Annotated in this window: 50 protein-coding genes and 1 pseudogene (2 of these 51 only partly in view); 20 read left to right on the top strand and 31 right to left on the bottom strand. The window is 73.1% G+C overall.

What is annotated here, in order from left to right; all coding sequences use genetic code 11:
- From ACQP1S_RS14020 to ACQP1S_RS13990, 7 genes are all read right to left on the bottom strand, one after another.
- Positions 1 to 626 carry the 5' portion of a class I SAM-dependent methyltransferase gene (locus ACQP1S_RS14020; RefSeq protein WP_432906912.1) on the bottom strand. It extends 136 nt beyond the left edge of the window, so the window shows 626 of its 762 coding nt (coding positions 1-626); its start codon is at positions 624 to 626; its stop codon lies off the left edge, out of view.
- Between the two features lie 148 nt (positions 627 to 774).
- Entirely contained in the window at positions 775 to 1,236 is a 462-nt protein-coding gene (locus tag ACQP1S_RS14015; RefSeq protein WP_432906910.1) for a DUF2231 domain-containing protein, read from the bottom strand.
- Between the two features lie 227 nt (positions 1,237 to 1,463).
- Positions 1,464 to 2,204, bottom strand: coding sequence for a GAF and ANTAR domain-containing protein (locus tag ACQP1S_RS14010; protein WP_432908017.1), 741 nt, complete (start codon positions 2,202 to 2,204; stop codon positions 1,464 to 1,466).
- A gap of 173 nt (positions 2,205 to 2,377) precedes the next feature.
- A complete protein-coding gene (secA2, locus tag ACQP1S_RS14005; protein WP_432906908.1) occupies positions 2,378 to 4,669 on the bottom strand; it encodes an accessory Sec system translocase SecA2 in 2,292 nt (763 codons plus the stop codon).
- A 267-nt stretch (positions 4,670 to 4,936) separates the two neighbouring features.
- Positions 4,937 to 5,062 (bottom strand): hypothetical protein, encoded by a 126-nt coding sequence (locus ACQP1S_RS14000; protein ID WP_432906906.1) that lies wholly within the window; start codon positions 5,060 to 5,062, stop codon positions 4,937 to 4,939.
- A 167-nt stretch (positions 5,063 to 5,229) separates the two neighbouring features.
- Positions 5,230 to 5,415 (bottom strand): DUF397 domain-containing protein, encoded by a 186-nt coding sequence (locus ACQP1S_RS13995; RefSeq protein WP_432908014.1) that lies wholly within the window; start codon positions 5,413 to 5,415, stop codon positions 5,230 to 5,232.
- On the bottom strand, positions 5,412 to 6,179 hold the full coding sequence (locus tag ACQP1S_RS13990; protein ID WP_432908011.1) for a DUF5753 domain-containing protein: 768 nt from the start codon (positions 6,177 to 6,179) through the stop codon (positions 5,412 to 5,414). Before ACQP1S_RS13990 ends, ACQP1S_RS13995 begins: the two co-directional genes overlap by 4 nt.
- Positions 6,180 to 6,996: 817 nt before the next feature.
- On the opposite strand from ACQP1S_RS13990, the gene ACQP1S_RS13985 reads away from it, so the two are divergent.
- Positions 6,997 to 7,260 (top strand): flavin reductase, encoded by a 264-nt coding sequence (locus ACQP1S_RS13985; protein ID WP_432906904.1) that lies wholly within the window; start codon positions 6,997 to 6,999, stop codon positions 7,258 to 7,260.
- 115 nt (positions 7,261 to 7,375) lie between these two features.
- Here the strand turns inward: ACQP1S_RS13985 and ACQP1S_RS13980 are convergent, their stop codons facing one another.
- Together ACQP1S_RS13980 and ACQP1S_RS13975 are read right to left on the bottom strand one after the other, a co-directional pair.
- Entirely contained in the window at positions 7,376 to 8,464 is a 1,089-nt protein-coding gene (locus ACQP1S_RS13980; RefSeq protein WP_432906902.1) for a zinc-dependent alcohol dehydrogenase, read from the bottom strand.
- On the bottom strand, positions 8,457 to 9,497 hold the full coding sequence (locus ACQP1S_RS13975) for a Gfo/Idh/MocA family protein (RefSeq protein WP_432906900.1): 1,041 nt from the start codon (positions 9,495 to 9,497) through the stop codon (positions 8,457 to 8,459). Before ACQP1S_RS13975 ends, ACQP1S_RS13980 begins: the two co-directional genes overlap by 8 nt.
- Before the next feature lie 308 nt (positions 9,498 to 9,805).
- Between ACQP1S_RS13975 and ACQP1S_RS13970 the strand changes: the two genes are divergently transcribed.
- The 4 genes from ACQP1S_RS13970 to ctaD all read left to right on the top strand — a co-directional run bounded on the left by ACQP1S_RS13970 (position 9,806) and on the right by ctaD (position 14,924).
- A complete protein-coding gene (locus ACQP1S_RS13970; protein ID WP_432908008.1) occupies positions 9,806 to 10,729 on the top strand; it encodes a glucosyl-3-phosphoglycerate synthase in 924 nt (307 codons plus the stop codon).
- Positions 10,730 to 10,832: 103 nt separating this feature from the next.
- Positions 10,833 to 11,990, top strand: a complete 1,158-nt coding sequence (locus tag ACQP1S_RS13965; protein ID WP_091239336.1) for a glycosyltransferase — start codon at positions 10,833 to 10,835, stop codon at positions 11,988 to 11,990.
- 154 nt (positions 11,991 to 12,144) lie between these two features.
- Positions 12,145 to 12,831, top strand: a complete 687-nt coding sequence (locus ACQP1S_RS13960; protein ID WP_432906898.1) for an ATP-binding protein — start codon at positions 12,145 to 12,147, stop codon at positions 12,829 to 12,831.
- An 89-nt stretch (positions 12,832 to 12,920) separates the two neighbouring features.
- The gene (gene ctaD / locus ACQP1S_RS13955; RefSeq protein WP_432906896.1) at positions 12,921 to 14,924 is read left to right on the top strand and encodes an aa3-type cytochrome oxidase subunit I; all 2,004 of its coding nucleotides are present in this window, start codon (positions 12,921 to 12,923) and stop codon (positions 14,922 to 14,924) included.
- Between the two features lie 138 nt (positions 14,925 to 15,062).
- On the opposite strand, the gene ACQP1S_RS13950 is transcribed toward ctaD, so the two are convergent.
- The 4 genes from ACQP1S_RS13950 to ACQP1S_RS13935 form a co-directional block, all read right to left on the bottom strand.
- Positions 15,063 to 16,202: a SigB/SigF/SigG family RNA polymerase sigma factor gene (locus ACQP1S_RS13950; protein WP_432906894.1), complete on the bottom strand. Its 1,140-nt coding sequence runs from the start codon at positions 16,200 to 16,202 to the stop codon at positions 15,063 to 15,065.
- 333 nt (positions 16,203 to 16,535) lie between these two features.
- Positions 16,536 to 17,927: a hypothetical protein gene (locus ACQP1S_RS13945; protein ID WP_432908005.1), complete on the bottom strand. Its 1,392-nt coding sequence runs from the start codon at positions 17,925 to 17,927 to the stop codon at positions 16,536 to 16,538.
- Positions 17,928 to 18,174: 247 nt separating this feature from the next.
- Positions 18,175 to 19,938: a thiamine pyrophosphate-binding protein gene (locus tag ACQP1S_RS13940; protein ID WP_432906893.1), complete on the bottom strand. Its 1,764-nt coding sequence runs from the start codon at positions 19,936 to 19,938 to the stop codon at positions 18,175 to 18,177.
- Positions 19,931 to 21,049 (bottom strand): Vms1/Ankzf1 family peptidyl-tRNA hydrolase, encoded by a 1,119-nt coding sequence (locus ACQP1S_RS13935; RefSeq protein ID WP_432906891.1) that lies wholly within the window; start codon positions 21,047 to 21,049, stop codon positions 19,931 to 19,933. The genes ACQP1S_RS13940 and ACQP1S_RS13935 overlap by 8 nt, the downstream gene beginning before the upstream one ends.
- Positions 21,050 to 21,228: 179 nt before the next feature.
- Here ACQP1S_RS13935 and ACQP1S_RS13930 point away from each other — a divergent pair, with 179 nt between their 5' ends.
- Positions 21,229 to 21,771: a hypothetical protein gene (locus ACQP1S_RS13930; protein WP_176738829.1), complete on the top strand. Its 543-nt coding sequence runs from the start codon at positions 21,229 to 21,231 to the stop codon at positions 21,769 to 21,771.
- 47 nt (positions 21,772 to 21,818) lie between these two features.
- Here the strand turns inward: ACQP1S_RS13930 and ACQP1S_RS13925 are convergent, their stop codons facing one another.
- A complete protein-coding gene (locus ACQP1S_RS13925; RefSeq protein WP_432906889.1) occupies positions 21,819 to 22,157 on the bottom strand; it encodes a DUF3817 domain-containing protein in 339 nt (112 codons plus the stop codon).
- 164 nt (positions 22,158 to 22,321) lie between these two features.
- Between ACQP1S_RS13925 and ACQP1S_RS13920 the strand changes: the two genes are divergently transcribed.
- The 4 genes from ACQP1S_RS13920 to ACQP1S_RS13905 all read left to right on the top strand — a co-directional run bounded on the left by ACQP1S_RS13920 (position 22,322) and on the right by ACQP1S_RS13905 (position 24,731).
- On the top strand, positions 22,322 to 23,800 hold the full coding sequence (locus ACQP1S_RS13920) for a glutamate--cysteine ligase (protein WP_432906887.1): 1,479 nt from the start codon (positions 22,322 to 22,324) through the stop codon (positions 23,798 to 23,800).
- A gap of 69 nt (positions 23,801 to 23,869) precedes the next feature.
- Entirely contained in the window at positions 23,870 to 24,349 is a 480-nt protein-coding gene (locus tag ACQP1S_RS13915) for a DUF2975 domain-containing protein (protein ID WP_432906885.1), read from the top strand.
- Entirely contained in the window at positions 24,349 to 24,570 is a 222-nt protein-coding gene (locus ACQP1S_RS13910) for a helix-turn-helix domain-containing protein (protein WP_432906883.1), read from the top strand. Before ACQP1S_RS13915 ends, ACQP1S_RS13910 begins: the two co-directional genes overlap by 1 nt.
- Positions 24,567 to 24,731, top strand: a complete 165-nt coding sequence (locus ACQP1S_RS13905) for a hypothetical protein (protein WP_432906881.1) — start codon at positions 24,567 to 24,569, stop codon at positions 24,729 to 24,731. The genes ACQP1S_RS13910 and ACQP1S_RS13905 overlap by 4 nt, the downstream gene beginning before the upstream one ends.
- Before the next feature lie 60 nt (positions 24,732 to 24,791).
- Here ACQP1S_RS13905 and ACQP1S_RS13900 read toward each other — a convergent pair whose 3' ends face one another.
- The gene (locus ACQP1S_RS13900) at positions 24,792 to 25,361 is read right to left on the bottom strand and encodes a TetR/AcrR family transcriptional regulator (RefSeq protein ID WP_432906879.1); all 570 of its coding nucleotides are present in this window, start codon (positions 25,359 to 25,361) and stop codon (positions 24,792 to 24,794) included.
- A gap of 50 nt (positions 25,362 to 25,411) precedes the next feature.
- Between ACQP1S_RS13900 and ACQP1S_RS13895 the strand changes: the two genes are divergently transcribed.
- A complete protein-coding gene (locus ACQP1S_RS13895) occupies positions 25,412 to 25,903 on the top strand; it encodes an FBP domain-containing protein (RefSeq protein ID WP_432906877.1) in 492 nt (163 codons plus the stop codon).
- Here ACQP1S_RS13895 and ACQP1S_RS13890 read toward each other — a convergent pair.
- From ACQP1S_RS13890 to ACQP1S_RS13870, 5 genes and pseudogenes are all read right to left on the bottom strand, one after another.
- On the bottom strand, positions 25,881 to 27,434 hold the full coding sequence (locus ACQP1S_RS13890) for a pentapeptide repeat-containing protein (protein ID WP_432908002.1): 1,554 nt from the start codon (positions 27,432 to 27,434) through the stop codon (positions 25,881 to 25,883). The two genes, ACQP1S_RS13895 and ACQP1S_RS13890, sit on opposite strands and share 23 nt — an antisense overlap.
- A gap of 101 nt (positions 27,435 to 27,535) precedes the next feature.
- Positions 27,536 to 28,162, bottom strand: coding sequence for a response regulator transcription factor (locus tag ACQP1S_RS13885; protein ID WP_363673867.1), 627 nt, complete (start codon positions 28,160 to 28,162; stop codon positions 27,536 to 27,538).
- 148 nt (positions 28,163 to 28,310) lie between these two features.
- Positions 28,311 to 29,537, bottom strand: a pseudogene (locus ACQP1S_RS13880) (sensor histidine kinase); the annotation flags it as partial.
- Between the two features lie 5 nt (positions 29,538 to 29,542).
- A complete protein-coding gene (locus ACQP1S_RS13875) occupies positions 29,543 to 29,998 on the bottom strand; it encodes an ABA4-like family protein (RefSeq protein ID WP_432906876.1) in 456 nt (151 codons plus the stop codon).
- Complete coding sequence (locus tag ACQP1S_RS13870; protein WP_432906874.1) at positions 29,995 to 30,921, bottom strand: hypothetical protein; 927 nt, start codon at positions 30,919 to 30,921, stop codon at positions 29,995 to 29,997. Before ACQP1S_RS13870 ends, ACQP1S_RS13875 begins: the two co-directional genes overlap by 4 nt.
- Before the next feature lie 467 nt (positions 30,922 to 31,388).
- Between ACQP1S_RS13870 and ACQP1S_RS13865 the strand changes: the two genes are divergently transcribed.
- Complete coding sequence (locus ACQP1S_RS13865; protein WP_432906873.1) at positions 31,389 to 33,026, top strand: cellulose-binding domain-containing protein; 1,638 nt, start codon at positions 31,389 to 31,391, stop codon at positions 33,024 to 33,026.
- A gap of 176 nt (positions 33,027 to 33,202) precedes the next feature.
- Here the strand turns inward: ACQP1S_RS13865 and ACQP1S_RS13860 are convergent, their stop codons facing one another.
- From ACQP1S_RS13860 to ACQP1S_RS13850, 3 genes are read right to left on the bottom strand one after another with little or no spacing between them, the layout of a single operon-like run.
- A complete protein-coding gene (locus ACQP1S_RS13860; RefSeq protein WP_432906871.1) occupies positions 33,203 to 33,514 on the bottom strand; it encodes a hypothetical protein in 312 nt (103 codons plus the stop codon).
- Positions 33,515 to 33,563: 49 nt separating this feature from the next.
- Positions 33,564 to 34,379: a helix-turn-helix domain-containing protein gene (locus ACQP1S_RS13855; protein ID WP_432906869.1), complete on the bottom strand. Its 816-nt coding sequence runs from the start codon at positions 34,377 to 34,379 to the stop codon at positions 33,564 to 33,566.
- Positions 34,369 to 34,536, bottom strand: a complete 168-nt coding sequence (locus tag ACQP1S_RS13850) for a hypothetical protein (protein ID WP_432906867.1) — start codon at positions 34,534 to 34,536, stop codon at positions 34,369 to 34,371. Before ACQP1S_RS13850 ends, ACQP1S_RS13855 begins: the two co-directional genes overlap by 11 nt.
- A gap of 214 nt (positions 34,537 to 34,750) precedes the next feature.
- Here ACQP1S_RS13850 and ACQP1S_RS13845 point away from each other — a divergent pair, with 214 nt between their 5' ends.
- On the top strand, positions 34,751 to 36,118 hold the full coding sequence (locus ACQP1S_RS13845; RefSeq protein ID WP_432906865.1) for a hypothetical protein: 1,368 nt from the start codon (positions 34,751 to 34,753) through the stop codon (positions 36,116 to 36,118).
- A 44-nt stretch (positions 36,119 to 36,162) separates the two neighbouring features.
- Positions 36,163 to 36,645: an NUDIX domain-containing protein gene (locus ACQP1S_RS13840; protein WP_432906863.1), complete on the top strand. Its 483-nt coding sequence runs from the start codon at positions 36,163 to 36,165 to the stop codon at positions 36,643 to 36,645.
- Between the two features lie 321 nt (positions 36,646 to 36,966).
- On the opposite strand, the gene treZ is transcribed toward ACQP1S_RS13840, so the two are convergent.
- The 3 genes from treZ to glgX are packed head-to-tail and all read right to left on the bottom strand — an operon-like array spanning position 36,967 to position 43,158.
- Positions 36,967 to 38,700, bottom strand: coding sequence for a malto-oligosyltrehalose trehalohydrolase (gene treZ / locus ACQP1S_RS13835; protein WP_432906861.1), 1,734 nt, complete (start codon positions 38,698 to 38,700; stop codon positions 36,967 to 36,969).
- Positions 38,697 to 41,036 (bottom strand): malto-oligosyltrehalose synthase, encoded by a 2,340-nt coding sequence (treY, locus tag ACQP1S_RS13830; protein ID WP_432906860.1) that lies wholly within the window; start codon positions 41,034 to 41,036, stop codon positions 38,697 to 38,699. The genes treZ and treY overlap by 4 nt, the downstream gene beginning before the upstream one ends.
- Before the next feature lies 1 nt (position 41,037).
- Entirely contained in the window at positions 41,038 to 43,158 is a 2,121-nt protein-coding gene (glgX, locus tag ACQP1S_RS13825) for a glycogen debranching protein GlgX (protein WP_432906858.1), read from the bottom strand.
- 324 nt (positions 43,159 to 43,482) lie between these two features.
- Between glgX and ACQP1S_RS13820 the strand changes: the two genes are divergently transcribed.
- Positions 43,483 to 44,889: a glycosyltransferase family 4 protein gene (locus ACQP1S_RS13820; protein WP_432906856.1), complete on the top strand. Its 1,407-nt coding sequence runs from the start codon at positions 43,483 to 43,485 to the stop codon at positions 44,887 to 44,889.
- Between the two features lie 83 nt (positions 44,890 to 44,972).
- Here the strand turns inward: ACQP1S_RS13820 and ACQP1S_RS13815 are convergent, their stop codons facing one another.
- The 4 genes from ACQP1S_RS13815 to ACQP1S_RS13800 form a co-directional block, all read right to left on the bottom strand.
- Complete coding sequence (locus ACQP1S_RS13815; protein WP_091239291.1) at positions 44,973 to 46,256, bottom strand: citrate synthase; 1,284 nt, start codon at positions 46,254 to 46,256, stop codon at positions 44,973 to 44,975.
- Positions 46,257 to 46,470: 214 nt separating this feature from the next.
- On the bottom strand, positions 46,471 to 48,534 hold the full coding sequence (locus ACQP1S_RS13810) for a sulfatase-like hydrolase/transferase (protein WP_432906854.1): 2,064 nt from the start codon (positions 48,532 to 48,534) through the stop codon (positions 46,471 to 46,473).
- A complete protein-coding gene (locus ACQP1S_RS13805; protein ID WP_432906852.1) occupies positions 48,527 to 49,948 on the bottom strand; it encodes a class I SAM-dependent methyltransferase in 1,422 nt (473 codons plus the stop codon). The genes ACQP1S_RS13810 and ACQP1S_RS13805 overlap by 8 nt, the downstream gene beginning before the upstream one ends.
- 15 nt (positions 49,949 to 49,963) lie before the next feature.
- Positions 49,964 to 50,275 (bottom strand): hypothetical protein, encoded by a 312-nt coding sequence (locus tag ACQP1S_RS13800; protein WP_432908526.1) that lies wholly within the window; start codon positions 50,273 to 50,275, stop codon positions 49,964 to 49,966.
- Between the two features lie 189 nt (positions 50,276 to 50,464).
- Here ACQP1S_RS13800 and ACQP1S_RS13795 point away from each other — a divergent pair, with 189 nt between their 5' ends.
- On the top strand, positions 50,465 to 50,863 hold the full coding sequence (locus ACQP1S_RS13795; RefSeq protein WP_432906850.1) for a VOC family protein: 399 nt from the start codon (positions 50,465 to 50,467) through the stop codon (positions 50,861 to 50,863).
- Positions 50,864 to 52,132: 1,269 nt separating this feature from the next.
- Here ACQP1S_RS13795 and ACQP1S_RS13790 read toward each other — a convergent pair.
- Entirely contained in the window at positions 52,133 to 52,822 is a 690-nt protein-coding gene (locus tag ACQP1S_RS13790; RefSeq protein WP_432906849.1) for a helix-turn-helix domain-containing protein, read from the bottom strand.
- Between the two features lie 196 nt (positions 52,823 to 53,018).
- Here ACQP1S_RS13790 and ACQP1S_RS13785 point away from each other — a divergent pair, with 196 nt between their 5' ends.
- The 4 genes in view from ACQP1S_RS13785 to ACQP1S_RS13770 are tightly spaced (each overlapping or abutting the next) and all read left to right on the top strand, a layout consistent with a single transcriptional unit that may run on beyond the window.
- Complete coding sequence (locus ACQP1S_RS13785; RefSeq protein ID WP_432906847.1) at positions 53,019 to 54,029, top strand: asparaginase; 1,011 nt, start codon at positions 53,019 to 53,021, stop codon at positions 54,027 to 54,029.
- Positions 54,026 to 55,057: a zinc-binding dehydrogenase gene (locus ACQP1S_RS13780; RefSeq protein ID WP_432906845.1), complete on the top strand. Its 1,032-nt coding sequence runs from the start codon at positions 54,026 to 54,028 to the stop codon at positions 55,055 to 55,057. Before ACQP1S_RS13785 ends, ACQP1S_RS13780 begins: the two co-directional genes overlap by 4 nt.
- A complete protein-coding gene (locus ACQP1S_RS13775; RefSeq protein WP_432906843.1) occupies positions 55,054 to 56,493 on the top strand; it encodes an MmgE/PrpD family protein in 1,440 nt (479 codons plus the stop codon). Before ACQP1S_RS13780 ends, ACQP1S_RS13775 begins: the two co-directional genes overlap by 4 nt.
- Positions 56,487 to 57,407 carry the 5' portion of a polysaccharide deacetylase family protein gene (locus ACQP1S_RS13770; protein ID WP_432906842.1) on the top strand. It continues 18 nt past the right edge of the window, so only the first 921 of its 939 coding nucleotides appear in the window; it begins with the start codon at positions 56,487 to 56,489; its stop codon lies beyond the right edge, outside the window. Before ACQP1S_RS13775 ends, ACQP1S_RS13770 begins: the two co-directional genes overlap by 7 nt.

The following is a 57,407-nucleotide window of genomic DNA, read 5'->3' as shown; positions in this document are numbered from 1 at the left end:
ACCACCTTGCGCAGGAACCAGACCACCGCACCGATGTCGTGGAACTCCGCCCGGAGGGTGGCCTGCTCGAGGCGTACCACGTCGAGGTTGGCGGCCCGGGCGGCGGCCACCGCCTGGGCGGTGTGCCGGGTGGTCGGCGGTGGTAGCGGCCCCAGCACCGCCTCGCTCAGCTCGCGCATGGTGCCGGCGCCGATCTGCTGGGACAGGTAACGACCGCCGGGCCGCAGCACCCGGGCGATCTCCGCCCACCAGGTGTCCACCGGGTGCCGGCTGGTGACCAGGTCGAAGGCGGCGTCCCGGAACGGCAGGCGGGAGCCGGGGCCGACCTGGACCACCCGGCCGTCGAGCCGACGCAACGTCCGCCGGGCGACCGCGACGTTCGGCGGCCACGCCTCGGTGGCGACCAGCAGCGGGGGCGGCTGCGGCACCTCGGCGAGCACCTCACCGCCGCCGGTGTCGATGTCCAGCGCCGCCCCGACCCCCGCCATCCGGGTAGCCACCTGGCGGGCGTAACCCCACGGCGGACGTTCCTCGATGGCCCGGCCGTCCAGCCAGTCGAAACCCCAGCCGTCGACGGGGGCCGCCGCCGCCTCGGCGATCAACTCGGCGCAGCTCCGATCGACCATCCGCCCACCCTGCGGCACCGGCCCCCGACCGGCAACCCGATTACCGGCAAGCAATGATCCACATCAGGTCGCACCACGGCGGGTTGCCGGGACGGGGAAACCGCTGCGTCGGCCCACTTGTGATCCGTCGGCAGAGGGCGGATGGCGGTCAGGGGACGGGACGGAGGATCTCCACGGTGGAGCCGGCGGGGACACCGTCGAGGGCGTCGAAGCCGGTGGGCTCCCGACGGCCGGACTCGAACTGGCGCATCAGCCGGGCACCGAGCCCGACGCCGACCGCGCCGACCATCAGCGCGACCAGCTCGGTCACCAGCAGCATGCCGGTCGCGCCACGCTGTGGGGCGTCCGCCCGGACCAGGCAGGCCAGCAGGAAGAGCGCGGCCATGCCCGCGTTGACCATGTTGAAAGTGATCATGGTACGACGGTGCGGCCCGGGGCGTACGTCCCACAGGTCGATCATGCCGGCCACGCCGGCGAGCCCGGCGGCCATCAGGGCGGCGATCGACGTCCAGTAGCCGACCTCGCCGAGGAAGGCCGGACCGCCCGCCACATGGGCGAGGTCGAAGACGGTGGCACTGACGAAGAGCCCGAACGGGAACGTCACCAGCATCGGTTGGATGGGATGCCCCTGCACCCTCAGGCGGCTCTCCATCGGTTCCTCCCCAGGATCGGCTCAGCTCACCAGCCCAGGGTGCTACCCGGGGGCCGGTTCGGCGAAACGGTCGGGTCGGGATTCGCGGGGCCGGGGAGAAACGACACCGGTCGACACGCCGTGAGGCAGCGACAGCAGGCAGCGAGGGACGGGCGGCGAGGGACGGGCAGGCGGTGGCGGTCGGGTCAGGACTCGCGGGGACGGGACACGGTGGTGACCAACCGCTCCGCCACCTCCCGCAGCGGGATGTCCAGCGAGGACGCCGCGCTGCGCAGCACGGCCAGGGCCTCCGGCGCCGGGCAGCCCCGCTGCGTCATGATCACCCCGACGGCCTGACCGACCACGTTCTCGCCCAGCAGCGCGCCGTCGCGTTCGCTGGCCCGCTCGGCCCGTCTGGCCCGGTCCCGGACGGCGGCCAGCAGCAACCCCGCATGCTCGGCGAGCAGCATCGCGGTGAGCTGGTGCCGGGTGCCCAGCGTGCCGGCCCGGCCGGCGTACAGGTTGATCGCGCCGATCGCCTGCTCGTCGACGTCCACCGGGGCGGAGATCACCCCGCCGACGCCGAGCCGTCGGGCGCGGTCGGTCCAGGCCGACCAACGGTCCTCGGCGGTCAGATCCCCCGCGATGATCATCTCGCGGCGGCGGATCGCGCTCAGGGCAGGGGACTCCACCCCGTGGCCCAGGTCGTCCAGCTCCGCCAGTCGGGGGTCGGAGGCGGCCATTCCGGCAGGTTCCCCGGCCCGCAGGGCGGTGAACCCGCACCAGAGCACCCCCGGTACGGCGTCCCCGGCGATCCGGACCAGTTCGGTCAGCGCCTCGTCGAAGTCGTCGACCGCGATCAGCCCGGCGGTCAATTCCCGCAGCAGGGCGGCCGTCTCCAGTACCCCGAGCGTGTCGATCGTCGGCCCCCGCATGTCCAGGTTCACCGGGCCGCAGGCCCCGTGTCGCACCTGCCCGCCACCGGCGTCGTTGCCTGTGTCATCGTCGTGATCTCTCCCCGAGTCGTGGGCCCCGGGCTACTACCCGCGCAAAACCGGATCGAAACCGGGTAAAGGAACCCCTCCGGCGCACGATCGGGCCGGAGAGGTTCCTGGCCCGCTCAGCGGGCTGCGGCGAGCCGGCGACCGACCGAGGCGATCAGCCGGTCCAGCTCCGAGCCGAACGGGTTGTCGTGCACCAGGTACGTCCAGGTGGCGCTCGGCCGGACCAGCTTGGCGGCGTCCGGCTCCCAGTCCTCGTCGAACTCGGTCTCCTCGAAGGTGGCGAGGGTCCGCGTCTCGATCTCCGGGATGAGGTTGGTGAACGCCGGCACCGCCGCCCGGTGGAACTCGTCCAGCGGGTCGAGCCGGCCCAGCGCCCGCAGGTGCACGCCCTCGCGCACCTCGGACAGCTCGGCCAGGTGCTCCGCCCAGAGCCGGTCGGTGTGATAGAGGGCGATCGACCGGGCCACCCGGGCCAGCAGGTCCTCGTCCATCTCGCCGGCCTTGTCCGGCATCCGGTCGAGCAGCATCAGCGCGGCCACGTCGGAGGTCAGCAGCCGCTCCCGGCGCTCGGCCAGGGCGATCCGCTGCTGCTCGATGACCACGCTGTAGCGCCAGGTGTTGCGGTGGATCTCGTGGTTGACGCCCTCGGCGACCCGCTGGGCGTGCTCCACCGCGTAGTCGACCTGCTCGTCGGTGACCAGGCCGTCGGCGTTCATCCGGGGCGAGGCCGGGATGGTGTCGCCGGCGTGCCGGACGACCAGGTCGTCCTCCAGGCTGGTGAAGAAGACCGAGCCGCCCGGGTCGCCCTGCCGGCCGGCCCGACCACGCAGCTGGTCGTCGACCCGGCGGCTGTCGTGCCGGCCGCTGCCGATGACGTAGAGCCCGCCCAGCTCGGCCACCCGTTCCTGGTCGACCTGCTCGCTGCCGCCGAGCCGGATGTCCACGCCCCGGCCGGCCATCTGGGTGGAGACGGTCACCGCGCCGTACGCGCCGGCCTCGGCGATGATCGCCGCTTCCTCGTCGTCGTTCTTGGCGTTGAGCACCACGCACGGCACCCCGGCGGAGCGCAGGCCGGCGGCGAGCCCCTCGGACTCCTTCACGTCGAGCGTGCCGACCAGCACCGGACGGCCCGCCTCGTGGCAGCGCCGGATCTCGTCGATCAGCGCCTCCTCCTTCTCGGCCCGGGTCGCATAGATCCGGTCCGGCTCGTCCTCACGGACGCAGGGGGTGTTCGGCGGGATCACCGCCACCTCGAGGCCGAAGAACTCCCGGAGCTGGTCACCGACCAGCACCGCGGTCGCCGTCATGCCGCACAGCTTGGGATAGAGGCCGATGTACGCCTGCACGGCGATGGTGCCCAGCACCTCACCCTCGGCGGTGGCGTCCAGGCCCTCCTTCGCCTCGACCGCGGCCTGAAGGCCGTCGGGCCAGCGGCGGCGCTGGGCGACCCGGCCACGCATCTCGTCGATCAGCTCCACCGAACCGTCGCGCACGATGTAGTCGACGTCGCGGTGCAGCAGGGAGTGCGCGTGCAGCGCCACGTTCACCGCGGAGAGCTGCCCGACGTGCTCGGTGTCGTACAGGTCGATGTCGCCCAGCTTGGCCTCGACGGCGGCCAGGCCCTCGGTGGTGAAGGCGACGCTGCGGCCGTCGTCGGCGACCGTGTAGTGCTTGCCCTTGCGCAGGCCACGCACCAGCGCGGCGCTGGCGTGCACCGGGTCCTGCTCGCCGGTGACGGAGCCGGCCAGCACCATCGGCACCCGGGCCTCGTCGATCAGGATCGAGTCGGCCTCGTCGACGATCGCGGTGGCCAGCGGCGGCTGGACCCGGTCGGCGATGTCCGTGACGAGCTGGTCGCGGAGGAAGTCGAAGCCGGCCTCGCTGACCGAGACGTAGGTGACGTCGCAGCCGTACGCCGTCCGGCGCTCGGCCGGGGTGGACGCCTCGTTGACCCAGCCCACGGTCAGCCCGAGCAGCTGATAGACCGGCGTCATCCACTCGGCGTCCCGGCGGGCCAGGTAGTCGTTGACGGTGAGCACGTGCACCGGGCCGTTGCCCAGCCGGACGTGTCCGTAGGCGGCGACGGTGGCGGTCAGCGTCTTGCCCTCACCGGTGGCCATCTCGGCGACCTTGCCGGACAGCAGCGCCATCGCGCCGAGCAGCTGCACGTCGTACGGTCGCTGGTCGAGACCACGCTGGGCGGCCTCGCGGCCGACCGCGCAGATCTCGGCGTATTCCGTGGCCGCACCGGCGGCCTCGGTCAGCGCGGCGTCGTCGAGCGCCGACAGCTCTTCCTCACGCGCGGCGATCCGCGGCAGCAGCTTCTCCAGCGGAGCCAGGTCGACCGTCGTCCCCGGGCGCTGGAGGAACCGGCGGAACCTGCTCTTCAACCGTTGCGACACACCCATGAGCGGCAACGGTACGCGAACCCGGACGGAAAATGCTGCCCGGTCCACCCGACGCGGGCCTGATGTCCGATTTCCGGCCCATCTGAGCAGGTCAACGAGGGGATGCCGGTCAGCCTGCCGAAACTCGGGTGACAGCGGTTGGCGATGGTACGGACTGGCAACCGTCGATCGCACACGAACAGACCAGGCTTACCGTCCCCACGCGGAGTCACCGGAACATCCGCGCGCTGTTGCCAGAGAGATGACCTGAATCGCGTTCATTTTCGGTCAGCCGATGGGGACCTCGTTGGAGCGGGATTCGAGGGTGGCGAGGGTGACGAGGGTGACCGAGTCCAAGGCGATCCGGCTGGCCGCCCGCGGGTCCCGGTCCGACGTCGCCCGATACCGGATCACCCCGCATACACGGGGGAACAGACTTCTTGAGCTGGTTCGCCGTAGATCAGCTTCTCGGATCTACTTCACTCTGCCGCACGGCCTCACTCCTGCTGGCAGATGACTGCGCGAGGTGCAAGCCCATCACGGCAAGGCGCGCCGCCGAATCCCAGCAGCATCCGTGACAGCTACCGGGACGCCTTGGCGAAGTCGACGAAGCCCCGCCACGCCGCCGGAGCGAACGCGAGCAGCCCGCCGTCACGGTTCTTGGTGTCCCGCACCAGGACGACACCGGGAAGGTTGCCCGCGACCTCGACACAGTTGCCGCCGTTGCCGCCGCTCTTCGTGCTCTTGTGCCACCGCGCAGCGGTCAGGTCCATGATGCAGCCGCTTCTCTCAGGAGATCCAAGGTCCGTCCACGAGGGAGCGCCTCCCCACGGATACGCTCCCACCGCCGCTCAAGGTTAACAAGGTCAGAGGGCTTGTCCAGAATCTGCGCCTGCGCCGGACCATCGACGTGCGCCACTCTCGCCCCCTCCGGAAGGTCGGCGATGACGAACGGCCCGTCGAGCCCCGGGTAGCTCGGCGCGTCCGCCGGGACGACGTGCAACTGCACGTTCGGCAACTCGGCGCAGGCGAGGAGGTGCCCGAGCTGGGCTGCCATGAGCGCCCGGCTGCCACCGACCCGTCGACGCAGGACGCCCTCGTCCAGGACGGCGACCAGCAGAGGGCTGCGCTCACGGTGCAGGATCGCCTGTCGGCTGAGCCGCGCGTCGGTCAGGTCGTCCATCATCTCGGCCGTCAGCGTTCCGCCGGCCAGCGTCGCCCGCGCGTACGCCTCGGTCTGGAGCAGGCCGGGCACCCAGGCCAGCTCAAAAGCCCGTAAAGTCGTGGCCTCCCGCTCGATGTCGACCCAGGGCCGGAACCAGACCGGCTCGCGCCGCTTGACGATGTCCGGCCAGAGGGCATCGACATCTCGCTCCAGCAGTTCTGCGACGGTGGCCCGGTGGCGGCTCTGCGGAATGTGCCCAGGATTTGCCCACCGGGCAACGGTCTTGGGGTGCAGACCGAGCTTGCCCGCGAGACTCTCGGCCGTGTAGCCCGCCTCGGTGATCGCCTTGACAAATGCATGATTCATGCCGATTTCCTCCCCGAACAAAGCAACCGTCCGAAAGAGATAACACAACGCTGTGTGATTGTCTAGCAACCCTCGGCAAGGTGAGTGGCAGGACGACGCTGCCGCTCCGGTCCCGCACCAGCGGTCGCGCCCGTCGGGTGGGGCCGTTCGAGAGGGGCGGGCGGCCCCACCCTCCACACCGTCGAGGGACAGGACGCCACCATGCCGAAGGACGACCGACCGAAGCCCGCGCCGAACCCGGGCAACCCGGCGCCGACACCTCCCCCACCGCCCGCGCCGCCGATCGTGCCCGGTCCGATCGGCCCGTTCATCCCGCCCTACCGGGGACCGGGCCGAATGATCAACGTCGCTCCGCCGGCACAGTGGATCACCGGCCGGAACCGGGGGCCGGCGCGATGAGACATCGCCCGATCAGGCCGGGCGACCTGCTGCACCTGACCCGCGCCGCCTCACCCCAGTTCACCAGGCCCATCACCGTACGGGCCATCCGCGAGCTGGTCGACCAGCACACGTACGACGGATGGGTGTGGATCACCGCGTACCAGCTGAGCGCCGCCGGGGACGCGGTCCGACACCGCGAGCTGTACCTCCGACGCGACGGCCTGCGCTGGTTGACCGCGATGCCGGCGACCCGCCGCGCCGACCCCCCGTCCCCGACCCGACGCCCGCCAGCACCGACCCGACGCCCGCCAGCACCGGCAGCACCGCCAGGACCGACAGCACCCCTAGGACCGCCAGGACCGGCAGCGCCTCGGCCGCGCCGGCAGGGCGCGGGGAGAGCGACGCCACCCCCGTGCCGACCACCTGCGATGTTCTCGTGACCAGCCCTCTGCCGGGCCGACACACCCCCTTGCGGCCGACCTGGCTCTGCCGGATCGACGCCCACCCCTGGCCCTGCGGCCCGGCCAAACTCGCCCTGCTCAGCGAGTACGCCGACAACCAAGCCGAACTGCTCGACCTCCTGGCGGCAATGAAGGACGAGGCGGAACAGCACCTGACCTCACTCGACAGTGACCGCCACACCGACCTGACCCGCCGTTTCCTGGCCTGGCCGCCACCAGCCGCCCCTTCACCGCGGTGATCAAGAGATTTACGTCAGAAAGCCGTTCCACCATGACGTAAACCTCTTGATCACCGGGGCGGGGCGGGGCGGGGCGGGGCGAGGCGAGGCGAGGGCGGGGCGGGGGCAGGGGGTGTCAGGGGGTGAGGATGACCTGGAGTTCCTGGCGGCGGCGTGCGGCCAGGTCGGTGAGGAGGGTGGGCGCCTCCGCGAACGGGACCACGGCGGAGATCAGGTGTTTGCGGATCAGGTCGCCGTGCCACCGCAGCAGGTCGATCGTCTCGGCGGAGAGCCGTTCCCGGTCCCAGGTGGGGGCGAGGCCACGGGGCACCCGGCCGATCTGGGCGCAGCGCAGCGACAGCCCGTTGTGGTGGAACTCCTCGCCGAGCCGGACCGCGTCCGCGCCGCCCTGGTAGAACGCCAGGTCGATCACGGTGCCCTGGGGTCGCAGCAGGCGCAGCGCGAGGTGCAGCGCCCAGTCCTGGCCCCGGCACTGGAACACCACGTCGGCACCCCGGTCCCCGGCGCTGTGGTGCCACCGGGTCTTGAGCACCACGGCGGGATCGTCGGCGTCCGGGTCCAGGGTCTCCAGGCCGAGTGCCTCGGCGACCTGCCGGCGCTGCGGCGTCGGGTCGACCACCACCACCGAGGCCGCGCCGTGCTGCCGGGCGAACAGGGCGGTGAGCAGGGCCACCACGCCACTGCCGACCACCGCGACCCGCCGGCCGCGCACCCCGTCGCCGAGCGAGCGGACATCGGTGCCACACAGGTCGGCGGCGGCGTGCAGCAGCCCGTTGGCGCAGATCGGCCCCATGTGGGCCACGTAGACGCCGAGCAAGGGATCGAGATCGTCGGGCAGCGGCACGAACCGTTCGGCCAACGGGTCGGCGACGTACCCGGTGCGGTGGCCGTACGTCATCGCGCCGACGGTGCCGACGGCGATCGCCGGGGTACGGCTCTGCACCACCTCACCGACCTGCATGTAGCCGAGCCGGTTCACCGGGTACGGGGTGCTGGCCGCCCCGGGCCGGAACAGGCCGAGGCCGGTGTCGAAGGTGACGTTGAGGTAAGGGTTGGTGCCCTTGACGAAGCTCAGCTCGGTGCCGGCGGAGATCCCGCTGTGGCGGGTCCGCACCCGGATCATGCCGTCGCGCAGCTCACCGGCCTCCTGCTCGGCCAGCTCGACCCGCCCGGGGCCGGTGACCACCACCACCGTGTCACGCATCGGCGGCCACCCCCGCCGGCACGCCGACGGGCCGGACGCCGCCGACCACCGGCGTCAGCGCGGCCGGGCCGGTGGGCAGGGTGATGCGGCGGCCGGTGCGGGCGCTCTGCGCGACCGCGATCGCCAGTCGCTGGGTGCGCAACGCCTCCGCGTACGGCACCCGGATGTCGTCACCGACGCCGGTGACCGCGTCGACGAAGGCGCGGTCGACGGCGATCCGGGCGTCCTCCGGGTCGGCCGGCAGGTGCCGTTCCCCGTCGGCGTCGCGGATGGTCAGGCCGTCCTCGGCCAGCGACATGGCCAGCCCGTCGGCGAGGATCTCCAGGCCGGCGCGGTGCTTCCAGCCCAGCACGCAGGCGGCGGCGAGGGTGCCCACCGCCCCGTCGGCGAAGCGCAGCGTGGCGGCGGTCACCGAGTCGATGTCGGCACCCTCGACCGGCGGCGGGCTGCCGTCGCCGTACGCGGTCACCTCGACGACCTCACCGACCAGCGCGCGGATCAGGTCCAGCACGTGGGCGGCCTGCTCGACGACCGGGCCGCCGGAGCGGTCCCGCACCGCCCACCAGGCCACCGGGGGCACCTTGTCCAGCCAGGCGCCGTTGACCATCCGGACCGGACGGTCAGCGAGCAGTTGCCGGGCCTGCGCCACCACGTGCAGGTAACGCCAGTGGTGGCCGACGGCGGTGAGCAGCCCCTTCTCCTGGACCAGGGCGGCGATCCGCTCGGCGGTGTCCAGGTCGACCGCGACCGGCTTCTCCACGAACATCGGCACGCCGGCCGCGATCACGGCCTCCTCCACCGGCCCGTGCGCGAACGGGGGCACGCACACGTAGACGGCGTCCGGGCCGGCGGCCAGCAGCTCGTCGACGTCGGCGCAGACGCGCGCGGAGTGCGCGGCGGCCAGTTCCGCCGCGGCGTCCCGGTTCACGTCGGTGACACCGAGCAACTCCACGTCCGCGAAACTCCCCAGCACGCGGGCGTGACGTTGCGCCACCCCGCCGGCCCCGACCAGCCCCACCCGGCACGTACGCATTCCCTCGGCCCTCTCGACGCGGTCACGACCAACGCCGTCAGCACTCCCCCCGCCGGGGTGGGGCGAAACCCGGGGCCGCCCGCAACACAGCGTTCACGTGCCGGGAACCGGCCGGTGGAGCGATGTGATCAAGCTGTTAGGGATTATCCGGTTAGCGGCTGTACGGGGGTGGGAAAACCAAGTTCGGGTTTTCCGCCACGGATCTGGGGGGTTTGCCAGTGCGGGATACAGAACCGACCGTCTCACCTGTCGTCGAGGCGTGGGCCACCTATCGGACGACGTCGGCGCAGGACTGGCCCACGCGACGGCTGATGAGGGCGAAGGGGGAGAACCGGGTCAGCGTGGTGCTACCCGCCCGCAACGAGGAAGCCACCGTCGGGGCGATCGTCGCGACGATCCGGGAACACCTGATGGACCGGGTTCCCCTGGTCGACGAGCTGATCGTGGTGGACTCCCGGTCGACCGACCGGACCGCCCAGGTGGCCCGGGCCGCCGGCGCGGAGGTGGTCGGTCAGGACGAGATGACCCGGGGCCTGCCCCGGCTGACCGGCAAGGGCGACGCGCTCTGGGCCGGCCTGGCCGCCGCCGAGGGCGACGTCGTCGCATTCGTCGACGCCGACCTGCGGGAGTTCCGGCCGCACTTCGTGACCGGTCTGATCGGCCCGCTGCTGGTCGATCCGTCGGTCGAGTTCGTCAAGGGCTTCTACCACCGGCCGCTGGTGGGAGCGACCAGCGTGGAGACCGACGGCGGCGGGCGGGTGACGGAGCTGATGGCCCGACCACTGCTGAACCTGTTCTGGCCGGAACTGGCCGGCTTCGTGCAACCCCTGGCGGGCGAGTACGCCGGCCGCCGCGAGGTGCTGGAGCGGGTGCCGTTCGTCACCGGCTACGGGGTCGAGACGGCCATGCTGATCGACCTGCTGGAACTGGTCGGTCTGGACGCGTTGGCCCAGGTGGACCTGGGTGAACGCAAGCACCGGCACCAGGACACCGCAGCCCTGGGCCGGATGTCCGCGCAGATCATGCACACCGCCTGGACGCGGTTGCAGCGACGGGGCTGGGCCGCCCCGGGCACCAACCCGGGAACCGTCCTGACCCAGTTCCGCCGGGGTGGCTCGGAGGCGCTGCCGAATCTCGACCGGGAGATCGTCGTCAACGACGTCTCGGTGCAGGAACGTCCACCCCTGGCCGAGCTACGGCCCCGGCTGCCGCGCCGGCGGGTGGCCGCGTGACGCCGCGGAGCGCGCCGACCCGACGGCCCCCGCAACAGTGCCGCCCGACGAGTGGATGGCTGCCCGCCCGGGACTCCGGCCGTCCCGAGAGGAATTCCCGATCATGAGCCTCACCGTGCTGATGAACGCCGGCCCGTGGCTGTCCGTGCCACCCCCCGGCTACGGCGGCATCGAGAACGTCATCGCCACCCTGGTGCCCGAGCTGCGCCGGCTCGGGGTGAAGGTGGTGCTGGCCTCGGTGGGGTCGAGCACCCTGCCGGTGGACGAGAAGTTCTCGGTCTACGACGACGGGCAGTTCGCGGCGCTGCAACGGCCCTACAACCAGGTGTGCGGGGTGTCCCAGGCGCACCTGGCCGGGGTGGTCCGGCAGGTGCACGGCCGGGCCGACATCGACCTGGTGCACGACCACGTGGAGGCGGTCGGGCTGGCCACCCTCGCGGCGATGGGGCCGGCCGCCCCACCGGTGCTGCACACCCTGCACTGGGATCTGGCCAAGCACCCCGAGCTGTACGGCAACCTCGACGCCGGGGCACGGGTCCGGGTCAACGGGGTCTCCGCCGCCCAGTTGGCCCGCGCGCCCCGGGCGCTGCGGGCACACTCGGTCGGGCACGTGCACCTGTCCACCCCGCTCGCCGTGCACGCCGACCGGGCGCCCCGGCCGGAGAAGGGCGACTACACGATCATTCTGGGCCGGATCAACCCGGGCAAGGGTCAGGACGTCGGCGCCCGGCTGGCCCGGCGTACCGGGGTGCCGCTGGTGCTGGCCGGCCCGGTCGGGCCGTACCACCGGCCGGCGGACCTGGCCGCGGCGGGCGAGGAGGCCCGGCAGAACCCGGACGTGCGGTTCTTCTACGACCAGGTCGCCCCGCACATCGACGGGGACGTGGTCCGCTGGGTGGGCACGGTGGCCGGCCGGGAGCGCGACGACCTGCTGGCCGGGGCGCGGGCGTCGCTGTTCCCGCTGCGCTGGGAGGAGCCCGGTGGGACCGCCGTGGTGGAGTCGCTGGCGTTGGGCACGCCGGTGGTGGCGACCGGCCGGGGCTGCCTGCCCGAGCTGATCGCGCACGGGCGCACCGGTCTGCTCACCGACGACGAGGAGGAGCTGGGTGAGCTGCTGCTGGCGGCGCGCCGGCTCGATCCGGACGAGTGCCGGCGGGAGGCCGCCGAGCGGTTCACCCCGGCGGTGATGGCGCAGCGGTACGTCACCCTCTACGAGACGGTCCGCGCCGCGGCCCGGACGCCGCAGCTCCAGGCCGCCTGAGCCGAGCGGACCCCTCCGGGCCCGGACCGTCCTGGTCCGGGCCCGGTTTCGTCCCGCCGGGCTGCGGGTACCTGGCGGTTCTGCCCAGCACCGCGAGCGAATCGAGGGGCCGATGGCCAGCCGGATAACCTGCGAGGTCCACGACGAGTCACCCGTGACCGTCGTACGCCTCGCCGGCGCGCTCGACCTGGGCACCATGCGCGCCGTGCACACCGTGCTGGACCGCTGCCTGACCACCCAGCCGGACGCGCTGGTGGTCGACCTGGGCGGGGTGACCGTCGCCGACCGGTTGGCGCTGTCGGTCTTCGCCGCCACCGCCCGGCAGGCCGCCGACTGGCCGGCCGTGCCGGTGGTGCTCTGCTCTCCCCCGCCGGACGTCGCGGCCTGGCTGGCCCTCTCCACCACCTGCCGGGTGGTGCCGGTGCGGCAGGACTGCGCCGAGGCGACCCGGTTGGCCGGGGCGGCCGCCGCACCCCGGTTGCGGGCCCGGTTGGAGCCGGTGGCGGGGGCCTGCCGGCGGGCCCGGGAGCTGGTCGGTGACGCCTGCTCCCGGTGGAACGTGCCGCACCTGGTGGAGCCGGCGTCGCTGGTGCTCAGTGAGCTGGTCGGCAACGTGGTGCGACACGCCCATACCCCGATGCGGATCACGCTGACCCTGCACCAGCCGTACCTGCGGGTGGCGGTCGCCGACGGCAGTCGGACGGCGGCGCGCGCGGGCAGCCCGAGCCTGGCGGCCGAGGGGGGCCGGGGGCTGCTGCTGATCCGGGAGATGGCGCAGCGTTGGGGCAGCTCCCCGCTGACCGACGGCAAGGTGGTTTGGGCACTCCTGCCCGCGAATTGACCGAAATTCCCTCTCTCGCCTGGTTACATGGGCGGAGGGACGGGTAGTCGCGCCCGTCCTTTCTGTCGTCACGACGGGGTGAGAGAGCCATGCCCAGACGGGTAACCACGGAACCCGCACGAGACCGCGGCCCGGCGATCCTCGCCCCGGCCCGGTTCGGTGGCTTCCCCGGCCCGGTCCGTCCGGCGCTGCCCGGCAACAAGCTGCTGCGGCTGCTCGGCACCACCGACGCCAAGCAGATCGGCCTGCTCTACCTGACCACGTCGTTCGTGTTCTTCCTGATCGGCGGGGTGCTCGCCCTGCTCATCCGGGCCGAGCTGGCCCGGCCCCGGATGCAGTTCCTCTCCCCCGAGCAGTACAACCAGGCGTTCACCATGCACGGCACGATCATGCTGCTGCTCTTCGCCACCCCGCTGGTGTTCGCCTTCGGCAACTACATCGTCCCGTTGCAGATCGGCGCCCCGGACGTGGCGTTCCCCCGGCTCAACGCGTTCGCGTACTGGTTGTACCTGTTCGGCGGCACCATGGTCGTCGGCGGCTACCTCACCCCCGGTGGCGCGGCCGACTTCGGCTGGACGGCGTACAACCCGCTCAGCGACGCGACGCACTCCCCGGGCATCGGCGCGAACCTGTGGGTGGTCGGCCTGGTCGTCTCCGGCCTGGGCACCATCCTCGGCGCGGTCAACCTGATCACCACCACGCTGACCCTGCGCGCGCCCGGCATGACCATGTTCCGGATGCCGATCTTCACCTGGAACATGCTGCTCACCGCCGTCCTGGTGATCCTGGTCTTCCCGCTGCTGGCCGCCGCGCTGCTGGCGCTGGGGGCGGACCGGCTGCTCGACGCCCACGTCTACGACCCGGCGACCGGCGGGCCGATGCTGTGGCAACACCTGTTCTGGTTCTTCGGCCATCCCGAGGTCTACATCGTGGCGCTGCCGTTCTTCGGCATCATCACCGAGATCATCCCGGTCTTCAGCCGCAAACCGATCTTCGGCTACACCGGCCTGGTGCTGGCCACGGTCGCGATCACCGTGCTGTCGATGACCGTCTGGGCGCACCACATGTTCGCCACCGGCCAGGTGCTGCTGCCGTTCTTCAGCTTCCTCAGCTATCTGATCGCGGTGCCCACCGGGGTGAAGTTCTTCAACTGGATCGGCACCATGTGGAAGGGGCAGGTCACCTTCGAGACCCCGATGCTGTTCGCCATCGGTTTCCTGGTGACGTTCCTGCTCGGCGGTCTGACCGGGGTGCTGCTGGCCAGCCCCCCGGTGGACTTCCACGTCACCGACTCGTACTTCGTGGTGGCGCACTTCCACTACGTGCTCTTCGGCACCATCGTGTTCGCCGCGTTCGGCGGGGTCTACTTCTGGTTCCCCAAGATGACCGGCCGGCTGCTCGACGAGCGGCTCGGCAAGCTGCACTTCTGGACCATGTTCGTCGGCTTCCACGCCACCTTCCTGGTCCAGCACTGGCTGGGCGACGAGGGCATGCCCCGGCGGTACGCCGACTACCTGCCCGGAGACGGCTTCACCACGCTCAACATGATCTCCACCGTCGGCTCGTTCGTGCTCGGCGCGTCCACCCTGTTCTTCCTCTACAACGTCTGGAAGTCCTGGCGGTACGGCGCACTGGTCACGGTGGACGACCCGTGGGGCTTCGGCAACTCGCTGGAATGGGCCACCACCTGCCCGCCGCCGTTGCGCAACTTCGACCGGATGCCCCGGATCCGCTCCGAGCGGCCCGCCTTCGACGCCAAGTACGGCCCCCTCGTCGCCGACCTCGGCCGGGACCTGCCGCAACGCACCACCCGGCCACCGCAGGAACTGCACGACGAGCTGCACCACGAACGGCACGTCCCCGAGTCGCCGGCGGCCGAGGGCGCGCACGGCGCCCGGGAGGCGGTGGAGTACCAACCCGCCCCGCAGTCCGGTGCCCGCCCGGTGAACGTGCCCGAGCCGGAGGACGTCCGCCGGCCCGGCTTCGCGCACTCCGACGCCCCGGAGAGCGACCAGCCCGGCGGCGCGAACCCGGACACCCCCGAGCGGTGGCGTCACCCGCACGGCACCGACGACGAACCCGGGCACCGCTGACCGACGACCGACCGCCGGGCCGGCACCCCGTGCGGGGGTGCCGGCCCGGCGGTCGTCGTCGCACTCAGGGGCCATCTGGGGACCAGGACGGTCCGGTGGCCGGGCGGCCGGGTCTCAGGCGTCCACGGTGGCCGGGTGTCAGGCGTCCACGGTGGCCGGCAGGCCGGCGGCGGCCAACGACCGTCGTACCGCCGGCTGGACCCGGGTCAGCCGCAACGGCACTCCGGTGCGGACGGCGGCGTCCCGGCCGGCCACCAGCGCGGCGATGCCACCGGCGTCGACGCCACCCGCGCCGTCCAGGTCCACCACCAGCTCGCGGGGCTGCCCGGCGACCGCCTCCAGCATCATCCGGCGCAACTGGTCCGCGCCGTCGCGGTCGATCTCGCCCCCGACCTCCACCACCGTCCGCTCCGCGGTGCGTTTGACCGCGATCCGGTTCCGGCCGGTCTCCGTCTCCGCGGTGCCGTTCTGCCACGGCGGCGGGGTGTCGGCGAGCATCGCCTGACGCAGCCAGGTCAACGCCCGCGACAGCAGCCGGGACACGTGCATCTGGGAGATGCCGAACCGGGCGGCGATCTCCGCCTGGGTCTGGTTGCCGTAGAAGCGCATCGCCAGGATGCGTCGCTCCCGCCAGGGCAGCCGGTGCAGCAGCCCGCTGACCGTCACCCGGTCGTCCACCGACTCCAGCGCGTTGTCCGACTCGCCCACCAGGTCACCGAACTCGGCGGAACTCTCCCCGCCGACCGGCGCGTTGAGCGAGGCGGGGCTGTACCCGGCGGCCGACTCCAGGGCGGCGAGGATCTCCTCCTCCGGCGTCTCCAGCCGGACCGCCAACTCGGCCACGCTCGGCGCCCGGGACAGCTCGCTGGTCAGCGCCGAGGTGGCCTGCCCGACCTCCAGGATCAGGTCGCGCAACCGACGGGGCACGTGCACCCCCCAGGTGCGGTCCCGGAAGTGCCGCTTGATCTCCCCGACGATGGTGATCGCCGCGTACGCGGTGAACGAGCCGCGCTCGGGGTCGTACCGGTCGACGGCGTTGACCAGGCCGAGCCGGGCCACCTGCTCCAGATCCTCCAGCGGCTCACCCCGCCCCCGGTAACGGCGGGCCAGCCTGCCGGCGAACGGCAGGGCGAACCGGACCAGGTCCTCGCGCGCCTCTCCGCGGCGCTCCGGTGGCAGGCCCGCGATCCGCGCGGCGTAGGCCATCGCGGCGGCGTCCAGGTCCTCCAGACCCCGTTCGGTCGGAGGTGGTGTGGTCGTGGTGGTCTGTCCGAACATCCGCGCCTCCCTCAGGAAGGTCCCCGCCCGGATCGAACCGGTCGTGCGCGTGGTGGCACCACGCACCGGGTCGGAAGTGGGGTCACGTGCCGCGCCGGGATCACCGGACGCGCGGAGACGATGACCGGTCGCCACCCGGCGTGATCGCACCGTCGCGGCGAGCGGTCTTCCCGCTCCCCAGGTACTCAACCACGCGGTCCCGGGTTCGCGAGGATGTTTCGGTGTGCCGGGTCGGGCCGGACGGCGCGGACACCCCCGGCGTCCCCTTTCCGGGCTACCGGCCGCCCATCCTCCGCCCGAGGCGGTCGCGTCCGCGCCGGACGGGTGGGCCGGTCAGGAGACGGCCAACCCCAGCGCAGCGCCCGCGTCCCGGAGCCCGGCCAGCGCGTCGTCGACGCCCAGCGGCGGCGGCGTCGGCAGGTCGTACGGTTGACCGCGCAGCACCTCGGTGGCCCGCCGGGTGGCCACCGAGGCGACCGGGTAGCCCCGGGCGGCGGTCCGGTCCAGGGCCCGACGACGACGGCCGAACGCCGCCACCGCCAACCACTGCGGCAGCCCGGCCAGCGCCGGTGAGCGCATCCCCGGCGATTCGGGCAGCACGTCCACCGAGCTGAACGGCTCGCTGCCGGCGAGCCACCACTCCACCTCCTCGACGCTGCGCCGGGTCGCGTTCTCGCACCAGTACGGCACCAGCCCCGCCCGCACCACCTGCCACGGGTCGAACAGCCGGCCGCACTCCACCACCAACCGGTCACCGCTCTTGCCGGCCCGGCGCAGCCACCGGCGGTACAGGTCGGCGGTCGCCGCGCTGAGCACCCCGGGGTGCGGCGTCCGCACCTGACGCAGTTCGTGCCCCCGGGCACGGGCCCAGTGGCCCAGCGCCCGGGTGAAGCCCGGTTCCACCCCGTGCTCCGCGGATTCCCGGGCGGCGGTGACCGGCGGCGGCTCCCAGCCCTGCCCGGTCCCGCCGGCCGCCCGCAGGACCTGACGCAGGGCGGGCGAGTCCGGGTGGAAGTCGACCGGCGCCAACCCGCTGGCCGGGGAGCCGAGCTGGAAGCTGTGCCCCTGCCCGGAGTCCGAGACCGGCCACCGACGCTCGTCGCCGACCAGCAGCACCACCGCCCGGGGCGTCAACCGGTCGGCCAGGAACCGGGCGTACGCCACCGGCAGGGCCCGCCACCGGGCCACCAGGCTGATGGTGACGCCGGCCAGCGCGCCCCGGCTCGCCGGGCAGTGCACCTGACGTACGTGCAGGTCGGGGTTGCCGGCGAGGACCCGGGCGGCGAACGCGGCACCCTGGTCCAGGGCGGCCCCGGGCCGGTCCACCGCGCCGTGCGTCCAGTGCGCGGACATCTCGAACCCGGCGGGCAGCCAGGGCACCCCGAGCGCCACGGCCAGGTGCACGGCGGCGGCGTGCGGTGAGCCCAGCACCAGCGCCGGGTACCGCTCCCGGGGGTACTGGTCGACGATCCACCGGGCCACCCGTTCCCCGTCCACCTCGGCGGCCTGCGCGGCGGTGAGCGCCACCCGGCCGGCGGCCCGCGCGGCGGCCACCCGCCGGACCGGCTCCGGCGCGGCGAGCAACCGGGAGGGTGGGGTCGGGTGTCCCAGGTCGGCGCAGTCCACCCCGCGCAGCGCGCGGGCGGCGGCGGCCACCAGCACCCGCGCGGTGCTGCCCACCGCCACGACCCGGTCGCCGGCCAGTCCCGCACCCTGGGCCGTCAGCCCCGCCGGCACCACCGGCGCCGGCTCCACCCCGCCTCGCTCACTCACCACGCGGGCCGGCTTCCCCTCCCTCTGGGGTCTAAACGGGGCATCCCGCCCCGCCGGGCGCAATCCTCGACCCACCACCGGTAGGCCCTACCGGTGCAGCGGGGCCGCCACCGCCCAGCCCGGCCCGGCCCCGGACGGGTCCGCCGGGGTTGCGCCGGCCGGGGCAGATCGGGACGGTGAGTGCGCAGCCCGAGGGGCGCTAAACGAGATCCTCCGCCTCGACGATCGACCGCTCGGCCGACATCATCCGGTCCCGGATGCGTCGGGTGGCGTCGCCGTCGGCGAAGAGGCTCCGCAGGTCGGCCAGGGCCGGTTCGGGCACCCGCAGCGACACCGTCGGGTCCACCACCGCCTCCAGCACACACGGCCGGTCGGCGGCGAGCGCCTCGTCCCAGGCCGCGCCGACCAGCTCCGGCCGGTCCACCCGGACGCCGTGCAGGCCGAGCAGCCGGGCCCAACCGGCGTACGGCACGTCGGCCCGTCGACCGGGCACACCGGGCACCCACCGGCCGTTGCCCAGCCCGGAGTGGTCGCGGTTGTTGAGCACCAGCACCACCAGCCGGGGATCGGCCCACTCCTGCCAGCGGTGCGCCACGGTGATCAGCTCGGCGAGCCCGTTGAGCTGCATCGCGCCGTCGCCGAGCAGGGCGACCACCGGCTCGTCCGGGCGGTCCAGCTTCGCGGCGAGCGCGTACGGCACGGCGCACCCCAGCGAGCCGAGTGCGCCGCAGAGCTGCGCGTCGACCCCGGGCGGCAGCTCCAGGTGGCGGGCGTACCAGTAGAGCACCGAACCGACGTCCACGGCGACCGAGCCGGTGCGGGGCAGCCGGGCGGACAACTCGTGCAGCACCAGCTGCGGGTTGACCGGCTCGGCCGGCTCGGCGGCGCGGGCTGCGGCCTCCACGCGCCACCGGTCGACGGAGCCCTCCACGGTGGCCCGCCACTGCCGGTTGGGCCGGTCGGCGACCTGGGCCAGCAGCGCGCGCAGGGTCTCGGTGGCGTCGCCGACCAGCGGCACGTCCACCGGGTACCGGCTGCCGATCCGCCGCCCGTCGATGTCGATCTGGATGGTCCGGGTCTGGCCGGGCATCGGGAGGTAGTCGGTCCACGGGTCGTTGGTGCCCACCAGCAGCAGGGTGTCCGCGCCACCCATCAGCTGCGCGGCGGCGGTGGTGCCGACCTCACCGAGCACCCCGGTGTGGAACGGCAACCGCTCGTCGAGCACCGGCTTGCCCGGCAGGGAGGTGGCCACCCCGGCGCCCAGCCGGTCGGCCAGCGCCGTGATCTGCGCCGCGGCGCCCCGCCCGCCCTGCCCGACCAGGATCGCCACCCGCTGTCCGACGGTGAGCAGCGCCGCGGCGGCGTCCAGGTCCGCCTGGTGTGGCAGCACCCGGGCCAGCGGTTCACCCGGCGTCGCGTTGAGCACGCCCGCCGCGTCCGGTTGCAGGTCGGGCACCATGGCGACCTGCAACGCGCGGGGCAGCACCACGCAGGTCGGGCTACGGGTCGCCGCGGCGGTGCGGAACGCCTGATCGAGCAGCGCCGGCACCTGGGCCGGGGTACGGCCGTAGCGGACGAACTGGTGGCAGACGTCGCCGAAGAGGCGGCTCAGCCCGATCTCCTCGTGCACCTCACCGAGCGGGCCGGTGACGTCCTCCCCGACGATCGCCACCACCGGCTTGCTGTCCAGCTTCGCGTCGTACAGGCCGTTGAGCAGGTGCACCGCGCTCGGGCCCTGGGTGGCCAGGCAGACCCCGATGCCGCCGGTGAACTTGGCGTGCCCGGTCGCCATGAAGGCGGCGGTCTCCTCGTGCCGGGCGGGGACGAACTCCGGGTCCCCGCCGGCCGTGGCCAGCGCCTCGACCACCGGGGCGATCGCGTCCCCCGGGCAGCCGAAGACGCGGGGCACCCGCCAGGCCCGCAGCCGCTCCACCACCAGGTGTGCGACCGTACGGTCAGCCATCGTCGCGTCCCGGGGTGGCCGGGTCGACGTACCGCAGCACCGCGCCGACGCCGTCGGCCAGCTCGGGCGCCTCGTCCGGGCCGAGGACGGTCAGGTCCGCGTCCGTGCCGACCAGTGCCCGGACCAGTGCCGCGTCGGCGCGGACCCGTTGCGGGTCGGACACGGCGGCGAGCTGGCCGGGTGCGGTGGCGATGTCGGTGGGCCGAGGTCCGATCCACAGCTCACCGATGGCCGACGGGTCGTCGACGAGCAGCATGGTGTCGACCTGGTGACGTTGCAGGGCGGCCACCACGGCGTCCAGCCCCGCGCCGACGTCCTCCTGGGTGCCGAACCGGTCCAGCGCGGCGGTGACGTGCTGGTCGGCGACCTCGGCGATGGTCTGCACGGTGACGTCGTCCATCGCGGCCGGGTCGGCGCCGCCGGCCCGGGAGCCGGCATCGGTGCGGACCACCACGTCCTGCCAGCGGGCCGGCAGCTGTGCGGCGATCATCCCGGTGGCCCGGATGTCCCCGGCCACGACCACCACGTCCGCGCCGACCCGGTCGGCCAGCTCGGCGGTGGCCGCGGCGGCGTCCCCGGCGTTGTGGTGCCAGGCTTCCATCGCGGCCCGCTGGTAGCGGGACTGGGACCAGCCGCCGGGTTGCACCCGGCGCAGCGGGTAGGTCTGCCGGCCGGTGACGTGGGCCCGTCGGGGCACCCCGCCGGCGCTGACCGCGACCGCGTCCGCGCCGGTGCGGTCGGCGAGCACCCGGACCCAGGCCACCTGTTCACCGCGTTGCGCGAGCAGCGGCATGACGTGCGGCAGCGGGGTGTACGCGGACAGGTCGCGCAGTGGCGGCGCGGCGAGGTACTCGGACAGCACCACCCGGCCCCCGCTGGCGAACGCGGCCAACCCGTAGTCGCCCGGCAGCGGGTCGTGGCCCCGGACCACCCGGTCCAGTGCCGCGATGGTCGGCTCGTCCGCGCCGTCGGCGGCGAGTTGGTCGGCCAGGGCCCGCCAGCGCAGGTCCAACGCCGGACGCGCGTCCTGGGTGTCCCGGGAGGCGTCCAGGTAGACCGAGCACCACGGCCCGGGACGGTCGTAGAGCGGGCGTAGGAACGACAGCTGCATGCTCGACCCCTTTCCGGCTCGGCCGCCCGCTTACCCGCGCCGCCCGGGATGTCACCTCGACCGGGCCGCCGGCCAGCCGGCCTGTCTCACCCGCTGTCGCGACGGCCGTGACTCTCCGGTTCATTCACGTCGTTCTGGCCGCGCGACGGATACCATCTGTGCACGGAAAGGGACTCTCGGTGGTGAACATGGACAGCGATCTCCGAAATCGGGTGGTACGCCCGACCCAACGGATTCTCACCGGGCGGGTGGTCCGTTTCATGGACGGCTACCCCCGCGAGGTCAGGATCGGCCAGCCGGTGCTGGTGGCGGTGCTGACTGCGGCGAGCGTGGCGGGCCTGCTGGTGATGCTGGTGCGCGCCGCCCTGTCCCGGGCCGGCGGGGGCGCGCGCCGCACGTGGAAGGACCTGAAGAAGGGTCCGGAGTTCCTGGTCACCCCGGTGCGGGTGCGCGACGACAAGGGCCTGCTCTACGAGGTGGAGCTGCACGGGCACCTGCCGCAGAGCGCGGTGCACCCGTCCGACTGGGTGCAGCTGACCCTCCGTCCGCAGGACGTCGACCTGCCCCCGCGCATCGAACGGATCGTCAACCTGACCACCGGTCAGCTGCTCACCCCGCGTACCGCCACGGTGTGGAGCCACCTCGGTCCGCCGCTGCTGATCCAGGCGGTGCTGGGGGCGGTGCTGGTGTTGCTGGTCGCCGCCGCCGTGGTCCTCACCTGACGGCGCACCACCCGGGGCCGTCGGCCCGGGTCGGTCGCCGGCCCGGGTCAGCCGACCGGGGTCAGCGGGCGGGGCGACGCCCCGGCGGCCCGCAGCATCCCCCGGCGGGCGGCCCAGCGTTCGAAGAGCAGGGTGGCGAACGGCGGCACCGCGCAGAGCAGGGCGACGAGGGTGACGCCGAGGGACCACCGGTGCAGCCGGGCCACGGCGAGCACCAGGAGCCCGTAGGCCACGAAGAGCGCGCCGTGGATCGGCCCGGAGATCTGCACGCCGATCTCGTTGCCCGGCGGGCCGTACTTGACCGCCATGCCGACCAGCAGGGCCAGCCACGAGCACGCCTCGGCGATCGCCGCCGCCACGAACAACCGGGTCACCTTCTCGCGCATCGGGTCATGGTAGCCAGCCCTCGTCGTCACCTGTCGCGGGATGACCGCCGGGCGACGGGGATCACCCGGGTCGCCGGTGGGTACGTAGAGGGTCCTTCGGGTCTTCCCGGTCCGTCCGGGACGTGCGAGGTTGACAGAACCAACGGGTGACAGGGCGGGTGACCATGGGCGAGGAAGTCGGAGCGCGCACGTTCAGTCGGGAGGATCGGGCCCGCTACCGGGAGAAGGTCCGGCGGTGTCTGGACGTCTTCGCCGAGATGCTGCGGGAGTCCCGGTTCGACGTCGAACGGCCGATGACCGGTCTGGAGATCGAGCTGAACCTGGTCGACGACGACTCCCGGCCGACGATGCGCAACGCCGACGTGCTGGCCGCTGTCGCCGATCCCAGTTTCCAGACCGAGCTGGGCCAGTTCAACGTGGAGATCAACGTGGCGCCCCGGCGGCTCGTCGGCACCGGCACGGCCGAGTTCGAGCAGCACGTCCGGGCCAGCCTGAACGCCGCCGAGGAGAAGGCCCGCACGGTCGACGCCCACATGGTGATGATCGGCATTCTGCCCACCCTGGAGCCGGGGCACCTGACCGCCGGGGCGTTGTCGGCGAACCCGCGCTACGCCCTGCTCAACGAGCAGATCTTCGCCGCCCGGGGTGAGGACCTGCGGATCGCGATCAGCGGGGTGGAGCGGCTGGCCACCACGGCCGACACCATCACCCCGGAGGCGGCCTGCACCAGCACCCAGTTCCACCTCCAGGTCAGCCCGGTCGACTTCGCCGCATACTGGAACGCCGCCCAGGCGGTCGCCGGGATCCAGCTCGCGCTGGGCGCGAACTCCCCGCTGTTCTTCGGCCGCGAGTTGTGGCGGGAGACCCGGGTGCCGCTGTTCCAGCAGGCCACCGACACCCGCTCGGAGGAGATCAAGGCCCAGGGGGTACGCCCGCGGGTCTGGTTCGGTGAGCGCTGGATCAACAGCGTCTTCGACCTGTTCGAGGAGAACGTGCGCTACTTCCCGGCGCTGTTGCCGGTCGGCGACCCGGAGGACCCGGCGCAGACGCTGGCCGCCGGCGGGGTGCCGAGGCTGGCCGAGCTGCGGTTGCACAACGGCACCATCTACCGCTGGAACCGGCCGGTGTACGACGTGTGGAAGGGCCGCCCGCACCTGCGGGTGGAGAACCGGGTGCTGCCGGCCGGGCCGACCGTGGTGGACACCATCGCCAACGGCGCGTTCTATTTCGGGCTGGTCCGGGCGCTCGCCGAGTCGGACCGGCCACTGTGGTCGCAGATGTCGTTCAGCGCGGCGGAGGAGAACTTCACCAGCGGCGCCCGGCACGGCATCGACGCGCAGGTCTACTGGCCGGGCCTGGGCTACCTGCCGGCGACCGAGCTGGTGCTGCGCCGGCTGCTGCCGCTGGCGCACCAGGGGCTGGACGGGTGGGGGGTGGATCCGGCCGAACGCGACCGGCTGCTCGGCATCATCGAGCAGCGCTGCCTGACCGGGCGCAACGGCGCGAGCTGGCAGGTGGCGACGTTGCACCGGTTGGAGTCCGCCGACCATCTCGACCGGCCGGAGGCGCTGCGCGAGGTGGTCCGGCACTACGTCGAGCTGATGCACAGCAACCGCCCGGTCCACGAGTGGCCGATCCCCTGACGGTGCCGGGTCACCGCCCACCCGCCGGAGTCGATTGACTTTCGATAGCTTACGAGCGATAGTCGATACATGACGACGGCGCGTTGGGCGGTCACCGCCCTCAGAGGGTTCCTCGTGGTCCTGTTCGCGGTGTTGGTCCTGTTCCAGACCATGTCGCTGCCCGGCCAGTTCGCCCACCTGGCGCGCGAGGCGCCCGAGCAGGCGTACCTGCGCTGGCCGGCCACCGCCGTGACGGTGTTCTGGGTGCTCTGCGTCCAGGTGGTGATCGTGGCCACCTGGCGGCTGCTCACCCTGGTCCGCCACGACCGGATCTTCAGCGAGCCCGCGCTGGCCTGGGTGGACGCCATCGTCTGGGCCATCGCCGCCGGCTGGCTGGTGCTGGTGGGCGTCTTCCTCTATGTCGGGTTCCACGCCGACGACCCCGGGCTGCCGATGCTGCTGTTCCTCCTGTCGGTGGGCGTCACCGTGCTCGGGCTGCTCATGGTGGTGATGCGGGCGCTGCTGCGGCAGGCCACCGCGCTGCGTACCGACCTGGAGGCGGTGATCTGATGCCCATCGTCGTACGCATCGACGTCGAACTGGCCAAGCGCAAGATGAGCGTCGGAGAGTTCGCCGAGCGGGTCGGGCTGACCCCGGCGAACGTCGCCGTGCTGAAGAACGGCCGGGCCAAGGCGGTGCGGTTCAGCACGCTGGAGGCGATCTGCCGGGTGCTCGACTGCCAGCCGGGCGACCTGCTCGAATTCGTCGACGACGAGGAGCCGATGCCGTGAGATACCTGCTCGCCCTCGCCGCCGTCGTGGTCCTGGCCGCCGGTGTGGCCGGCGTCGTGCTCGGCGAGTCCGACGACTCCCCCGGCCTCCAGTTCCTGGGCGGCCTGCTGGTCATCGGCGCGGTCGCCATCGGCGTGCGGATCGTCCGGCGTCCACGCTAGCGCCGCCGCCGACCCCGGCGTGCGTCCCGCCGACCCCGGCGTGCGTCCCCACCACGGCGGTCAGGGTGCGGGCCAGTTGCGCAGCAGGGCGTCCAGGGCGTCCAGGACCCGCACCCAGGTCTGCGCGGTGTCCGGAGCGCTGTGGCTGAACCCGCCGCCCAGTTCGAGGCTGACATAGCCGTGGAAGACGCTGCCCAGTAGCCGGACCGCGTGGGTCTGGTCGGGCTCGCTCAGCCGGTAGCCGCGCAGGATGGCCCGGGTCAGCTCGGCGTGCCGGCCACCGGCGCTGGCGGCGGCGGTGGCCGGGTCGAGCCTGAGTTGGGCGGCGGCCCACCGGCCCGGATGCTCCCGGGCGTAGTCGCGGTAGACGCCGCCGAGGGCGGCCAGCGCGTCCCGGCCGGCCCGTCCGGCCAGGGCGTCGGCGGCCCGGACGGCGAGTTCGTCGAGGGCGAGCAGGGCGATCCGGGTACGCAGGTCCTGGGAGTTCTTCAGGTGTGAGTAGAGGCTCGCGACCGTGACGTCGAAGCGTCGGGCCAGCGCCGAGAGGGTCACCCGGTCGAAGCCGACCTCGTCGGCCAGCTCGGCCCCGGCCCGGGTGAGGCGTTCCGTGGTCAGTCCCGCACGTGCCATAGCCCATTATGTGTTTGCCTAAAGGTTTTAGGGAAATTAGCGTGGCCCGCATGACACCCCTCACCGAGCAGGAGATTCGGGCCGCATTCGTGAACTGCACCAAGGGCGAGACCAAGCGGCTGTACGTGCCCCGCGACCTGGCCCAGCAACCCTGGGCCGACCTGGACTACCTCGGCTGGCGGGACCCCCGGGCACCGGACCGCGCCTACCTCGTCGCCGAGCTGGACGGCCGCCGGAAGGCGCTGGCCCTGCGCTGCCCCACCCCCACCACCCGGCAACCACCGCGCGGCATGTGCGCGATCTGCCTGACCAGCCCGGCCGGCGGCGTCTCCCTGATGGTCGCGGCGAAGGCGGGTCGGGCCGGTCAGCAGGGCAACTCCGTGGGCACCTACATCTGCACCGACCTCGCCTGCTCCCTGTACGTGCGGGGGCGCAAGGACGCCGGCCCCGGTGCCCGGATGCCGGAGTCGCTCACCCTCGAGGAGAAGGCCCGGCGGACGGTGGCGAACGTCGCCGCGTTCATCGCCAGGGTGACCGGCTGACCTCACCGAGGACCTCGCGGACACTGCGCCGACCGTCGAGCCGCGCCCCGGTGAAGCTGACCGCGCCGTGGAACGACGCCCGCCCGTCGGCACCGCCGAGCCGGAAGGCCGCCCCGGCGAAGACGCTCCCGGCGAACCGGGTGACGCCGTGGAACTGGACGCCGGTGAAGTCGGCGTAGCCGACGTGGCAACCGGTGAGGTCGAGGTCGACCAGGGTGGCCCCGCAGAGCGCCAGATCCATCCCCGCCCAGTGCGGCGGCGCGTCGGGGGTGCCGGCCGACGGCCGCAGCCGCACCGCGAGCGTCCGCTGCGCGGTGCGCCGCAGCTCCACCTCAGCCGCCTGGTCGCCGGTGCGGACGCCGGTCAGGTCGAACGACAGCGGCGTACGCAGGTAGCCGCAGACGGTGTCCACCACCCGCTGCCGCAGCTCCGGCCGGGCGTCACCGAGATCGGCGAGGATCTCCAGCCCCGCCCGGCGGACGTCGGGGTCGGCGTCGGCGAGCTGGCGCGCGTACGGGCTAACGGAGTGGTCGGGCACCAGCTCCGCGCCGTCCCCCGCAAGGGCCGGTGCCGGCGTCCAGCCGAGCGGCCAGCACACCGGCCCGTCATCGGCGGCAGCGGCCCACCGCGCGCCGGCGAGGTCCACGGCCGGCTGGTCGAGGTGGACCGGTCCACCGAACCGCGCCTGCCGGAACGTCGCGTCGGCACCGAACCGCGCCTTGAAGAACCAGGCCGGACCGTCGAAGTGGGCCTGCCGGAACGACACCGGCCCGACGAACCGGGCGCCGTCACCGCCCTCGCTCCACTCCTGGTAGTCACCCATCAGGACGGCGACGGGCCAGTGCGGGTCGTCCTCGTTCGGCTCGTCCCAGGGGGCCGGGCGGGCCTCCTCGATGGTCTCCCAGGCCGGGTCCTCCTCCCACAGTTCGTCCTCGCCCCGGGCGAACCAGGCGATCGCGGTGAACCAGACCCCGGTGAAGTCGGCGTCGGCGCGGAACCGGGCCCGACCGAACCCGGCATGGCCGAGGAACCGGGCCCCGGTGAACCGGGCCGTGCCGTGGAAGACGGCGCGGGCGAAGTCGGCGGCGGCGGTGAACCGGGCGTCGACGAACGAGGTGGCCCCGAGGAACCGGGCGTCGGCGAACCGGACCGCACCCAGCACACAGCCACCCAGGTCGAGGTCCACCAGGGTCGCTTCCCGCAGGTCGAGGGCGACGGCGGGCGACGACGGCTGCCGATCGGCGGCCCCGCCCACCGGCCCGCCCGGTGGGTTCGCCGTCGCCCCGGCGCGCAGCAGCCCGGCGAGCACCCGGCCCGCCTCCCGCCGGGCGTCGGCATCCCACCCGTCGGCGTCGTACGGGGCCCGTAGGTGCTCGGCGACCGACTCGATGGCCCGGGGCCGGAGCCCGGGATGCCCCGCCGCCAGCGCACCGAGCCGACGCAGTGCGGCGACCCGACCCGCGCCCGATTCCTGTGCCACCGCGCGAACGGCCACCTGGTACGCCACCGGGTCCGTGTCCCCTGCCGTCACCTGACCTCCCACCCCGAGCCGGTCGCCGGAGCGTCCCGGCGTCGGCGCAGGATAGCCGGGCCGGCCGACAGCCGCAGCGGGCACAGCGGACGACGGTGGGCTCAGCCGCCCCGGGCGAACAGGGCCAGGCGTACCCGGTTCGGGCTGTCCGTCTTGGTCATCAGGCTGGTGATGTGGGTCTTGACCGTGGTCACCCCGATGTGCAGCCGGTCGGCGATCTCGGTGTTCGACAGCCCCTCGGCCACCAGATCGAGCACGTCCCGCTCGCGGGCGGTCAGGCCCGCCACCGGCCGTGGCGGCGCGGCACGGGCGTGCACCGCCCGCCGGACCAGCCGCTGCAACACGTCCTCGCTGAACGGGCTGCCCCCGGCGGCGGCCCGCCGGACGCCCTCGATCAGGTCGGCGGGCGGGGCGTCCTTGAGCAGGAACCCGCAGGCCCCGGCGGTCAACGCGGGATAGAGGTGGTCGTCGTCGCCGAACGTGGTCAGCACCAGCACCCGGATGCCGGGCCGGTCGGCGAGGATGCGACCGGTCGCGGTGATCCCGTCGACACCGGGCATCCGTAGGTCCATCACCACCACGTCGGGGACGAGCCGGGCGGCCAGGGTGACCGCGTCGCGGCCGTTGTCGGCCTCCCCGACGACCTCGATGTCGGGCTGAGCCTCGCAGAGCATCCGCAGGCCCGCGCGGATCAGGTGCTGGTCGTCGACCAGCAGGACCCGGATCACGCCGGCTCCGCCGCGTACGGCCCGCCGGAGCCGGGTGGCGGGGACGCCGCACCGGCCCGCCCGGCCGTAGGCGCGCCCGCACCGGCCGGCGACACACCGGGAACGGGCGGCGGTCCGGCCGGCGACGCAGCGGCAACGGGCGATGGCCCGGCCGGGAACGAGCCGGGAACGGACGGCGGTCCGCCCGGGGCGAGCCGACGCCGGTCGACACCCGGGCGGGCAGCACGGTGCGGACCCGCCAGCCGGTGCCGGCCGGGCCGGCGTCCAGCCGCCCGCCGAGCACCTCGACGCGTTCCCGCATGCCGGTGATGCCGTGTCCACCGCCGGGCGGCACCGCCGCCGGGGCCCAGCCCCGCCCGTCGTCGGACACCTCCCAGTGGACGGCGTCGTCGACGACCGACACCGACAACCGCGCCCGCGCGGACGTGCCGGCGTGCTTCACCACGTTCGTCAGCGCCTCCTGGGTCAACCGGAGCACCGCCAGGCCCCGTACCGCGTCGAGCGCGCCCACCGCCGGGTCGACCTCCGCCTCCACCGTCACCCCGGCCTGCCGGGCCCGGTCGACCGCCGCGCCGAGCGCGGTCGGCAGCGCCGACGGCTCGATCGAGGTCAGTGCCGCGTCCCCGTGCGCCACGTCGGGGTCACGCAGCACCGCGACCAGTCCCCGCAGGTCCGCCAACGCCGCCGTCCCGGTCGCGTGCACGTCGTCGAAGACCGCGCCCACCCTGGGGTCCAGGTCGGTGAGGACGTGCCGGGCGACACCGACGCGCAGCACCATCGACGCCACGTGGTGCGCGACCACGTCGTGCAGCTCACGGGCGATGGCGCTGCGTTCGTCGGCGCGCGCCGCCCGACTGTCCGACTCGCGTCGGAGCTGCTCGGCCCGAGCCCGCTCCTCGGCCTGCCGGGCGAGTTCCCGGTTGGTCCGCACCACCGTGCCGACCAACAGCGGCAGGCCGACGTCCGCCAGCAGCCCGAACACCATTGCGGTGACGCCCTGGGACGCGTGGCCGGAGCGGCCGTACCCCGCGATCACGGCCAACGCTCCGGCGGCCCACCAGGCGGTCCTCGGCCGTCGGGTCCGCATGGTCAGTTCGAGCAGCCCCCAGCTCGCCCCCACCTGGTTGATCGTGGTGTCGTCGAGGACCACGATCGCGACCGCCAGCAGCACGGTCTGCGCCGTCAGGTTCATCAGTGGCCGGCGGTGCGACACCAGCGCGACGGTGAACGCGGTCACGGCCAGCGTCCACTGCGCGCCCGTCGGCGGCTGACCCGCCTCCACGGTGAACAGGAGGTAGCCGAGGCCGCTGAGGTCGAGCAGGATCATCCGTACGAGGGTGTCCCGTGCGTCGAACAGTCGTCCCACCCAGCCCACAGGAGTCAGCCTACGGATCGGGGGGCGGGAGCAGCAGCCCCGGTCGGGCCGGCCCAGCGGGTCCGCAGCGCCAGGTAGCCGGCCAGCCCGAGTGGCCCGAGCAGGATCGTCACCACCAGCACCGGGGCCATGACCAGCGCCGGCACCCCACGGTCCCGGCTGTCGAGCCAGGCCCACCGGCCGACGAACAGGTCGAACCCGATCAGGTGCGCCCAGGCCGCCGCCGCACCGACGTCGGTGCCGAACAGGTCACGTACGCCGGTCAGGGTCGGCGAGATCACCACCGGGAGCACCTCGCCGAGCGCCGGAAGCACCAGCACCGCGTAGACCACCAGGACCGGCAGCACGATCAGCGGCGATCGGATGATCCGGGTGGTCCACGACCAGCCCGGCAGCAGGATCATCAGCGCCCAGAACGGCGCGGCCAGCGCGAAGGTCAGCGAGAACCAGGTGGCGGTCACGCGGCCAGCACCAGTTCCGGACGACGCCGCCGGGCCACCACCGCCACCACGGCGACCGTGGTCGCCGCCGCCAGGGCGGCCAGCGCGGTGAGCGTGGTCAGGTCCGGGCGCAGCAGCGGCTGCCCCCGCAGCGCCTGCCAGGTCAACAACACGGTGAGTACGCCGTACCCGGCCCCCGCGACGACCAGCAGCCCGACCCGGCTCCGCTCGTCCAGCCAGTGGTCCAGGTAGCGGCGCAGCAGGAACGCCAGGATCGGCAGCGCCTGCATGGCGTGCAGCCCCACGAAGTGCCCGATCCGCAGGTCACCCCCGGTGGTGCTCCACCCGAGGATCGGCAGCCCCGGCCCGCCGTCGGGCACGCCCACGCTGTGCGCCCCGGCGATCCCCTCCGCCCCGGCCCGATCCGGGCGCACCATCGGGAACGCCACCAGCATCCCCAGCGCGGACAGGCCGAGCCCCAGGCCCACCGCCCAGGTGGTGGCCCGGTCCCGGGCCCGCCGCACCAGCAGCACGACCGCGACGACCACGTGCGCGACGAACAACACCATGATCGCCATTCCCATCACCTGCCAGAGCGCGGCGTTGAACGCGGTGGTCTCGTTGTAGTGGCTGGTCGTGCCGCGCAACACCTGCCCGACGATCACCACCATCTCGACCAGGGCCACCGCCACCACCACGCCGGCCGACCACTCCGCGACCCGGCTGCGGCGCGGCAGTTGCGCCAGCATCCAGGCGAGGGTAGCTCCGTACAGCACGAAGGACACCGAGAACTTGAACGGCTTGAGCCAGATCGGCACGCCGGTGAGCACCCGCCCGTCGACGACCACGCCGACGGCGGTGACGACGGCGAGCACCGCCGCCGCCATGCTGAGCACCAGCAGGGGGCGGTGCCGGCCGGCCGCCCGGGACATCACATCAGTCATACGGAGACCCTCGCGGGCCGCCGGCCCGACCGCGCCCGACCGGAGGCCCCGGTCACGGCCCCCGGTCGGAGGCCGCCTCCTCCCCAGGGTGGAGCAGTGCGATGCCCGTCCGGCCGCCGACGCCGCCAATGGCCTCCGGGCGGGGGTGACCGGCGGACGGACAGCGGGGACGGCGCGACATCCACCGGGCGGTCGGGGACCGGCGGGTAGATTGACGGCATCGAGAACGCTCAGTACCTTGAGGCGGAAAGCGCTTACCTTGGGCGTCCACCGCCCAGCACCTCCCCGGGACGGCCCAGGTCGCACCCGGGCCACCACCTCGCGCCGGTGATCCGGGCCGGTCCGACGCGGGAAGGCCCATCTCCACGATGGGTGTCCGGGTAGCAGCCGCCTACCCCGACACCGGCGGGCACCGGTGCCGGGGCCTGCACAGGCGGGCTTCGTACACCAACCCCCAGGAGAAGACCATGATCTACCGACAGCGTCGGACGGCACTGTGGATGTCCGCAGTGGCCGCGACGGCGCTCACCGCGGCCGGAGTCGTGATCACCGCGAACGCCGCCCAGGCTGCGGCCGGTTGCCGGATCGACTACACGGTGTCCACCCAGTGGTCCGGTGGTTTCACCGCGAGCGTCAACCTCACCAACCTGGGCGACCCGCTCAGCGCCTGGACGACCACCTGGACGTTCGGTGCCGGGCAACGCGTCGACCAGGGGTGGAACGCCACGTTCAGCCAGAACGGCAGCGCGGTCAGCGCCGGGGACGCCGGCTACAACGGGGCGGTCGCCACCAACGGCACGGTCTCGTTCGGCTTCAACGGCACCTGGACCGGCAGCAACCCGGTCCCGACGAACTTCGCGGTCAACGGGGTGGCCTGCACCGGCGGCGTCACCCCCACCACCGGCACCCCCACCACGCCGCCCCCGACGACCGCACCGCCCACCACACCCCCGCCCACGACGCCGCCACCGACCACACCCCCGCCGACCACCCCGCCGCCCACGACGCCCCCGCCGTCCGGCAGCACGCTGTACGTGGCACCGAACGGCAGCGCCGGTGCGGCCGGCACCCAGGCGAACCCGACCACTCTCGCCTCGGCCATCACCCGGGTCACCGCCGGCGGGACGATCTACGTCCGGGCCGGCACCTACAACCTGGCGCAGACGGTGACCATCGCACCCGGCAACAACGGCACCGCCAGCGCCCGTAAGAAGCTGTTCGCCTACCCGGGTGAGAAGCCGGTGCTGAGCTTCGCGGCGATGAGCGAGGACCCGGCCAACCGGGGGCTCGCCCTGAACGGGTCGTACTGGCACCTCCAGGGCATCGTCGTCGAGCGGGCCGGTGACAACGGGATCTTCGTGGGGGGTAGCAACAACATCATCGAGCGGACGGTGACCCGGTTCAACCGCGACAGCGGGCTGCAACTGTCCCGGATCGCCTCCAGCACCCCGCGCGACCAGTGGCCGGCCAACAACCTGGTGCTGAGCGCCGAGTCGCACGACAACGCCGACTCCGACGGGGAGGACGCCGACGGCTTCGCCGCCAAGCTCACCGTCGGCAGCGGCAACGTCTTCCGGTACGCGGTGTCCCACCACAACATCGACGACGGGTGGGACCTCTACACCAAGACCGACACCGGCCCGATCGGCGTGGTGACCATCGAGGATTCCCTGGCCTACAACAACGGCACGCTCAGCAACGGCACCCAGAACGGCAACGGTGACCGCAACGGCTTCAAGCTCGGCGGCGAGGACATCGGCGTCAACCACGTCGTGCGGCGGACCATCGCCTACCGCAACGGCAAGCACGGGTTCACCTACAACCGCAACCTCGGCTCGATGTCGATCTCCAACAACCTGAGCATCGACAACACCGAGCGCAACTTCTCGTTCGACGGCGGCAGCTCGGTGTTCCGGAGCAACACCTCGTGCCGCAGCGGCAGCGGCGCGAACGACAAGATCGTCGGCAACGCCGACAGCTCCAACCAGTTCTGGAACGGCAGCAACGGCTCCCGCTGCGCGTCGTACACCGGGGCCATCGGTTGGTCCTTCGCCTCCGACGGACGGCTGGTGGTGACCCTCGGCGGCCGGCAGGTCACCCTGTAACCGCCCTGGTCAGGGTGGTGGTCCGACCGGTCGGACCGGTCGGACCACCACTGCGGGCCGCCCCGGTCGACGCGACGGCCCGGCCTGCAGCGCGCCGATGGCGGTTCGGCGGCGGCCACCGCCGGGGCGGCTGTGCAAGGCGCGGGCCGGAACCGGGCACCCGGAGGGCGGCCCCATCACCGGGTGAGGCCGACCAGCGTGGCCAGTCGCGCGACGCCGGCCACGGTGGGCCGGCCCCGGGCGATCTCGGCGATCACCGTGCGCGCCGCCGGTCGGCACCGTACCTCGGCCGGCGCGATGCCGTCCGCGTCGACCAGCACCCGACCGGCCCCGAACAGGTCACCGACCTGGAGGTACGCCCGTGCGGCGTCGACCAGGTAGGCGGCCCGGTGCTCGGCGGGAAGAAGCCGCCACCCCGCCCGACGGATCACCTGTTCGTGCCGGTAGACAGCCTCCCCACCGTCGCCCACCTCGATCGCCGCCACCACCCGGGCCAGCTCGACGGCGACCGGCCCGAAGCAGATCCGGTGGGGATCGTCACCGCCCCGACCGGGCGGCGATCCCGGCGGTCAGGTCGATCAGCTCGTCGGCCCGGTGGGTGTCGCCGTGCTCGGCGGCAGCCAGGGCGGCCTGGAGCAGCAGCGTCCCGCAGAGCGCCTGCCGCGCCACCGTCGCGTCGCGTACCGGCCTCGGGGCGACGCGACGCGCGGCGGCCACGGTCACCGCGAGCGCCAACTGACCACGGCTCAGCGCGCGCAGCGCCTGCCCCACCGCCACGGCCGCCGTCCCCGCCAGTACCGGATCATCGCCGGCCACGGTCATCGCCCGGTCAGCGGCCAGCCAGCCGAGGTCAGCCTCGCCGAGCTTCACCAGCACCGCCGAGGCGACCCGGTACGTCTGCACCAACAGGTCCGCCGCCTCGGGCGCTGTCGCGTGCCGGCTCCGCGCGGCGTCGAGCAACCCCGGCAGCGCCCGCACCACCTGCGCGTAGTGCGCGTGCTGGTAGGTCAACCAGGCGTGCTCGACGTGCCGTTGCAGTTCCGCCGATGACACCACGCCGGCAGCGACGTGGTAGCGGGCGAGGGCGGCCCGCAACCCATCCACCCCGTCCCCCTCGCCGACCTGCGCCGACGACGGCAGCCGGGTCCCGAGCAGTACCGCAGGATCGATCCGCAACACCTCGGCGATCTCCTGGATCACCGAGTACCGGTCCAACGCGCGGACCCCGCGTTCGACCTTGTCCACCCAGCTCTTCGACTTGCCGAGCCGGTCCGCGAGCATCTGTTGGGTCATCCGCCGCCGCACCCGCCAGCGCGCCACCCGCCGCCCGACCGGCAGGTCGTCAGCGCCCACGCCGCCACCGCCGATCCGGCACCGCGCGCGTCGTGTCCTCGACGGGTATCCGCTCCGCCTCGGCCTGCGCGAGAATGCGACGCTTGGCGGCCTCGTGCTCGGCGGCCTCGGCCTGCTCTCCCCGACTCGCGACCCACTCGTTCCCCTGCTTCCGCATATCCGCCTCCGTCGACAACTCCGGCGTCCTTCGCCGGCGTTCCTGATGGGCTTCAGCGAAGTCGACTGCTGGTCGACCGACCAGATGACGAGCCGTGTGCGCGATTGCGCTGCCCTACCCCGGGTTGCGCGGGCTTGCGTGGACCCCTACCCACGCCGGTTCTCCCTCTACGCTCGTTGCTGGTGGTAGCCAGTCGACTCCCGGGGGTAGATGAATGGCGAGGTCGGTAACGAACAAGGCTCTTGATGCACTGCTGTTCGCCGCTGGCTACGGCAATGCGCATGCGGCATTCGCCCGCCAGGTCAACCATGCGGGCCGGGCTCAGGGCAGCTGGCGTTACGACGCGGCCAGCGTCTACTGGTGGCTTCGTGGACGTCGGCCAGCTGAACATGTGCAGAACGCCATGGCGGAGACCATCGCCCGGAAACTCGGCCGCCCCGTTGAGATGACGGAACTCGGGTTCCTCGGCACCAATCTCGCGGATGCCGCCTACTCCCCGACTGCCAGCGGTGCCATCGATGCCGCCGGACGGCTCTGGACGCTGCTCGCCCATCGGGTCAACTCACCGATCGGAGGGGCTTTCCACAGCGGAGCGGCGCTACAGGCCGCGTTTGCCTGGCGATACGACCTTCCCGACACACAAGTGACCCGCGATGGGCGAACATCGCTCACGGGTGCTGACATTCAACCGCTGAATCTCCTCGCCGAACACTTCGCCGACCTTGACCGACGCCACGGCGGCGGCTCCCCGCACACCCGCGCACTCATGGCCGATCTCCTCGCCCGCCAGGTAGTTCCCATGCTGCATGGCGCCTACGCAGACGCCGTCGGACGTGATCTCATGCGCGCCACCGCAACGCTCTGCGGCCAACTCGCTTTCATGTCCTACGACGCGGGGGAACACGGCATCGCCCAGCATCACCTCACCATCGCTCTACGACTCGCCAAGGCCGCAGATGACCGCCTCTACGGTGCCCATCTCTTGGCGAACCTGGCCACTCAGGCCGTTTACCTCGGGCATACCCGGGACGCGGCCCGCCTCGCCGAGGCAGCCGTCGATGGGGCGGGCCGCGCCCCCGCTGCGGTCCGCGCCCGCCTCTACACCACGGCCGCCAGCGCCTACGGCCGATCCGGGGAAAGGCGGGCCTGTCGAGCAGCGCTTGCCAAGGCAGAACGGGCTGTCGATCGGATGCGCAAGGAGGACAGCCCACGCTGGGTCAGTTACTTCAGCCCGGCCCATCTCGCGGGTACCACCCTGAAGTGTCTCAGCGACCTACGCCTGCACCGGCAGGCGTTGCGGCACGCATCCGACGCGATCACCCTCACCACCCAGAATGCCCGGACACGTGTACTACACAGCGCCCTGATCGCGCTCACCCACGCCCAGGCAGGAGACCTCGACGCAGCCTGCACTTGGGGCCGAGAGGCTGCCCGGCACACACCGCAAGTTTCCTCCGCACGGGTGACGCAGCGCATCCAGGAACTCGCCACCGTGCTAACCCCCCACCGAACGAGGGCCGACGTCCACGACCTCCTCAGCACGCTCGCACCCACACCGCCGCCGCACTCAGGCCGCCTCTGACCTAGGGCAAGCCGGCATCGACACCTACGGCTAACGTCACACGCGTGACATGGACGGAGCCCAACGCCTGGTACGCGAACCTGTCCGCCTTTCATGCCGCCACGGCCGCCTTCATCACGGACCCGGTCGGCAATGTGCTCCTCGTCAAGCCCACCTACCGCGATCACTGGGCCTTCCCGGGCGGGTACGTGGAACAGGACGAGTATCCGCACCACGCATGCGCCCGCGAAGCCCGCGAAGAACTCGGCGTCACGGTGGCAGTGGGAGAGCTACTTGTCGTGGACTGGGCACCCCCGGCCGGGCAACGGCCGCGTGCCCTCGTCCACTTCACCTTCGACTGCGGGACCATCACCCAGCACGACGGTCTCACCCTTCCAGAGCAGGAAATCGAAGGTGTTGGTTTCTTTGCACCCGGTGAAGCCGGACAACGCCTTCCCGACAACGTTGCCCCACGGGTGAGTGCCGCGATTCGCGCTCGTGCTCTTCGTACCCCGATCTACCTCGCCGATGGCGGAACCGCTTCATAGGCATCTGCCCAGGATCGTTTCGACTGCGCCGTGGTCGGCAGGTGCACCAGCTGAGCGAGCTGGTGGCACCGGTCCGGCCCATGGCTGACGAGAGGGTCATACGTCCGCTCGGGCTTATGACACACAGGCATGAATATGACAGCTCGGCATACACCTTCTGCCGGCATGTTGGTCCCGCCGCGATCGTCACCCAACGTAACGACCCACCGAGAGGTCAGCCCGAGAACCGCGCGCCCGTGCCGAGGACAGAACGGACCAAGCCGAGAGCCGCGCGGACACCTGCCGAGAGCCGCGCGGACCATCGCGGGACCGGCGCGGCGTTCAGAGGGCCACGATCGCCGCCGTCTCCGCCGGCAACTCGACCCGGTCGCGCGTCACCGTGACGCCCTCCCCGGTGGTGAGCAGCACCCGGCGCGCCACCCCGGGCAGGGTGACCCGCTGCGGCCGACCGGCGAGGTTCGCCACCACCAGGCAGCCGCCCCGGCGCACCACCAGGAACTGGTCGCCGTGGCGCACCTCCACCTGGTGCAGGCGCGGGTCGGACAGGTCGGGGCGGGCCTTGCGCAGCGCGATCAGCCGCCGGTAGAAGTCGTACATCTCGCGGTGTTCGGGTTTGTCCAGCTCGGCCCAGTCGAGCCGGGAGCGCAGGAAGGTCTGCGGGTCCTGCGGGTCCGGCACGTCGCCCGGTGGCCAGCCGTGCGCGGCGAACTCGCGCCGCCGGCCGGTGGCCACCGCCGCCGCCAACTCCGGCTCGGGATGGCTGGTGAAGAACTGCCACGGCGTGCTGGCCGCCCACTCCTCCCCCATGAACAGCATCGGGGTGAACGGCCCGGTCAGCAGCAGCATCGCCCCGACCCGCAGCAGCGCGGGCGACAGCACGGCGGAGATCCGGTCACCGGTGGCCCGGTTGCCGATCTGGTCGTGGTTCTGCAGGTAGGCCACGAACCGGTGCCCGGGGGTGGCGTGCCGGTCCACCGGGCGGCCGTGGCTGCGGTTGCGGAAGCTGGACCAGGTGCCGGCGTGGAAGAACGCCCCGGTCAGCACGTCGGTCAGGCACTCCAGCGAGCCGAAGTCGCCGTAGTAGCCCTGCCGCTCCCCGGTGAGCAGGGTGTGCAGGGCGTGGTGGGCGTCGTCGTTCCACTGGGCGTGCAGGCCGTAGCCGCCCGCCTCGCGGGCGGTGATCAGCCGGGGGTCGTTGAGGTCGGACTCGGCGATCAGCGACAGCGGCCGGCCCAGGTGGGCGGCGAGCGCCTCCACCTCGACCGCCATCTGCTCCAGCACGTGCACGGCCCGGGAGTCGGGCATCGCGTGCACGGCGTCCAGCCGCAGGCCGTCGACGTGGTAGTCGCGTAGCCACATCAGCACCGAGTCGATGATGTAGCGACGCACCCCGTCGGAGTGCGGGCCGTCGAGGTTGACCGTGCGGCCCCAGGGGTTGTCCTGCTCGGTCAGGTAGGGCGCGAAGCTCGGCGCGTAGGCCCCGGAGGGCCCGAAATGGTTGTAGACGACGTCGAGGATCACCCCCAGCCCCTTGGCGTGGGCGGCGTCGACCAGCCGTTTCAGCCCGTCCGGCCCGCCGTAGGGTTGGTGCGGGGCGAACCAGCAGACCCCGTCGTAGCCCCAGTTGTGCTCGCCGTTGAAGGCGTGCACCGGAAGCAGCTCGATCAGGTCGACACCGAGGTCGACCAGGTGGTCGAGGCGGTCGATCGCCGCGTCGAAGGTGCCCTCCGGGGTGAACGTGCCGACGTGCAGCTCGTAGAGGATGCTGCCGGGCAGTTGGCGGCCGGGCCAGCCCTGGTCGGTCCAGGCGAACGCGGCGTGGTCGTAGCGGCGGCTCGGTCCGTGCACTCCGGCCGGCTGCCAGGCCGAGCGCGGGTCGGGCAGCGGGGTGTCATCGTCGTCGAGCAGGAACGCGTAGTCGGTGCCGGGGCCGGCGGCGGGCACCTCGACCCGCCACCAGCCGTCCGGCCCGGCCCGCATGTCGTGGTCGGCGACGCCGGGCAGGTGCAGCCGGACCCGGGCGACGTCGGGTGCCCAGACGGTGAACTCGGTCATGCGGCAGCCTCCACGGGGTCGGTGGGAGCCAGGGGGGTGGGCGCGAGGAGAGCGACGGGGTAGGTGCTCAGCAGATCATGAAGGAGCAGCTCAGAACCACTGTAGACCCGTCCGGTGAACACGTCGGTAACACTGTTGCCGGGCATCGACAGAACGGTGCCACGCCAGCCGCCGTCGCGGGCCAGCCCCACCGGCAGCCGGGTCGCCACCGCGATCGCGCCACCCCGGTCGAAGGCGACCGCGTGCCGGGCGGCCGGCCCGTACCCGGCCACCGGCCGGTAGCCGTCGAACAGCTCCGGGTGGTCCCGGCGCAGCCGCAGCGTGCGGGAGACCACCAGCAGCTTGGCCGCGCCGTCGGCGGCCACCGCCGGCCGCCAGCCGGCGTCGAGCCGGGCCAGCAGCTCCCGGCGTACGGCGAAGTCGACCGGGCGGCGGTTGTCCGGGTCGACCAGGGAGTTCTCCCACAACTCGGTGCCCTGGTAGGTGTCCGGCACCCCGGGCATGGCGAGCTGCACCAGCTTCTGGCCGAGCGCGTTGGACCAGCCGGCCGGGGTCAGCTCGGCGGCGAACGCGCTGATCTCGGCGTGCAGTTGCGGGTCGTCGTACATCCGGTCGACCAGGGCGTGCAGGTCGTGCTCGAAGGCCGGGTCGGGGTCGGCCCAGCTCGTCGACGCCGACGCCTCCCGGGCGGCCTTCTCGACGTAGGCGTGCAGGCGCTCCCGGGCGATCGGCCAGGCGCCCACGGCGGTCTGCCACAGCAGGTGGGCGAAGGCCGGATCGGCCAGCGGCGCCCGGGTCGTCCAGTCCCCCACCTGCTCCGCCCAACGGGCCGGCAGCTCGGCGAGCACGGCGAGCCGGGCCCGGACGTCCTCGCCGCGTTTGGTGTCGTGGGTGGACAACGTGGTCATGCTGGCCGGCCAGCGGACCTGTCGGACGGCGGCGAACCGGTGGAACTCCGCCGGGGCCACCCCGAAGTGGGCCGGCGAGCCGCCTACCTCGTTCAGGGCGACGAACCGGCTCCACCGGTAGTAGGCGGTGTCCTCCACCCCCTTGGCCATCACCGCGCCGGTGAGCTGCGGGAACCGGGCGGCCAGCTCGTGCTCGGGGCGACGCAGCAACGCGGTCACCGCGTCCAGGGTGGCGGTGAGGTCGGGCCGGCGGCGGCCGGCCTCGGCGCGGGCGGCGGCCAGGTGCCGGGCTCCGTGCGGCGGATAGCCCCGGTAGACCGGGAAGCAGGCGGCCAGCTCGGCCAGGGCCGCCCGGGTGGCGTCCCGGTCGAGGTCGGGGGCGAGCGCGGCGAGCCGGCTCAGCTCGGCGGCGAGCAGCCGGGTGGCGGCCTCGTGCTTGGTGGTGTGGGTGAGGTCCTGCCAGGAGGTGTGCCGGCCGGTGAGCCGGGCGTCGAGGGCGGTGAAGTCACCCTCCGCCCGACCGTCGACGAACAGGCCGCAGACCGCGGCCAGCGCGTCGTAGCCGGTGGTGCCCTGCACCGGCCAGTCCGGCAGCTCCTCGCCGTACTCCAGGATCTTCTCCACCACCAGCCAGGCGTGCGGGGCGGCGGCCCGCAACCGGGTCAGGTAGCCGGCGGGGTCACGCAGGCCGTCGGGGTGGTCGACGCGGATGCCGTCGACCTCACCGGCGGCCACCCAGCGCAGCACCTCGGCGTGGGTGGCGTCGAAGACCGCCGGGTCCTCCACCCGCAGCCCGGCCAGGTCGGACACGGCGAAGAACCGGCGGTACGTCAGCTCGGCGTCGCCGCGCCGCCAGGAGACCAGCTCGTAGTGCTGCCGGTCGTGCACCTCGCGGGGGCTGCCGTCGGCGGTGCCGTCGGCGATCGGGAACCGGTGCTCGTGGTAGCGCAGCTCCCCGTCGACGACCTTGAGATCGTCGGTCGCGTCGGGGCTGTCGGCGAGCACCGGCAGCAGCAACCGGCCCCGGTCCCAGTCGACGTCGAACCAGTTTGCGTACGTCGAGGCCCGCCCCCGGCGCAGCACGTCCCACCAGGCCGGGTTGGCGGCCGGCTGGGCGACCCCGGCGTGGTTGGGCACGATGTCGACGACCAGGCCCAGTCCGGCCGCCCGCAACGCCCGGACCAGCCGCTGCCGGCCGGCCTCCCCGCCCAGCTCCGGGTTGACCGCGCGGTGGTCGACCACGTCGTAGCCGTGCGCGGAGCCGGGGGTCGCGGTGAGCAGCGGCGCGCTGTAGAGGTGGGTGACGCCCAGGTCGGCGAGCCAGTCGGCCAGGTCGGCGGTGGTGTCCAGGTCGAACCCGGGTCGGACCTGGATGCGGTACGTCGACCCGAGGGTCGCCGTCGAGTCGGGTGGGGGCTGTGCGGGCATGTCAGACCGTCCTCTCCAGGACCACCAGGGAACGGTCCGGCACGCAGACCGCGCCGCCCGCCTCGACCACCGTCGGCTTCTCCGGGTCCGGTTCCGCCGTGCTGATCACCAGCTCCCACCGCTGGCCGAACTCCGCACCGGGCAGGGTGAAGTCCAGCGGCGCGTCGTGGGCGTTGAAGCAGAGCAGGAACGAGGTGTCCCGGTGCCGCTGGCCGTACTGGCCGCGTTCGGGGATGCCGTCGCCGTTGACGAACAGGGCCACCGAACGGCCGAAGTCGTTGCCCCAGTCCTCGCCGGTCATCTCCCGGCCGTCGGGGGTGTACCAGGCCAGGTCCGGCAATCCGGCCTCGGCGGTACGGCCACCGACGGGCAGGCCGGTGAAGAACCGGCGGCGACGGAACACCTGGTGCCGGTTGCGGAAGTCGGTGAGCCGCTGGACGAAGGCCAGCAGTTCGTCGTCGGCCTGTCCCCAGTCCACCCAGGCCAGCTCGCTGTCCTGGCAGTAGGCGTTGTTGTTGCCGTGCTGGGTGCGGCCCAGTTCGTCGCCGTGGCCGAGCATCGGCACGCCCTGGGAGAGCATCAGGGTGGCCAGGAAGTTGCGTCGCTGCCGGGCCCGCAGGGCGGTGATGCCCGGGTCGTCGGTCTCCCCCTCGACGCCGCAGTTCCAGGACCGGTTGTGGCCCTCGCCGTCGCGGTTCTCCTCGCCGTTGGCCTCGTTGTGCTTGTCGTTGTACGACACCAGGTCGTTGAGGGTGAACCCGTCGTGGCAGGTGACGAAGTTGATGCTGTGGAAGGGGCGGCGGCCGTCGTCCTGGTAGAGGTCGGCCGAGCCGGAGATGCGGGAGGCGAACTCGGCCAGGGTGGCCGGCTCACCACGCCAGAAGTCGCGGACCGTGTCGCGGTACTTGCCGTTCCACTCCGTCCACAGGGGCGGGAAGTTGCCGACCTGGTAGCCGCCGGGGCCGACGTCCCACGGCTCGGCGATCAGCTTCACCTGGCTGACCACCGGGTCCTGCTGCACCACCTCGAAGAAGGTGGAGAGCCGGTCCACCTCGTAGAACTCGCGGGCCAGGGTGGCGGCGAGGTCGAACCGGAACCCGTCGACGTGCATCTCGGTCACCCAGTAGCGCAGCGAATCCATGATCAGCTGGAGTGAGTGCGGGCTGCGCACGTTGAGGCTGTTGCCGGTGCCGGTGTAGTCGACGAAGTAGCGTTTGTCCTCTTCGGACAGCCGGTAGTAGCTGGGGGCGTCGACGCCCTTGAAGCTCAACGTCGGGCCCAGGTGGTTGCCCTCGGCGGTGTGGTTGTAGACCACGTCGAGGATGACCTCGATGCCGGCGGCGTGCAGCGCCTTGACCATGCCCCGGAACTCCTGCACCTGCTGGCCGAGGCGGCCCAGCGCGGAGTAGCCGTGGTGCGGGGCGAAGAAGCCGATGCTGTTGTAACCCCAGTAGTTGCGCAGGCCGAGGTCGGCCAGCCGGTGATCGTGCACGAACTCGTGCACCGGCATCAGCTCGATCGCGGTCACCCCGAGCCGCCGGAAGTAGTCGATCATCACCGGGGAAGCGATCGCCGCGTACGTGCCGCGCAGCTCCTCCGGAATGTCGGGGTGGCGCATGGTCAGCCCGCGTACGTGCGCCTCGTAGATCACCGAGTGGTGGTACGGGGTGCGCGGCGGCCGGTCGTTGCCCCAGTCGAAGTAGGGGTTCACCACCACCGACTTGGGCATGAACGGGGCCGAGTCGGTCTCCGACATCCGGTCCGGGTCACCGCCCAGCTCGTAGTCGTAGACCGCCGGGTCCCAGCTCACCTCGCCGTCGACCGCCTTGGCGTACGGGTCGAGCAGCAGCTTGTGCGGGTTGCACCGGACCCCGTTGGCCGGGTCGTACGGGCCATGGACCCGGTAGCCGTAGCGCTGGCCCGGCTCGATCCCGGGAATGTACGCGTGCCAGACGTACGCGTCGACCTCGCGCAGCTCGACCCGCCGCTCGGCGCCGGTGTCCCACTCGTCGAACAGGCACAACTCGATCTTCTCGGCGACTTCCGAGAAGATCGCGAAGTTGGTGCCCATCCCGTCATAGGTGGCGCCCAGGGGGTAACGCTCACCCGGCCAGACCTGCATGTCGCTCCTTAGGCCCATGATCATGAGCACACCGGCCGAGTCGGGGACCGCCGGGCGCACGCCGCTAATGCCCTGCGGCCGGGCCGGTCAATCCACCCGTTCGGACGGCACCCGACTTCCACCCGTCCGAGGGGTCACGCACCTTCAGGTGTCGTCCGTCACGATAGGCCCTTTCGAGATGCGCCGAACCGCCCGATGCCCTTTGCTAGACGCGACGTGCCCGCGCGGGCACGTCGCCCCTCGGCCCTCGGCCACCCCCACCACCGCCCCCCTCCCGCCGTCACCGCTGCCGGCGTGATCGCGTGCGCATGGACGGAGATTGATGTGACCACCCTGCGGGTCGGCGACCAGCTCGCGACCGCTGTGGACCGGACCTGCCGGCCCACCCCCACCTTCCGGCCCCAGATCCCCCAGCAGGGCGGCGGCTCCGGCGTGCCCCCGCGCACCCGACGCATCCTGATGCTCTCCTGGGAGTACCCGCCGGTGCTGGTGGGCGGGCTCGGCCGGCACGTGCACGCCCTGTCGGTGACGCTGGCCGCCGCCGGGCACGAGGTCACCGTCGTCACCCGGCACACCGAGGGCGCGCCGCTGGAGGAGTACGCCGACGGCGTGCGGATCGTCCGGGCCGCCGAGGACCCGGTCACCTTCCCGCTGGCCACGGACTCCCTGCTGGCCTGGACGATGGCGTTCAACCACGCGCTGACCCGGGCCGCCCTGCGGGCCGCCGAGTCCGGCGCGTACGACGTGATCCACGCCCACGACTGGCTGGTCGCGCACACCGCCATGACGTTGCGCGCCCACCTGGACGTGCCGCTGGTCAGCACCATCCACGCCACCGAGGCCGGCCGGCACCAGGGCTGGCTGCCGGGCGAGATGAACCGCACCATCCACGGCGTCGAGCAGTGGCTGGCCGCCGAGTCCGGCCGGGTCATCGTCTGCTCCCGGTACATGCGCGACGAGGTGGGCGCGCTGTTCGACGTGCCGACCGCCCGGGTCGACGTGGTCCCCAACGGGGTCGAGCCGCACCGCTGGAAGGTGCCGACCTCGGCGGTCACCGCGGCCCGCGCCCGGTTCGCCGGGGACGGGCCGCTGGTCACCTTCGCCGGCCGGCTCGTCTATGAGAAGGGCGTCCAGCACCTGCTCGCCGGCCTGCCCCGGCTGCGGGAGCGGCACCCCGGCCTGCGCGCGGTGATCGTCGGCGACGGGCCGTACAAGGCGGAGCTGGAGGCCGAGGTGCACCGGCTCGGGTTGGGCGGCACGGTCGCCATGCCCGGCTTCCTCGGCGGCACCGACCTGCCGGCCGTGATGGCCGCCTCGGACTGCTTCGCGGTGCCCAGCATCTACGAGCCGTTCGGGATGGTCGCCCTGGAGGGGGCGGCGGCCGGCGCGCCGCTCGCGGTCGCCGAGACCGGCGGGCTGGCCGAGATCGTCGAGCCGGGGGTGACCGGGATGACCTTCGCCCCGGAGGACCCGGCCGACCTCACCGAGGCCGTGCACGCGCTGCTGTCGGACCGGGAACGCGCCCGGGTGCTCGCCCGTCGGGCCCGCGCCATGGTGCACGAGCAGTACGGCTGGTCGGCGATCGCCCAGCGCACCGCGGCGGCGTACGCCTCGGCGATCGTCGGGGACGCCGCGTTCACCGCGCAGCGGGCCGAGCAGCGGATGGCGACCGGCCGGGTCACCGCCCCGATCCCGGCCGGCAACCTGCTCGTCGCCGCCGGCCTGCGCTGACCGCCGGGCCCCGACGCCCGCCCCCCGTACGCGAGAAGGCCGCCGACCCCCAGCGGGGTCGGCGGCCTTCGTCGTGACCGGGGTCAGCGCTGCGAGATCGCGGTGAACTCCCGCTCGGGCGCTCCGGTGTAGATCTGCCGGGGCCGGCCGATCTTCGTCTCCGGGTCGCTGATCATCTCGCGCCACTGGGCGATCCAGCCGGGCAGCCGGCCCAGCGCGAACAGCACCGTGAACATCTTGGTCGGGAAGCCCATCGCCTTGTAGATCAACCCGGTGTAGAAGTCCACGTTCGGGTAGAGCCGGCGGGACACGAAGAAGTCGTCGGCGAGCGCGATCTCCTCCAATTGCATCGCGATGTCCAGCAGCGGGTCCGGCTTGGCCATCCGGCCGAGCACGTCCTGGGCGGCCTTCTTGACGATGGCGGCCCGGGGGTCGTAGTTCTTGTAGACCCGGTGCCCGAAGCCCATCAGCTTCACACCGTCCTGCTTGTCCTTCACCTTGCGGACGAAGGACGCGACGTCACCGCCGTCGGCCTCGATCTTCTCCAGCATCTCCAGCACGGCCTGGTTCGCCCCGCCGTGCAGCGGACCGAACAGGGCGTTCACCCCGGCCGAGACCGAGGCGAACAGGTTGGCGTTGCTGGAGCCGACCAGCCGGACGGTGGAGGTCGAGCAGTTCTGCTCGTGGTCGGCGTGCAGGACGAACAGCATGTCCAGCACCCGGGCCACCACCGGGTCGACCTCGTACGGCTCGGCGGGTACGCCGAAGGTCATCCGCAGGAAGTTGTCCACGTAGCCCAGCGAGTTGTCCGGGTACAGCAGCGGCTGACCGATGGACTTCTTGTAGGCGTACGAGGCGATGGTGGGGACCTTCGCCATCAGCCGGACCGTGGACATCTCCACGTGCTCGGAGTCGAACGGGTCCAGGCTGTCCTGGTAGAACGTGGAGATGGCGCTGACCGCCGAGGACAGCACGGCCATCGGGTGGGCGTCCCGGGGGAAGCCGTCGAAGAACCGGCGCATCTCCTCGTGCAGCAGGGAGTGCCGCCGGATCCGCTCGCTGAACTCGGACAGTTGCTGCTGGGTCGGCAGCTCTCCGTAGATGAGCAGGTAGGAGACCTCCAGGAAGGAGGACTTCTCCGCCAGCTGATCGATCGGGTAGCCGCGGTACCGCAGGATGCCCGCGTCACCGTCGATGTAGGTGATCGCGGAAGAACAGGACGCGGTGTTCACGAAACCGGGGTCGTATGTTGTCATCCCGGTTTCCTTGAGCAACTTACTGACCCCGATGCCCGCAGGGCCCTCGACCGCGCCCTGCACCGGCATCGAAAGCTGCCCACCGGGGTGGTCGAGCTTGACTTCCGTCATGTGGTTCCTCGCTTCGCCGGCGAATCTTCGTTGAATTGCCTTCGCTTTTACCGTAATCGCGGTCGCGGGGATACCGCCCGCCGTGGTTCTGCGGTGAGGTATGCGTCACCCGATTCCCGACCCTGCGGCGCGGAAACCCGATCCGGACCGGGGGTACGGCCGGAGCCGGACGCCGGGGACGGCATGCGGAAAAGCGGTGAAAGCCGGCGAGAGCCTAGGAGAGGGTCAATTGGCGCAGTGCGCCACCGGGGCCCACCCGGTAGAGGTCCAACCGGTTCGCTCCGGCCCGGAACAGGTGGTCGTCGGGGAGGAACGCGGCGAACCGGCGGCCGCCCTGATCCTTCGGCACCACCGGGACCACCGCACCGATCCGGCCGTTGACGGCGACCGCGAGCAGCGTGCCGTCGGGCACCTGCCGGGGCACGGTGCCCCACACCAGGGCCGGCAGCTCCCCCGCCGCCGGATCGACGTGGTCGAACGCGCCCAGGTGCGCCACCGTGGCGGTGCCGCCGGACGGCTTCGCGCCCACCGTCGTGCCGACCAGCGGATGCGCAGTGGGCGGGGCGGGCCGGGCCGGCACCCCGCCGGAGAGGACCACCCGCTCACCGGGCCGGTCGTAGAAGTACTTCTCGGCACGGTCGCGGGGCGGCTGCTTCGCCGACCGGCCGTCGAGCCGCCACGGGACCCGGACGTGCACCTCGTCGGCGATGGTGGGCAGCAGGTCGACGTGCTCCCAGTTGCGGTCGTCGACCCGGCCGGCCCGCTGACCGGGCTCCTTGACGAACATCGGCACCCAGGCCACCTCGCCGGGCGCATGCGTGATCGCGCCCATCCCCCGGCCCTGCCAGTCCCGGGTGAAACTCACCCCGTGGTCGGCGGTGAGCACGACCAGCGACCTGTCGTACAGGCCGGTGGCATGCAGTGTCCGCAGGGTCTCGCCGAGCAACCGGTCGGTGTAGCGCAGCTGGGCCAGGTGCCGGGCCCGCGCCAGGTCCACCCACCCCGCGCCGTCGTTGGGCAGGTCGTCCGGCGCCTCGTAGCGCGCCCCGGACGGCAGGTACGCCCACGGCGGGTGCGGCATCAGCAGGTGCAGGAAGTGCAGGGTCGGCCGGTCGGACTGCCGCAGGCCGGCCAGGAAGTTGGTGAACCGGGCCGGCTGGTTGTCGTTGAGGCTGTCCCAGCGGAACTTCGGGTCGGCCGGGACCGGTTCGGCGGCGTCCAGGCCCACCTCGGCGGCGGTCTGCTCCCGGAACGACTCCTGCGGATCGACCCGGCTGTCCACCGGGGCGGCGATCCGGCCCAGTAGCGCGCCGCTCTCCCGCACCAGCACGCCGAGCCCCTGCTCGGGGGCGACCGGCTGCTCACAGCGGCTGGGCGGGCAGAGCCGGGTGATGCTCTCCTGCGCCCGGATGTCGTACAGGCCGCCGAGGGCGGTGAAGAGGTTGTCCGGGTACTGCGAGTAGTGCGGGGCTGCCGGCGTCGACGGGTAGCGGCCGGTCAGCACGGCCGGCAGCGCGTACGGCGTCCAGCCACTGACGCCGGTGGCGTTGCGGTACCAGGTCGAGCCGCCGGCCAGCGCGGCGAAGTTCGGGTAGCGGGTCGCGTCGATCCGCCCGTCCGGGCCGAGCAGCGAGACCAGCGGCAACTCGTCCAGGACGATCATGACGACCGGCGGGTGCGAGCCCGGACCGGCCACCCCGGCGGCCCCCTCGTGCGCACGGGGCAGCACCACCGCCGAGGCCGGCGAGGCGAACAGGAACAACCCGACGAAGACGAGCGGTCCGAGGGCGGCCACCCGCAACACCCGGCCGGGCAGCGACCAGCGCCGGTGCGCCACCGCCCCACCCGCCCCGACCAGCACCGCCACCACCACCAGCGGTACGCCCCGCAGCGGCGTCGCCTGCCTCCCCACCTGCACGGCCAGCCCGGCCAGCAGCAGCCCGACGACGACGGTGTGGGCAACGGCCCGGACCCGGACGCCGGCCAGCCGGGTCGCCGCCCCGAGCAGCACCACGGCGGCACCGGGCAGCACCGCGACCATCGCCACCAGGGTGAGGACGTCCCCGCTGGTGGCCCGGTGGAACAGGAAGAAGTCGGGGCTGCGCCCGAGCACGTCGAGCAACGGTTGGGTGACCGCCAGGCCGACCAGGGCGACCACCTCTGCCGCCCGGCGCAGCTCGACCCGCCAGCCGGCCGCGGTGGGCGCCCCGTCCGGCGCGGTGGGCGCGACGGAGGCCGGACGCCGGACCGGCGCACTGGTGAGGGCCGGCTCAGCCACCCACCACCGCCTGGTAGAGCGTCCGGGTGCCGGAGGGCAGGTCCTGCTGGCGTTCGATCCGGCAGTGGGCGCTCAGTAGCCGGGTGAACTCGTCGCGCCGGTAGTCGGGGAAGATCCCGGCCGGCTTGTTCGCCAGCAGCCGCCGCGCCATCGGGTCCTGCGGGTCGACGAACTCCACCACCAGCCGGCCACCGGGGCGGGCGTACCCGACCAACTGGTCGACCACCTCGGGCAGCGGCACGTTGTGGCCGATCGCCAGGTGGTGCACCACGGCGAGGGCGAGGACCACGTCGGCGTGGGCCCGGGCGACGAACCCGGCCCGCTCCACGCCCCGCCAGCCGCCGCCGGGCGACGGGTCGGCCAGGTCCATCACCAGCGGCAGGATCCGCCGGTCGCCCTCGGCGCGCAGCGCCCGGTAGAGGGCGTCGACCACCGCCGGGTCCTGCTCGACGGCGACCACCTGGGCGGCGTGCCGGGCGGCGATCCGGGCGTACCGGCCGTCGTTGGCGCCCAGGTCCAGCGCGAGCCGTGTGCTGCCGCCCGCGGCCACCGCCGCCTCGACGAAGCTCTCCTTGGCGGCCCGGTCCGCCGTGGTGTAGCCGCAGGTGCGCGGATAGTCGACCCAGTGACTGCCGCCCACCCGCCGGTCCAGCCGCCGGACCAACCGCGCCAGCCGTCGTACGGTGGCCAGGGCCAGCTGGCGGGAGTAGCCCGCGTCGCGCAGCTGGGCGGCGACCGCGCTGCTGCTGGCCTCGGCGTGCCGGGCCTGCATCGCGCCGTGCAGGTGCACGTGCGTCGGCACACCGGGCAGCAGCCGGCGGACGCCCCGGAACAGCGGTCGTAGCTGATCCGGGGTGATGCCGTCGACCCGGGCCCGCAGCCAGGGCTGGAAGTCCACCCCCAGGTGGGCCTGGAGCAGCAACGGATAGAGCAGGGTCTGGCAGAACTGCCGGTAGCCGGCCCACGGCTCGCCCTCGGTCAACGGCGTGAACGAGCCGATGTCGATGAAGACCGGCATCGCCCCCCGCCACTGGAGGTTGTAGGCCGAGCCGTCCTTGACGGTGAACCCGGCCTCCAGGGCCCGGCCCAGGATCTCCAGGTGCAGCAGGGCGGCGTCCCGGAGCATGCCGAACGACCACTCGTACGGGTGCGAGACGAACGGGATGCGCTCGTGCCGCAGCACCGTGGTCCACCCGGTGTCCGGCAGCGTCGCCGGGTCCACCGCCGAGGTGGCGCAGACCTTGCCCTCGGCGAGCAGCGCGGCGAAGAACCCGCTGGCCGCGAGGGCCTGCCAGTCGGCGGTGCCCTGTGGGCCGAGCCCGCGCAGCACCTGTTCGCCCAGGTGGAAGACCCGGTTGGCGGGATCGCGGAAGGAACCGGGTTCCGGCCGGATGCGGAGGTCGGCGGCGGTCATCGGTACGCCCACCCGTCAGCTGCCGGCGGGCTGGCGCGGCTGCCGCTCGGTCCGGGTCGCCTCGGCCGGTACGGCAGACTGCCGCCCGGTCGCGGTGGCCTGCCGCCCGGTCGCGGCAGACTGCCGCCCGGTCGCGGTGGCCTCGGCCTGCGCGACGGGTCGGCCGGACGGGGAGACCTCGCCGGGTGCCGAGGGCTGGCGGCGGAACCGGGCGGCCACCCGCCGCCAATAGAGCTTGGCGGCGACCGCTGCGCCCGCCGTTCCACCGACCACCGCCTGCACGATCAGACTGCCGGACCCCGCGTCCAGGTAGGCCAGGTGCATCATCGGCCGCTCCCTTCCCTCGCCGTCATGGACCGCCGACAGGTACGCCACGATGAGGCATTTGCACCTGAAAGACGGATTGCTCCCTGGACACCGTACGTCGTCCGGTCCTCCCGCGAGGGGCACATGGTTCCCTCCGCCCGGTCCGTTCCGTTCAAGACCCCGGCGTCGGTGCCGCCCTACGCTGACCGCATGACGCCTCAGTTCGACCTCATCGGCAGCGCGGTCAGTGACATGGCCCGCACCCTGGACTTCTACCGCCGGCTCGGGCTGGACATCCCCGCCGACGCCGACCACGAGGACCACGTCGAGGTCGCCCTGCCGGGTGGGCTGCGGCTGGCCTGGGACACCGTGACGATGCTGCGCGGCTTCCACCCCGACTGGACGCCACCCAGCGGCAGCCCGCGCGCCAGCCTCGCCTTCCGCTGCGCCGACCCCGCCGAGGTGGACCGGTACTGGGCCGCGCTGACCGACGCGGGCTTCCACGGCGAGATCGCCCCCTGGGACGCCTTCTGGGGCCAGCGGTACGCCATCCTGCACGACCCGGACGGCAACGGCGTCGACCTCTTCGCCCCGCTCGACCCGAGCTGACCCGGCCACGGGTCGGCCGGGGTCCCACCTGCTGCCGGCGGAAGTGCCTGCGGGGCACCTGAGCCGCACCAACCCGGCTAGCTCCCGGCTCACCCGCTCGCCGCTGCCCCACTCCTCACTTCCCCCTCACCGCCCCACTCCTCACCGCCCCACTCCTCACCGCCCGTTCCTCACCGCCCGTTCCTCACCGCCCGCCCCTCCACTGCCCGCTCCTCACTGCCCTGGCCTGGCTACCACCCGGGTGCGGGAACCCGCCGGGAGCAGGGCCAGATGGGTGCTGTTCGGGTCCTTTCGAGCTGATGACGTCAACGATTCACTCGACCGACAGGCCCACCGGCTTCGCCGCCGGGCGGTTCGTGACGGACGGGGAGGACAGCTGGCGCGCCACCTGCCCACTCACCCCGAGCCGACCTCACCGGTCGGTGACATCGTCAGCCCGCCCGTCCCGCGCCGAGCCAACCGACCGACACGGGGAAGGTCCTGGTGAAACCGGCAAGGGCTCCGGACCACCGCGACGGACTACGGACCGGCCACGGGTAAGGGCTCCGGACCACCAGGACGGAAAGCGAACTGGCCACCGGCAAGGGCTCCGGACCACCAGGACGGAGAACGAACTGGCCACCGGCAAGAGCTCCAGACCACCAGGACGGAGAACGAACTGGCCACCGGCAAGAGCTCCAGACCACCAGGACGGAGAACGAACTGGCCACCGGCAAGAGCTCCAGACCACCAGGACGGAGAACGAACTGGCCACCGGCAAGAGCTCCAGACCACCAGGACGGAGAACGAACTGGCCACCGGCAAGAGCTCCAGACCACCAGGACGGAGAACGAACTGGCCACCGGCAAGAGCTCCAGACCACCAGGACGGAGAACGAACTGGCCACCGGCAAGAGCTCCAGACCACCAGGACGGAGAACGAACTGGTGAGTCGTTTGGGTCATCAGCTCGAAAGGACCCGGACAACACATGGTCAGCCCCGGCTGCCCGCTGTCCCGGGAGGTGGTCCGGCGCTCGGCGCGCGGGCTGGAGCACCAGGATCGTCTCGATCAGACCAGCGATGCCCACCGCGCCCCGATGTGCGTCCGATGCGTCCGATGGTGGCTTCTTCCCCAGCGCACTTCCAGGCCACCACCCGGTCCCGCCGACGTCGATGTAGCCACCCACAGCCGCGACGGGCACCGGGCGGGCACCGCCAGATGCCCGGCACCGCCAGATGCCGGAAGCCAGGCACCGGCGCTGCCAGGCAGCGCCGTAGGAGGCACGGGGGTCACCGGGCGAGCAGGGTGGTCGGCGGGACTCCGGCCAGGTCCCGGGCGTCGCGGGTGAAGTGGGCCTGGTCGGCGTAGCCGGCACGGGCAGCCACCTCGGCCAGGCCGACCCCGCGACCGGCCAGGGCGAGGGCGCGGCGCAGCCGCAGGATGCGGGCGAGGGTCTTCGGGCCGTACCCGAAGAGGGCCTGGCTGCGTCGGTGCAGGGCGCGCGGGCCGAGGCCGACCTCGGCGGCGGTCGCGGTGACCGTGGCACCGGCGGCGAGCAGGGCGGCCACCCGGGGGCCCAGCGGGTCCGCGCCGCCGACCCGGGCGAGCCGGTCAGCCGCCACCGTGGCCAGGTCGGTGGCGGTGGGCGACGCGCCGAGTCGGTCGGCGAGCCGGAGGGCGGTCCGCCCCCAGAGGGCGTCGAGAGGCACCCGGCGGTCGCGTAACTCGTCGGCGGGGACGCCGAAGACGGCCGGGCCCAGCCCGGGCGGTAGCCGGACACCGCGCCAGCGCTCCCCCGGACCGGACTCGCTGAGCTGCGCCGTGCGGTCCGGGCCGGCGACCAGCAGCCCCGACCGGCTCGACCAGAGCAGATCCAGGCAACCGTCGGGCAGCACCCGCGTCGGCGGGGCGTCCGGCCGGCTCTCGCTCGCCCAGAGCACCGCGCCGGCGATCCCCTCGGCAGGCCGTTCCCGGTACACGGACCCAGCCTGTCACGTCGCCGGGCGGGGGCCGCGCCGCGACACCGGCCACCGGTCCGAACCGGACGACGAAGGACACCGACACAGGCCGGATACCGGGATGTCATCTGGCGGGTCGCCATCGCATAACTTCCTCGGTTTTGCGTTCCCGCAGCTCTTGTGCAGGGCGAACGTTTGTGCAACTGTCATCACCCAATTGAGCAATCGTTTGCGCAAGGGGGTGTGGCTGGTGCGGATCGCGGTTCTGGCAACCGGTGGGACGATCGCGTCGCGGTGGGACCCCGACGAGGGCCTGGCCGTGACCGACTCCGTCACGGACCTGCTGAAGAACGTCACCGTCACGGCCGACGTGGAACTCCACGGCTTCGACCTGTCCTGCCGTCCGAGCTTCGCGCTCTCCCTGGACGACATGCTCACCACCGTCCGGGCCGTCCGGGCCAAGCTCGCCGACGGGTTCACCGGCGTGGTCGTCACCCACGGGACCGACACGCTGGAGGAGGCCGCCTACCTGACCGGGCAGCTCACCGGCCCCGACGCCCGCGTCGTGCTGACCGGCGCGCAACGCAGCGCCGACGAACCCGACTCCGACGCCGGGCGCAACCTCACCGACGCGATCAGGGTGGTCACCGCGCCACAGCCGGTCGGCGCGGCGACGGTCATGGGCGGGGTGGCCTACGCCGCGGTGGAGAGCCGCAAGGTGCACACCTCGGCGGTGTCGGCGTTCTCCGGCGGCACCGCCGGGGTGCTGGCCCTGGTCGACCCGGACGGCGTGCTGCGGGTCTCCACCGCCGCCCGGGGCGGCCACTACGCCGACCGGCCGGTCCCCACCGCGCTTCCCCGGGTGGACCTGGTCAAGCTCGTCGCCGGGGTGGACGACACCCACCTGCGCGCGTCGCTGCACGCCGGGGCCGCCGGGATCGTGGTCGAGGCGTTCGGGGCCGGCAACGCGCCGCCCTCGGTCGCCGAGGCCGTCGGGGAGGCCTGCCGGCGCGGCGTACCGGTGGTCATCACCAGCCGGACCGGGGCGGGCCGGGTCCGCCCGGTGTACGCCGGCGGCGGCGCCACCCTCGCCCGCGCGGGCGCGCTCTTCGCCGGTGACCTCACCGGCACCCAGGCCCGGGTGGCGTTGGCCCTCGCCCTGGCCGTCGAAGAAACCGGCGCCGTGCCGGAAGCCCTGCACGCCATGGTGGAAGGACGTCGCGCGTGAAGACCGAAGCAGTGACCATGAACGGGTACGGCGGCCCCGAGACGCTCACCCTCACCGAGGTCGACCTGCCCGAGCCCGACCCGGACGAGGTAGTGCTGCGGGTGCTCGCCGTCGCCGTCAACCACCTCGACGCCGACCTGCGCAGCGGGGTGTCCCGGATGCCGCTGCGGCTGCCGCACGTGCTCGGCCGTGAGGTCGTCGGGGTGGTGGAGCGGCTCGGTTCGCGGGTCACCGACCGGGCCCCGGGCGACCGCGTCCTGGTGCTGCCCAACACGCCCTGCGGGACCTGTCCCCGCTGCCTGGGCGGGCGCGCCAACCTCTGCCCGAACGCCGACATGCCCGGCATCACCAGGTGGGGCGGCTACGCCCGGCACGCGGTGGCCCCGGCGCGCGGCCTGCTGGACATCGGCGACCTCGACCCGGTGGTCGCCGCCTCCACCCCGATCTCCTTCGGCACCGCCTGGCGCACCCTGTACTCCATCGGCCGACTCGCGCCCGGCGAGTGGGTCCTCGCCCCGGGCGCCGCCGGTGGACTCGGGCACGCGGTGGTCCAGCTCGCCAAGCTCGGCGGCGCCCGGGTGGTCGGCCTGATCGGCGACCCCACGAAGGCCGACTTCGTCGCCTCCCTCGGCGCGGACGCGGTGCTGAGCACCCGCGATCCCGACTGGGCCGCCGAGGCCCGGGAGATCACCGGGGGCGCCGGCTTCGACGTGATCGTCGAACACGTCGGCGGCGACGTCTTCGAGGCCGCCCTGGGCACCCTCGCCCCCACCGGTCGGCTGATCGTCGGCGGCGGCCACGCCGGGGAGCACCCGCACCTCGACCTCATCGAGACCTTCCGCAACGAGTACGAGCTGCGCGGGTCGCGCAGCCAGCGCCCCGACGAGATCGCCCGGGTGCTGGGCCTGGTCGCGGCGGGACAGCTCACCCCCCGGGTCGACGCGGTCCTCGCGCTGGCCGACGCCGGACGGGCCCACCAGGCGCTCGCCGACCGGCGGGTCCTCGGCAAGCAGGTGATCACGCCGTGACCGGTCACCGGCGCAGCGACGCCCGGGACGACGTGCTGCCCGCGCTCGTCGCCGGCGCGGTGCAGGCCGCCGACGCACTGCTGGCCACCGGCCCCGGTCAGGTGCTGGTCCGGCAGGTGGCGACCCGGCTGACCGCCAACGCCGTCGCGGCACGCGGGCACCTGCCCGCCGGGCTGGACACCGCCGGTGACCCGGACGGCCGTTGCACCCTGCTGGCCGCCCCGGGCGGGACCGACCAGCCGGCGCGGGCGGCGGCGGTGACGGCGGCGGCGATCACCGTCAGCCAGTGCGACGAGGGCCTGCGCGAGTCCCGGGGCCACCCGGGGCTGCACGCGTACGCCGCCGCGCTGGCCACCGCCGAGGCCGACGACCGGAGCCTGCGGGTGTTCCTGCGGGCGCTGGCGGTCGGCTGGGAGGTGGGTGCCCGGCTCGGTCTGCTGCTGGGAGCGCCCCGCCCCGGGGTGCACCCGCACGGTGGGTGGGGCACCGGCGCGGCGGCCGCCGCCGCCGGGATCGTCGCCGGTCAGGACGCCGCCGGGGTGACCGACACGGTGAACCTGGCGCTGACCGTGGCGCTGGCCGGGCCGGAGGCCGACACCCGCCGGGGCCGGGCCGCCCACTACCTGCTGCCCGCCCTCGGCACCGCCCACGGCGTGACCGTCGCCCGACTCGCCGCCGCCGGGTTCCCGGCCACCGATCCGGCGCTGCCCCACCTCGGCCGGACCGCCCACCAGACCACGCCTGACGGGGCGGGGGCGGATGCCGCGTTGCAGGCCCGACCGCTGCTGCCGGACGCCTACTTCAAGCCGGTGGGGGTCTGCGCGCACACCCTGACCGGGTGGACGGTGGCCCGCGCGATGGCCCGGGACCTGCCGGCCGACGAGGTGGCGACGGTGACCGTGGACACCTACGCGGGCGCGTCCCTGCTGGCGCAGCGTCGTCCGGTCAGCCGGCTGGCCCGCCAGTTCAGCATCCCGTGGGTGGTGGCCTGCGGGCTGCTCGGCACGGACCCGGGTGCCCCGGACGCGCCGGCGGACGACCGGCGGGCCCGCGCCGCCCGGCTCGCCGAGCGGGTGACCGTACGCCACGACCCTGGTCTGGACCAGGGGTATCCGGCGGGCCGACCGGCGGTGGTGGAGGTGACCACGCGCAGCGGGGCACGGCTGGCCGGGCGGGCCCGCTTCCACCACGGCGACCGGGAGGACCCGATGACGGCCGACGAGTTGGCGGCCGTGGACGCCGCGCTGCTGCGCACCCCGGGGACACCGGCCGGGGCGGCAGAGCTGCTGTACGGGCTGACCCGGGCACCCGGGGCGACCCGACTGCGAGACCTCACCGCGCTGGTCCGGGGTGGGGCACCGAATCCGAACGGCGGCCCGCCGCCGGTTCCCGCTGGGCCCGGCCCATCCGGCAGAAAGGACATGACGTCATGGTGATCAGAGTCGAACCCGGCACCGCGCGGGACTTCATCGGCTACGGCGCGGACCTGCCCCGCATCGAGTGGCCCGGTGGCGCCCGGGTGGCGGTGAGCCTGTGCCTCAACTACGAGGAGGGGGCCGAGCACAGCCTCCTCGACGGCGACAGCGTCAACGAGTGGGTCGGCGAGATCTCCTACACGCCGACCAGCGCGGAACACCGGGACCTGTCCCAGGAGTCGGTCTACGAGTACGGCAGCCGGGCCGGGGCGTGGCGGCTGCTGCGGCTGTTCGACCGCACGCAGACCCCGGTGACCGTGTACGGCTGCGCCGAGGCGCTGGCCCGCAACCGGCCGCTGACCAAGGCGTTCGTCGAGGCGGGGCACGAGATCTGCTCGCACGGCCTGCGCTGGCGGGAGCCCTCCGGGATGACCGAGGACGAGGAACGCGCGGAGATCCGTCAGGCGGTGGCGACGATCACCGAGCTGTGCGGGGAACGCCCGGTCGGCTGGTACTCCCGGTACGCCCCGTCGGACCGCACGCGCCGGCTGTTGGTCGAGGAGGGCGGCTTCCGCTACGACTCGAACGCCTACAACGACGACCTGCCGTACTGGGTGCAGGTGGCGGGGCAGCGGCACCTGGTGCTGCCGTACACGCACACCTACAACGACGGCCGGTTCGCCTTCAGCCCCGGCTACGGCAACCCGACCGACTTCTTCGAGAACTGCCGGCGGGGCATCGAGTACCTGTGGGAGGAGGGCGAGACCTCACCCAAGATGATCTCGATCGGGCTGCACGCCCGACTGATCGGTCAGGCCGGTCGGGCCTCCGCGCTGCGCGACCTGATCGCCTGGGCGCAGGACCTGCCCGGCGTCTGGTTCGCCCGGCGGCGCGACATCGCCGACTGGTGGCACCACCACTACTCCGACCTGCCG

It is taken from the genome of Micromonospora matsumotoense, assembly GCF_050951065.1.
Lineage (GTDB): Bacteria > Actinomycetota > Actinomycetes > Mycobacteriales > Micromonosporaceae > Micromonospora > Micromonospora matsumotoensis.
This window is presented reverse-complemented; position numbering and strand designations above follow the sequence as displayed.

Coding starts and splice junctions, on each gene's coding strand:
- ACQP1S_RS13865 (WP_432906873.1), top strand. CDS start 31,389: ATGATCTACCGACAGCGTCGGACGGCACTGTGGATGTCCGCAGTGGCC.
- ACQP1S_RS13895 (WP_432906877.1), top strand. CDS start 25,412: ATGACACCCCTCACCGAGCAGGAGATTCGGGCCGCATTCGTGAACTGC.
- ACQP1S_RS13925 (WP_432906889.1), bottom strand. CDS start 22,157: ATGCGCGAGAAGGTGACCCGGTTGTTCGTGGCGGCGGCGATCGCCGAG.
- ACQP1S_RS13940 (WP_432906893.1), bottom strand. CDS start 19,938: ATGGCTGACCGTACGGTCGCACACCTGGTGGTGGAGCGGCTGCGGGCC.
- ACQP1S_RS13900 (WP_432906879.1), bottom strand. CDS start 25,361: ATGGCACGTGCGGGACTGACCACGGAACGCCTCACCCGGGCCGGGGCC.
- ACQP1S_RS13990 (WP_432908011.1), bottom strand. CDS start 6,179: ATGAATCATGCATTTGTCAAGGCGATCACCGAGGCGGGCTACACGGCC.
- treZ (WP_432906861.1), bottom strand. CDS start 38,700: ATGACCGAGTTCACCGTCTGGGCACCCGACGTCGCCCGGGTCCGGCTG.
- ACQP1S_RS13845 (WP_432906865.1), top strand. CDS start 34,751: ATGGCGAGGTCGGTAACGAACAAGGCTCTTGATGCACTGCTGTTCGCC.
- ACQP1S_RS14015 (WP_432906910.1), bottom strand. CDS start 1,236: ATGCTGGTGACGTTCCCGTTCGGGCTCTTCGTCAGTGCCACCGTCTTC.
- ACQP1S_RS13815 (WP_091239291.1), bottom strand. CDS start 46,256: ATGACGGAAGTCAAGCTCGACCACCCCGGTGGGCAGCTTTCGATGCCG.
- ACQP1S_RS13800 (WP_432908526.1), bottom strand. CDS start 50,275: ATGATGCACCTGGCCTACCTGGACGCGGGGTCCGGCAGTCTGATCGTG.
- glgX (WP_432906858.1), bottom strand. CDS start 43,158: ATGCAGGTCTGGCCGGGTGAGCGTTACCCCCTGGGCGCCACCTATGAC.
- ACQP1S_RS13915 (WP_432906885.1), top strand. CDS start 23,870: ATGACGACGGCGCGTTGGGCGGTCACCGCCCTCAGAGGGTTCCTCGTG.
- secA2 (WP_432906908.1), bottom strand. CDS start 4,669: ATGGGTGTGTCGCAACGGTTGAAGAGCAGGTTCCGCCGGTTCCTCCAG.
- ACQP1S_RS13975 (WP_432906900.1), bottom strand. CDS start 9,497: ATGCGTACGTGCCGGGTGGGGCTGGTCGGGGCCGGCGGGGTGGCGCAA.
- ACQP1S_RS13870 (WP_432906874.1), bottom strand. CDS start 30,921: ATGACTGATGTGATGTCCCGGGCGGCCGGCCGGCACCGCCCCCTGCTG.
- ACQP1S_RS13920 (WP_432906887.1), top strand. CDS start 22,322: ATGGGCGAGGAAGTCGGAGCGCGCACGTTCAGTCGGGAGGATCGGGCC.
- ACQP1S_RS13850 (WP_432906867.1), bottom strand. CDS start 34,536: ATGCGGAAGCAGGGGAACGAGTGGGTCGCGAGTCGGGGAGAGCAGGCC.
- ACQP1S_RS13910 (WP_432906883.1), top strand. CDS start 24,349: ATGCCCATCGTCGTACGCATCGACGTCGAACTGGCCAAGCGCAAGATG.
- ACQP1S_RS13980 (WP_432906902.1), bottom strand. CDS start 8,464: ATGCGTGACACGGTGGTGGTGGTCACCGGCCCCGGGCGGGTCGAGCTG.
- ACQP1S_RS13805 (WP_432906852.1), bottom strand. CDS start 49,948: ATGACCGCCGCCGACCTCCGCATCCGGCCGGAACCCGGTTCCTTCCGC.
- ACQP1S_RS13795 (WP_432906850.1), top strand. CDS start 50,465: ATGACGCCTCAGTTCGACCTCATCGGCAGCGCGGTCAGTGACATGGCC.
- ctaD (WP_432906896.1), top strand. CDS start 12,921: ATGCCCAGACGGGTAACCACGGAACCCGCACGAGACCGCGGCCCGGCG.
- ACQP1S_RS13935 (WP_432906891.1), bottom strand. CDS start 21,049: ATGCAGCTGTCGTTCCTACGCCCGCTCTACGACCGTCCCGGGCCGTGG.
- ACQP1S_RS13950 (WP_432906894.1), bottom strand. CDS start 16,202: ATGTTCGGACAGACCACCACGACCACACCACCTCCGACCGAACGGGGT.
- treY (WP_432906860.1), bottom strand. CDS start 41,036: ATGCCCGCACAGCCCCCACCCGACTCGACGGCGACCCTCGGGTCGACG.
- ACQP1S_RS13965 (WP_091239336.1), top strand. CDS start 10,833: ATGAGCCTCACCGTGCTGATGAACGCCGGCCCGTGGCTGTCCGTGCCA.